This window comes from Corallococcus terminator (genome assembly GCF_003611635.1).
GTDB classification, from domain to species: Bacteria; Myxococcota; Myxococcia; order Myxococcales; family Myxococcaceae; genus Corallococcus; species Corallococcus terminator.
On the sequence record NZ_RAVZ01000015.1, the window covers coordinates 1 to 52,801 of the forward strand.

General features: G+C 70.1%; 43 protein-coding genes and 1 pseudogene. 25 read left to right on the plus strand and 19 right to left on the minus strand.

The window, feature by feature from the left end; all coding sequences use genetic code 11:
* The 6 genes from D7V88_RS03950 to D7V88_RS03975 form a co-directional block, all read left to right on the plus strand.
* Window positions 1-279 (plus strand): DNA-3-methyladenine glycosylase (locus D7V88_RS03950; protein ID WP_208726094.1); only part of this gene is annotated, 279 nt, incomplete at its 5' end.
* Between the two features lie 35 nt (window positions 280-314).
* Window positions 315-944 carry an RNA polymerase sigma factor gene (locus D7V88_RS03955; RefSeq protein ID WP_120539248.1) on the plus strand — a complete coding sequence of 210 codons (630 nt, stop codon included), beginning with the start codon at window positions 315-317 and terminating at the stop codon, window positions 942-944.
* Window positions 945-1,009: 65 nt separating this feature from the next.
* Window positions 1,010-1,249, plus strand: a complete 240-nt coding sequence (locus D7V88_RS03960; protein WP_120539249.1) for an anti-sigma factor family protein — start codon at window positions 1,010-1,012, stop codon at window positions 1,247-1,249.
* Window positions 1,246-2,313, plus strand: coding sequence for a radical SAM protein (locus D7V88_RS03965; protein WP_120539250.1), 1,068 nt, complete (start codon window positions 1,246-1,248; stop codon window positions 2,311-2,313). The genes D7V88_RS03960 and D7V88_RS03965 overlap by 4 nt, the downstream gene beginning before the upstream one ends.
* Window positions 2,314-2,435: 122 nt before the next feature.
* Window positions 2,436-3,089 carry a DedA family protein gene (locus tag D7V88_RS03970; protein WP_120539284.1) on the plus strand — a complete coding sequence of 218 codons (654 nt, stop codon included), beginning with the start codon at window positions 2,436-2,438 and terminating at the stop codon, window positions 3,087-3,089.
* A gap of 73 nt (window positions 3,090-3,162) precedes the next feature.
* Complete coding sequence (locus D7V88_RS03975) at window positions 3,163-5,448, plus strand: hypothetical protein (protein WP_120539251.1); 2,286 nt, start codon at window positions 3,163-3,165, stop codon at window positions 5,446-5,448.
* A gap of 15 nt (window positions 5,449-5,463) precedes the next feature.
* Here the strand turns inward: D7V88_RS03975 and D7V88_RS03980 are convergent, their stop codons facing one another.
* Window positions 5,464-8,610 (minus strand): ABC transporter substrate-binding protein, encoded by a 3,147-nt coding sequence (locus D7V88_RS03980; protein ID WP_120539252.1) that lies wholly within the window; start codon window positions 8,608-8,610, stop codon window positions 5,464-5,466.
* A gap of 65 nt (window positions 8,611-8,675) precedes the next feature.
* On the opposite strand from D7V88_RS03980, the gene D7V88_RS03985 reads away from it, so the two are divergent.
* Complete coding sequence (locus tag D7V88_RS03985) at window positions 8,676-9,716, plus strand: lasso peptide biosynthesis protein (RefSeq protein ID WP_120539253.1); 1,041 nt, start codon at window positions 8,676-8,678, stop codon at window positions 9,714-9,716.
* On the opposite strand, the gene D7V88_RS03990 is transcribed toward D7V88_RS03985, so the two are convergent.
* Complete coding sequence (locus tag D7V88_RS03990) at window positions 9,700-10,725, minus strand: arginine N-succinyltransferase (RefSeq protein ID WP_120539254.1); 1,026 nt, start codon at window positions 10,723-10,725, stop codon at window positions 9,700-9,702. The two genes, D7V88_RS03985 and D7V88_RS03990, sit on opposite strands and share 17 nt — an antisense overlap.
* Before the next feature lie 376 nt (window positions 10,726-11,101).
* On the opposite strand from D7V88_RS03990, the gene D7V88_RS03995 reads away from it, so the two are divergent.
* The 3 genes from D7V88_RS03995 to D7V88_RS04005 all read left to right on the plus strand — a co-directional run bounded on the left by D7V88_RS03995 (window position 11,102) and on the right by D7V88_RS04005 (window position 13,943).
* Window positions 11,102-12,121 (plus strand): polysaccharide lyase family 20 protein, encoded by a 1,020-nt coding sequence (locus D7V88_RS03995; RefSeq protein ID WP_120539255.1) that lies wholly within the window; start codon window positions 11,102-11,104, stop codon window positions 12,119-12,121.
* Between the two features lie 197 nt (window positions 12,122-12,318).
* On the plus strand, window positions 12,319-13,020 hold the full coding sequence (locus D7V88_RS04000) for a hypothetical protein (RefSeq protein ID WP_244237965.1): 702 nt from the start codon (window positions 12,319-12,321) through the stop codon (window positions 13,018-13,020).
* Window positions 13,021-13,073: 53 nt separating this feature from the next.
* The gene (locus D7V88_RS04005; protein WP_244237966.1) at window positions 13,074-13,943 is read left to right on the plus strand and encodes a type VI immunity family protein; all 870 of its coding nucleotides are present in this window, start codon (window positions 13,074-13,076) and stop codon (window positions 13,941-13,943) included.
* 3 nt (window positions 13,944-13,946) lie between these two features.
* Here D7V88_RS04005 and D7V88_RS04010 read toward each other — a convergent pair whose 3' ends face one another.
* Window positions 13,947-15,005, minus strand: a complete 1,059-nt coding sequence (locus D7V88_RS04010; protein ID WP_120539258.1) for an alkene reductase — start codon at window positions 15,003-15,005, stop codon at window positions 13,947-13,949.
* A gap of 90 nt (window positions 15,006-15,095) precedes the next feature.
* Here D7V88_RS04010 and D7V88_RS04015 point away from each other — a divergent pair, with 90 nt between their 5' ends.
* The 5 genes from D7V88_RS04015 (at window position 15,096) to D7V88_RS04035 (ending at window position 18,676) form a co-directional block, all read left to right on the plus strand.
* On the plus strand, window positions 15,096-16,016 hold the full coding sequence (locus D7V88_RS04015) for a LysR family transcriptional regulator (protein WP_120539259.1): 921 nt from the start codon (window positions 15,096-15,098) through the stop codon (window positions 16,014-16,016).
* A gap of 61 nt (window positions 16,017-16,077) precedes the next feature.
* Entirely contained in the window at window positions 16,078-16,878 is an 801-nt protein-coding gene (locus D7V88_RS04020; protein WP_120539260.1) for a hypothetical protein, read from the plus strand.
* The gene (locus D7V88_RS04025) at window positions 16,875-17,795 is read left to right on the plus strand and encodes a type VI immunity family protein (RefSeq protein ID WP_120539261.1); all 921 of its coding nucleotides are present in this window, start codon (window positions 16,875-16,877) and stop codon (window positions 17,793-17,795) included. The genes D7V88_RS04020 and D7V88_RS04025 overlap by 4 nt, the downstream gene beginning before the upstream one ends.
* Window positions 17,796-18,009: 214 nt before the next feature.
* Complete coding sequence (locus tag D7V88_RS04030) at window positions 18,010-18,348, plus strand: hypothetical protein (protein WP_120539262.1); 339 nt, start codon at window positions 18,010-18,012, stop codon at window positions 18,346-18,348.
* 82 nt (window positions 18,349-18,430) lie between these two features.
* The gene (locus tag D7V88_RS04035; protein WP_120539263.1) at window positions 18,431-18,676 is read left to right on the plus strand and encodes a hypothetical protein; all 246 of its coding nucleotides are present in this window, start codon (window positions 18,431-18,433) and stop codon (window positions 18,674-18,676) included.
* Window positions 18,677-18,731: 55 nt separating this feature from the next.
* Here D7V88_RS04035 and D7V88_RS04040 read toward each other — a convergent pair whose 3' ends face one another.
* The 3 genes from D7V88_RS04040 to aceB all read right to left on the minus strand — a co-directional run bounded on the left by D7V88_RS04040 (window position 18,732) and on the right by aceB (window position 22,339).
* The gene (locus D7V88_RS04040; protein ID WP_120539264.1) at window positions 18,732-19,139 is read right to left on the minus strand and encodes a hypothetical protein; all 408 of its coding nucleotides are present in this window, start codon (window positions 19,137-19,139) and stop codon (window positions 18,732-18,734) included.
* A gap of 227 nt (window positions 19,140-19,366) precedes the next feature.
* Window positions 19,367-20,653: an isocitrate lyase gene (gene aceA, locus D7V88_RS04045; RefSeq protein WP_120539265.1), complete on the minus strand. Its 1,287-nt coding sequence runs from the start codon at window positions 20,651-20,653 to the stop codon at window positions 19,367-19,369.
* A 63-nt stretch (window positions 20,654-20,716) separates the two neighbouring features.
* On the minus strand, window positions 20,717-22,339 hold the full coding sequence (gene aceB / locus D7V88_RS04050) for a malate synthase A (protein ID WP_120539266.1): 1,623 nt from the start codon (window positions 22,337-22,339) through the stop codon (window positions 20,717-20,719).
* A 271-nt stretch (window positions 22,340-22,610) separates the two neighbouring features.
* Between aceB and D7V88_RS04055 the strand changes: the two genes are divergently transcribed.
* Entirely contained in the window at window positions 22,611-22,970 is a 360-nt protein-coding gene (locus tag D7V88_RS04055; protein WP_120539267.1) for a PspC domain-containing protein, read from the plus strand.
* A 31-nt stretch (window positions 22,971-23,001) separates the two neighbouring features.
* Here the strand turns inward: D7V88_RS04055 and D7V88_RS04060 are convergent, their stop codons facing one another.
* Both D7V88_RS04060 and D7V88_RS04065 read right to left on the minus strand, forming a co-directional pair.
* Entirely contained in the window at window positions 23,002-24,906 is a 1,905-nt protein-coding gene (locus D7V88_RS04060; protein WP_120539268.1) for a methyl-accepting chemotaxis protein, read from the minus strand.
* A 28-nt stretch (window positions 24,907-24,934) separates the two neighbouring features.
* Window positions 24,935-25,486 (minus strand): PDC sensor domain-containing protein, encoded by a 552-nt coding sequence (locus tag D7V88_RS04065; RefSeq protein ID WP_244237967.1) that lies wholly within the window; start codon window positions 25,484-25,486, stop codon window positions 24,935-24,937.
* Between the two features lie 242 nt (window positions 25,487-25,728).
* Between D7V88_RS04065 and D7V88_RS04070 the strand changes: the two genes are divergently transcribed.
* Window positions 25,729-26,307: a Uma2 family endonuclease gene (locus D7V88_RS04070; RefSeq protein ID WP_120539269.1), complete on the plus strand. Its 579-nt coding sequence runs from the start codon at window positions 25,729-25,731 to the stop codon at window positions 26,305-26,307.
* Window positions 26,308-26,319: 12 nt separating this feature from the next.
* On the opposite strand, the gene D7V88_RS04075 is transcribed toward D7V88_RS04070, so the two are convergent.
* Window positions 26,320-26,799, minus strand: a complete 480-nt coding sequence (locus D7V88_RS04075) for an MOSC domain-containing protein (RefSeq protein ID WP_244237968.1) — start codon at window positions 26,797-26,799, stop codon at window positions 26,320-26,322.
* 224 nt (window positions 26,800-27,023) lie between these two features.
* Here D7V88_RS04075 and fumC point away from each other — a divergent pair, with 224 nt between their 5' ends.
* Complete coding sequence (gene fumC, locus D7V88_RS04080) at window positions 27,024-28,421, plus strand: class II fumarate hydratase (RefSeq protein ID WP_120539270.1); 1,398 nt, start codon at window positions 27,024-27,026, stop codon at window positions 28,419-28,421.
* 57 nt (window positions 28,422-28,478) lie between these two features.
* On the opposite strand, the gene D7V88_RS04085 is transcribed toward fumC, so the two are convergent.
* Window positions 28,479-31,232: a hypothetical protein gene (locus D7V88_RS04085; protein WP_147448605.1), complete on the minus strand. Its 2,754-nt coding sequence runs from the start codon at window positions 31,230-31,232 to the stop codon at window positions 28,479-28,481.
* 140 nt (window positions 31,233-31,372) lie between these two features.
* On the opposite strand from D7V88_RS04085, the gene clpP reads away from it, so the two are divergent.
* Both clpP and D7V88_RS04095 read left to right on the plus strand, forming a co-directional pair.
* Window positions 31,373-31,969, plus strand: coding sequence for an ATP-dependent Clp endopeptidase proteolytic subunit ClpP (clpP, locus tag D7V88_RS04090; RefSeq protein ID WP_120539272.1), 597 nt, complete (start codon window positions 31,373-31,375; stop codon window positions 31,967-31,969).
* A gap of 212 nt (window positions 31,970-32,181) precedes the next feature.
* Entirely contained in the window at window positions 32,182-32,499 is a 318-nt protein-coding gene (locus D7V88_RS04095; protein ID WP_244237969.1) for a hypothetical protein, read from the plus strand.
* A gap of 12 nt (window positions 32,500-32,511) precedes the next feature.
* Here the strand turns inward: D7V88_RS04095 and D7V88_RS04100 are convergent, their stop codons facing one another.
* The 6 genes from D7V88_RS04100 to D7V88_RS04125 all read right to left on the minus strand — a co-directional run bounded on the left by D7V88_RS04100 (window position 32,512) and on the right by D7V88_RS04125 (window position 40,721).
* A complete protein-coding gene (locus D7V88_RS04100; RefSeq protein WP_120539274.1) occupies window positions 32,512-34,419 on the minus strand; it encodes a bifunctional metallophosphatase/5'-nucleotidase in 1,908 nt (635 codons plus the stop codon).
* Between the two features lie 159 nt (window positions 34,420-34,578).
* Window positions 34,579-35,019 (minus strand): DUF3293 domain-containing protein, encoded by a 441-nt coding sequence (locus D7V88_RS04105; RefSeq protein WP_120539275.1) that lies wholly within the window; start codon window positions 35,017-35,019, stop codon window positions 34,579-34,581.
* A gap of 24 nt (window positions 35,020-35,043) precedes the next feature.
* Entirely contained in the window at window positions 35,044-36,555 is a 1,512-nt protein-coding gene (locus tag D7V88_RS04110; protein WP_279635980.1) for an MBL fold metallo-hydrolase, read from the minus strand.
* Window positions 36,556-36,608: 53 nt separating this feature from the next.
* On the minus strand, window positions 36,609-37,730 hold the full coding sequence (locus tag D7V88_RS04115; RefSeq protein WP_244237970.1) for a serine hydrolase domain-containing protein: 1,122 nt from the start codon (window positions 37,728-37,730) through the stop codon (window positions 36,609-36,611).
* Between the two features lie 64 nt (window positions 37,731-37,794).
* Window positions 37,795-38,310: an ester cyclase gene (locus tag D7V88_RS04120; protein ID WP_120539276.1), complete on the minus strand. Its 516-nt coding sequence runs from the start codon at window positions 38,308-38,310 to the stop codon at window positions 37,795-37,797.
* On the minus strand, window positions 38,307-40,721 hold the full coding sequence (locus D7V88_RS04125) for an acyl-CoA dehydrogenase family protein (RefSeq protein WP_120539277.1): 2,415 nt from the start codon (window positions 40,719-40,721) through the stop codon (window positions 38,307-38,309). The genes D7V88_RS04120 and D7V88_RS04125 overlap by 4 nt, the downstream gene beginning before the upstream one ends.
* Before the next feature lie 145 nt (window positions 40,722-40,866).
* Here D7V88_RS04125 and D7V88_RS04130 point away from each other — a divergent pair, with 145 nt between their 5' ends.
* Window positions 40,867-42,138 (plus strand): phospholipase D-like domain-containing protein, encoded by a 1,272-nt coding sequence (locus tag D7V88_RS04130; RefSeq protein WP_120539278.1) that lies wholly within the window; start codon window positions 40,867-40,869, stop codon window positions 42,136-42,138.
* A 6-nt stretch (window positions 42,139-42,144) separates the two neighbouring features.
* On the opposite strand, the gene D7V88_RS04135 is transcribed toward D7V88_RS04130, so the two are convergent.
* Complete coding sequence (locus D7V88_RS04135) at window positions 42,145-42,891, minus strand: endonuclease III domain-containing protein (protein WP_244237971.1); 747 nt, start codon at window positions 42,889-42,891, stop codon at window positions 42,145-42,147.
* A 78-nt stretch (window positions 42,892-42,969) separates the two neighbouring features.
* Entirely contained in the window at window positions 42,970-43,470 is a 501-nt protein-coding gene (locus D7V88_RS04140; RefSeq protein ID WP_120539279.1) for a GNAT family N-acetyltransferase, read from the minus strand.
* Window positions 43,471-43,633: 163 nt separating this feature from the next.
* Between D7V88_RS04140 and D7V88_RS04145 the strand changes: the two genes are divergently transcribed.
* The 3 genes from D7V88_RS04145 to D7V88_RS04155 all read left to right on the plus strand — a co-directional run bounded on the left by D7V88_RS04145 (window position 43,634) and on the right by D7V88_RS04155 (window position 50,949).
* Window positions 43,634-49,501, plus strand: coding sequence for a hypothetical protein (locus tag D7V88_RS04145; RefSeq protein ID WP_120539280.1), 5,868 nt, complete (start codon window positions 43,634-43,636; stop codon window positions 49,499-49,501).
* A gap of 33 nt (window positions 49,502-49,534) precedes the next feature.
* Window positions 49,535-50,458 (plus strand): CHAP domain-containing protein, encoded by a 924-nt coding sequence (locus D7V88_RS04150; protein WP_244237972.1) that lies wholly within the window; start codon window positions 49,535-49,537, stop codon window positions 50,456-50,458.
* A 71-nt stretch (window positions 50,459-50,529) separates the two neighbouring features.
* The gene (locus D7V88_RS04155) at window positions 50,530-50,949 is read left to right on the plus strand and encodes a hypothetical protein (protein ID WP_120539282.1); all 420 of its coding nucleotides are present in this window, start codon (window positions 50,530-50,532) and stop codon (window positions 50,947-50,949) included.
* Between the two features lie 12 nt (window positions 50,950-50,961).
* On the opposite strand, the gene blaCOR is transcribed toward D7V88_RS04155, so the two are convergent.
* Complete coding sequence (blaCOR, locus tag D7V88_RS04160) at window positions 50,962-51,717, minus strand: COR family subclass B1 metallo-beta-lactamase (RefSeq protein WP_120539283.1); 756 nt, start codon at window positions 51,715-51,717, stop codon at window positions 50,962-50,964.
* Window positions 51,718-52,127: 410 nt separating this feature from the next.
* On the opposite strand from blaCOR, the pseudogene D7V88_RS45060 reads away from it, so the two are divergent.
* Window positions 52,128-52,801, plus strand: a pseudogene (locus tag D7V88_RS45060) (DUF7151 family protein); the annotation flags it as partial.

A 52,801-nucleotide genomic window follows, 5' to 3' on the forward strand; every position in this document is an offset into this window, starting at 1 on the left:
GAGCCGGTGGAGGGCCTGCCCCCGGGCGAGCGCACGGACGGGCCGGGCCGGCTGTGCCGGGTGCTGGGGTTGAACCTGAACCACAACAAGCAGCGGCTGGATTCGGACGGGCTGCACCTGCTGCGGGGGGAGCCGGTCGCGGATGACCGCGTGGAGCGGGGGCCGCGCATCGGGGTGGAGTACGCCGGGGCGTGGGCCGCTGAACCCTTCCGCTTGTGGATCCGGGACAGTGGACACGTCAGCCGCTTCGTGTCCCGGGCGCCTCGCCGTCGGCCTTGACGCGGAACCTTCCGGCTGGTTGGGTGGGAAGCGTCATGTCCCACGACGCCCCCCAGGAAGATGACCGGCAGGAAGAAGACCGGCGGCTCCTGGCGCGGGCCCAGGATGGGGACGTGTCCGCCTTCGAGGCCCTGGTGGGCCTGCACCAGGACCGGGTGTACGGCCTGGCGCTGCGGATGACGCGTTCGGAGGCGGACGCGGCGGAAATCACCCAGGAGACCTTCCTGTCCGCCTACCAGCACCTCAAGGATTTCCGGGGCGAGGCGGCCTTCGGGTCCTGGGTCCACCGCATCGCGGCGAACCACGCGCTCATGCGCCTGAGGCACCGCCGGGTGGCCCAGGCGGCGGAGGCGGAGCTCCAGACCCCCGAATTCACGGAGCGGGGCACCCTGGCGGACCAGCCCGTCACCGATTGGAGCCGGGACGCCGAGGAGAAGGCGCTGGACGCGGAGCTGGGGCAGGCCATCCAGCAGGCGGCCGACCGGCTGCCGGAGGGGTACCGGGAAGTCTTCCTCTTGAAAGACGTGGACGGCCTCAGCTACGAACAGATCGCAGAAGTGACGGGGGATTCCATCCCCGCCATCAAGAGCCGCCTGCATCGGGCACGGCTCGCGCTGCGAGAGGCCATCGACCTGTTCTACAACCGGGACAATCGCGGGGTGTGAAACCCCCAGGGCGCCTCGGCATCTTCGAACAGTAGCGAGGGGAGCCGCAGCCAGCCGAGGTTCGGATGTATACGTGCAAAGATTCCATCAACCTCCTGCTGGAATTCCTCGAGGGTGAGATGCCCGAGGAAGAGGCGCGGCACCTCCAGGAGCACCTGTCGGGCTGCAAGCCCTGCGAGGAGTTCATGAGCACCTACCGGGCGACGCCGGGGCTGTGCAAACGCGCCATGGCGCTGCGCATGCCCAAGGAGGTCTCGGCGAAGCTGACCGAGTTCCTTCGCTCGAAGATCAAGTCCTGCTCGTGAACCTGAAATCCCTTTCGTTGCCGGAACTGGAAGCGGCGCTCGCGCCGGCCCAGCCTTCACCCACCGCGGTGCGCAAGGTGTTCGCGGGCGTCTTCGCCCATGCGCGCCCCACCGTGGAAGCCGTCGCGCTGGCACCCCAGGTGCCGCGCCGCGTGGGAGACCTGCTCCGCGCCCAGGCCGAAATGCCCTCCCTGAAGGTGGTGGAGCGGCGGCAGGCGGACGACGGGTTCGTGAAGTACCTCTTCGAGTCGCCGCTGGGGGGCCGCATCGAAGCGGTGCGCATCCCCATCTTCGACGAGAAGTACGTCGTCTGCGTGTCCAGCCAGGTGGGCTGCGCGCTGGCGTGCGACTTCTGCATGACGGGCAAGCTGGGCTTCCAGCGCAACCTCCAGACCTGGGAGATTCTCGACCAGGTGATGCAGGTGCGCGCGGAGGCGGACCGGCGCGTGGGCGGCGTGGTGTTCATGGGGATGGGCGAGCCGCTGCTCAACTACAAGGAGACGCTGCGCGCGGCGCAGATCCTCTCGCACCCCGCGGGCTTCTCCATCTCTGGCACGGCCATCACCTTCTCCACGGCGGGGCACGTGCCGGCCATCCGGCGCTACACGCGCGAGGGGCACCCGTTCCGGCTGGCGTTCAGCGTGACGAGCGCCATCCCGGAGAAGCGCGCGAAGGTGCTCCCCATCGAGAAGACGCACCCGCTGCCGGAGCTCATCGAGGCGATTCGCGAGTACAGCGAGGCGCGGCGGGAGCGGGCGATGATTGCCTACGTGGCCATCCAGGGCTTCAACCTGGGGCGTGAGGACGCGGAGGCGCTGAAGGTCGCGTTCGAGGGCATCCCCATCAAGGTGGACCTCATCGACGTGACGGACCCCACGGGCAAGTACCTGCCGCCCACGGCGGAGGAGTTGAGCGCGTTTCGCGACCACCTCCAGATTCTGAAGGCGCCCATCGCGCGGCGCTATTCGGGCGGCAAGGAGATTGGCGCGGCGTGCGGCACGCTGGCGGCCAGCCAGTACGGCGGCACGGTGCTGCCGACGCCGGTGGTGACGCCTCCCCGCTAGTTTCCGGGTGCCCCGTCGTGTTCACCGCCCGGCGGGCAGGTGGGGCGACGGGTTCCGCCGGGCGTGCAGGAGGCTTAAGTCTCGCGCGGGACGTTTCCTTCGCAGGGGTGGCCGCGCGGATGATGTGGATCGAGCACGTCGACAAGCTGATTGGCGCGCTGGGGCCCTTCGGGTTCCTGGTGCTCGGCGTGGCGGCGATGCTGGAGTACGTGGTGCCGCCGTTTCCCGGGGACACCATCGTGCTCATGGGCGGCATCTACGCCGTGCGCGGTGAGAAGCCCTGGTGGCTGGTGCTGGTGGTGGTGACGGCGGGCAGTGTGCTGGGCGCCTTCATCAACTATTCGGTGGGCCAGTGGCTGGCGAAGCGCTTCGAAGCGAACCCCGGGCATTCGTTCTTCGGACTCACACACGCGCGGCTGGAGTCGGTGCAGGCGCGGATGCGGCGCGCGGGCCCGTGGCTCTTGCTGGTGAACCGGTTCCTGCCCGGCATCCGGGGCGTCATCTTCATCGCGGCGGGGGCGGCGCGCATGCCCCGGTTCAACGCGCTGGTGCTGGGCACGGTGTCCGCGCTGGCGCACAGCGGACTCATCATCGCGCTGGGCATGGCGGTGGGCGGCAACCTGGAGCGGTTGACGGTGCTCGTGACGCGCTACCAGTACGCGGCCATCGGGTTGGTGGTGGTGGTGGGCCTGGGTTTTGGCGTGCGGGCGCTGGCGCGGCGGCGTGCGTCGCCCGTGGAGCAGTCGCCGTCCTCGCGGGGCCCCTTCCTTCCGTGAAAGTGGACGGGGCCGGCCGGGGAGGGCGGCGTCCACGTTGCGCGGGCCCGGGGTGGCGCGGTTGAGTCGGGGCATGTTCCGTGCCCGTGCTCCCTGGTGGCTCCTGCTCGGCGTCTTGCTGCTCCTTGGTGGGTGTCGCTGTGGCGACGACTCCAACGTGGGCGGTGCGAGCGCCAGCTTCCGGCCGCAGGAGACGGTGGTGGACTTCGGCCGGGTGCTGGAGGGCACGCAGGTGCGCCGCTCGCTGACGCTGGTGGCCACGGGCCGCGCGGGCGTCGAGGTGGCGGCGGTGACGGAGAGTCCCTTCTTTGTCGTCGTGTCCCAGATTGTGGTGTCGGGCAGCGGCACGGGGACGGTGGACATCCTGTTCTCCGCGGGCAACACGCCGGTGGAGGGCGAGCTGGTGCTCACCGCGGGCCGCACCACGGCGACCGTGAAGCTGACCGGCGTGGGCGTGCGTCCCCTGGCGTGCCTGCCAGAGGGCGAGTGCCGCGAGTCGCGCTTCGACCTGGACTCGGGGCAGTGCATCGAGTCCCCGCTGGCTGACGGCGCTTCGTGCATCCCCGGCAGTCGCTGCCAGGAGAACGGCCGTTGTCAGGCGGGCGCCTGCGTGGGGCAGCCGCGCACGTGCAACGACGACAATCCGTGCACCGTCGACACCTGTTCGCCGACGCAGGGCTGTGTGACGACGAGCGTCGCGTGCCCCGTGCCGCGCGACCCGTGCAAGGTGGGCGTGTGCGACCGCAACCAGGGGTGCACGGTGGTGGACGTCGACAACTTCACCCCGTGCGGCGCGCTGAGCTGCAAGGAGGCCCGGGTCTGCATCAGTGGCAGTTGCCGCGCTGTGACGCCGCCGGACGGCTTCGTCTGCGCGCCCGCCACACCGTGCCAGGGAGAGGGCACGTGCAGCGCGGGCGAGTGCATGCGCCCGGACGCGGGAGACCTGGTCGCGCTCTTCAGCGCGGAGCTGGGAGGCGAGCCCATCGCGGAGGACGGCGGGCCGGTGCTGCTGGTGGATGACGGGACGGTCTACGCCTCGGTGTGCGGAGGGGACGCGGGCTGCCGGCTCGCCGCGTACACGGAGAGCGGACTGCTGCGGTACGAATCGCCGTACGAGGATGGAGGCGCGCGGACGTTGCTCGCGGCCTCGGACGCGGGCGTGGTGGTGCTCGCACCGGAAGCGCTGGAGGCGTATGCGCCCCGAGGCGCAGGGGCGTTGCGCTGGCGCGCGTCGCTGGCCCTCTCCGACGCGACCCTGGATGGAGGCGTGCAGGAGGGAGTGCCCGGCACGGGCGCGGGCCGTGTGGCGCTCACGGTGGAGGGGAACGTGCTCACCCACGTCACGTGGAGTGAGGCGGCTCCGGACGCGGGCGATGACGCGGGCACGGTGCGAGAGCCCCTGCGCTCCAGGCTCGCGTTGTTGAGCGCGGAGGCGGGCACGCCGCTGGCGCTGGGGCCCGAGGAGGACGGCGGTGGCGCGGCGAGGCTCGCCGTGGACGACACGCGTGGCGCGTACCTCTACACGCCCTGGGATGGACGGCTGGCCTTCACCTCCTGGGAGACGGCCTCCGTGGACGCGGGCCCTGCACTGGATGCAGGTGCGGTGCGCGGTGGCGAGTTCGCGCTGTATGCCCCGGCACCGAGCGACAGCCTCACGGCATGGCCCGCCTTCGGTCCCTCCGCGCTCGCGGATGGAGGCATCGGGGCCCTGGGCCTTGAAGTGCTCGACGCCGGTGTGCCGGGAGGCGCGCCTTCCCTGGCCCTGGCTTCAGGGCAACTGCTCGTGGGAGCGCGGGCCTTCCTGGACACGGATGGCGGCGTGCCTGTCGCGCTGGACTGGGATGGGGGCCTCCGCACGCTGTCGCCTCTCGACGGGCCCGTGCTGGTGACGCCCGGAGGCTCCGTGGGCCATGCCTTCGCGCGCGCGTGTGACCGCACGGATGGCACCCCATGCGCCGCGGAGGAGCTGCGCACCGTGCTCCGCACCTTCAGCTTCGATGACGGCCACGCCCTCTTCGAAGTGGACGCGCTGCCTTCTCCGCTGCTGCCCGGCACCCTGCATGAAGCCGCGTTGATGGAGTTCGGCACCGTGAGCGTGCTCGCGGACGCGGAGCTGCCCAACGGACAGCGACAGGCCTGGCTGGAGTGGATCAGCGCCGGCTCCAAGGTTGGCATGTGCGCGCTGCCGGGCCGCGTGCAGGTGGCGGGCGCGGCGTTCGCGGGCGAGGTGCTGCATGTGGCGCTCCAGCGCGACGGGGTCTGGCTCCTGGAGTCCTACCCCGTGGGCCATCGCGCGGAGACGCGGGGCTGGCCCCAGCGGAACGCCAGCCCGTCGGGGACGCGCCGGGCGGTGCCGTAGCGCGACGGTGGGCGGTCAGCCGCCCGCGCTCGGATCCACCCACAGGTCCTCGAAGCGCACCTGGGGCGGCGTCTGGTGCAGCCGCAGGTTCTGCACGGACGCCACCGCGGCCACGTGCGTACGGTCGTGGTACAGCGGGATGAGCGGGCAGTCCTCGCGCGCCAGCATCTCCGCGCGCCGGTAGAGCTGCGAGCGCAGCTCCGGATCGATGGACACGCGCGCTTCGGCGGTGAGCCGATCAAACTCCGGGTTGCGGTAGCCCAGCGGGTACACCGTCTGCGCGTTGGAGTTGAGCAGGAAGTGCAGGAACACGTCGGGGTCCGGGAAGTCCGCCAGCCACATCGTGCGGAAGGCCGGGACCCTTCCTTCACGCAGGCGCGGCAGGTACTCCTCCGGGCTCATCTGCACGTGCCGCAGCTCCAGCAGCCCCGCGTGGATCAACGGGCGGAAGAGCACCGCGTCCTCGGCGGAGGTGTCGCGGCCCACGGGATGGTGCAGCGTGAGCTGCAACCGGCGCACCCCCGCCTCGCGCAGCAGGCGCTCCGCCAGCCCCAGGTCCGCCGTGGGCGCGGGGCCCAGCTCCGCGCCATCCAGCAGCTCCGGCGGCGTGAAGGTGCGAGCCACCCGGGCCCCCGGATGGAACTGCTCCACCAGCCCCTGGATGTCCATGCCCGCGCGCAGGGCCCGCCGCACGCGCACGTCGTTGTAGGGCGCCTCGTTCAGGTTGAGGCCCACGAACGCGGTGGAGGGCGTGGTGCTGGCCACAAGCTGGTGCAACTCCAGGCCCTTGGCCTCCGTGTGCTCGGTGGGCAGGAAGGACACGAGGTCCAACTGTCCCTCCAGCATCCGGCGCACCGCCAGGGGACGCGACTCCATCAGGTGGAACTCCAGCCGGTCGAGCAGCGGAATGCCGCCGCGCCAGTAGCCCGGGTTGCGCTCCAGCACCACGCGGTCCGGCTCCAGGCCCACGACGCGGAACGGGCCCGTGCCCACCAGCTTCCCGGAGGAGTCCACCTTCGCCACCGCGGTGGCCGTGAGCGCCATCAACTGGAGGAAGAATGCCTTGGGCTCGCGCAGGCGGATTTCGAGCGTGCCCTCGTCCAGCACCTCGATGCCCGTCACCTCACGCGCCAGGCCCTGGGAGTACTCCGGCGCGCCCTCCACGTCCTCCAGCAGGCTGCGGTCCGGCGAGCGCACCGCCGGGTCCATCAACCGCTCCAGGTGGTGCTTCACGTCCAGCGCGGTGAGCATCGTCCCGTCGTGGAAGGTGACGCTCCGGCGCAGGTAGAAGCGGTAGCGGCGCGCGGAGGGGTCGGCATCCCAGCGCTCGGCCAGGTCGGGCACCAGCACGCCGTCCTCCAGCCGCACGAGGCTGGAGAAGACGCACGCCGACAGCTCCGCCATCTGGTTCTCCACGCTGAACAGCGGATCCACCGCCTGCCGGTTGCGCAGGGACGCCGCCTGATGCAGCCCCACGCGCAGCATGCCGCCCGGGCGCGCCTGCGGAAGCTGGAAGCGGAACACCTCCGCCTCCAGGCTCGCCGTCTCGTGGCTCAGTTGATCCACCGTGCGGTCCAGCCCGTCGCCAATGCGGATGACCCGGCGCGCGTCCTCGCGCACCTGCGCCACCTCCTCGCGGATGGAGGCATCGCCCCGGGTGAGCACCAGATGGGCCTGCCGCAGCTCTTCAATGGCCGCGCTCAGCCGCATCACGGCCTCGGACAGGTCGCGGCCGGTGCGCGCCTGCGCCTCCGCCTTCTGCGCGGCGCTCTGGCCCACGCGCCCCATCTCCTGCATCTGGCGCACGAGGTCGCGCGCGTTGCCGGACTGCTCGATGGCCATGCGCGTGATGTCTTCCACGCGGCGGGCCACGCGCTGGCTGGCTTCCACGACGGTGGCGCCCTGCGCCTCCAGCCGCTGCGTCTCCGCGACGGTGGCCTCCACGGCGGCGAAGGTGCGCTGGGTGATGGTGCGGATCTCCCCCAGGGCCCCGGCGGCGCGGTCGCCCAGGGCCACGCCCGCGGTGGCCTGCTCGCGGCCCTCCTGCACCAGCGCCACGGCGGTCTCCACCGCGTCGCGGATGCCGGTGACCATGGTGCCAATCTCGCGCGTGGAGCGCGTGGTGCGCTCGGCGAGGCTGCGGATCTCGTTGGCCACCACGCCGAAGGGCCGGCCGTGTTCCCCCGCCTGCGCGGCGATGATGGCGGCGTTGAGGGCCAGCAGGTTCGTCTGGTCGGCGATCTCCTGGATGACGTCCACGATGCGGCCAATCTCCATCGACCGCGTGCCGAGCATCTCCATCAGCTCGGCCGCCTTGCGCACCGTCTCCTCCACCCGGTACATGCCCTGCACGCTGTCGCCCACCAGCGCTTCGCCCCGCTGGGCGGTGGCCGTCACCGCGAGCGCCATGCTGTTGGTGTCCGTGGCGCGCCGTCGCACGGCGTCGATGCCGCCCTCCACCAGCCCGACGAACTCCGTCGCCTCGCTGGCGAAGCGGCCCAGCTCGTCACCCGCCGCGGCGATGTGGCCCAGCCGCTCCGTCATGTCCTGGATGAGGGCGCTGGTGCGCTGGCTGAAGTCGTTGACGGTGGTGAGGCCGTCCACCACCTGGTGCAGCCGCTCGGTCATCTCCAGGAGCGCGCCCGTCGTCTCGTGCGCGAAGGTCTCGATGTGCTGCACGCGCTTGACGGCCGTCTGGAGGCTGGTGCCGTTGCCGGCCACGGCGGTGAGCGTGCGCTCCACGGCGCCGCCCTGTCGCCGCGCGGCCTCCAGCAGCACGCGGGCCTGGTCGCTCACGCCGTTGCCGGTGCGGTGCAGGTTGCTCGTCACGCGCTGCACCTGGGACATGGCGCGGCGCAGGGAGAGGATGAGGCGGCGCAGGTCCTCCTGGCCCTCGAAGCCCTGGTGGATGGGTGTGGTGAGGTCGCCCTCCGCGAGCCGGGCCATCAGCCCGCGGCGCTCCCGCCTTCGCGTCGCGGCCCAGCGGAACCACGCGAGGTAGCTGCCCGACAGCCACAGGAAGGGCACGCCGAAGAACAGCACCGCCCAGCCGGCCGGGTCATCGGGTGAGCCCGTCACCCAGCGCAGCATCAGTCCCAGCAGCAGCGCGGAAACCAGGGCCGCCGCCAGCCCGAACGAGAAGAGGTACCGTTTGGCGCCCATGGAGGGGGTGCACGCTAACCCGCCTTCTCGCGCCGGTCCTCAATTCGACGCATGCTCGCCTTCGCATGAAGGCCCTTCTCGCCGTCGCCATGCTGGCGCTCCAGGTAAACCCCGCCAGCACAGGGGCCGCGAGCGGGGAATCCGTCCGTTTTGTCTTCGCGTGGCGCGGCGTGCCGGTGGGGACCGTCTCGCTGGCCCTGGACGCGGGGCGCTTCGCGTACACCAGCCGGCACCTGCACGTGCGCGAGGGCCGCGCGGGCGAGCGGGTCCGCGAGGTGACCCTGGACGTGGATGCCGCGGGGCGCGTCGTGGGCGCGGACGCGGTGCCGCAGGCGCTGTGGCTGTGGCAGGGGCCACCGCCCGAGGGCTGCGTGAAGGGCCGCGAGGAGCTGTCCGGCCAGGAAGGTCCCCACTGCGTCACGTCGCGAAGTCCCACGAGCGCCGAGGGCACGATGCTGGGCGCGCGCTTCCGCGCGGACTACGACGCGCAAGGGAGGCTGCGAGCGCTGGACGTGGGGGAGTCCCGCTTCACGGTCGCCGCGCCGGGAGAGCGGCTCAGGACCCCGCCGGAGCTCTTCGCGGCCGGCGTGCCCGTGGAGGGCGGCACGCAAGGCGCGCTGAAGTTGCTCCCGAGCGGGCAGGCTTTACGTCCCACGGCGCCCGTCCCCGAGCGCCTGCCGGACATGACGACCTGGACACCGGACGCGGCCCGGGCGCTCTCCCGGAAGGTGCACGCGGCCTTCCCGGACAAGGGCCCTACGGCGGCGGACTGGCGCTCGGGAGGGGAGGGCGAGGCGGGAGGGTGTCTGGCCCACGCGCTGCGCTTCGCCGCCCTGGCGCGCGCCAACGGCCAACGGGTGGGCCTGGTGCATGGCCTGCTGGTGGTGGACGGTGGCCCCGCGCGTCCCCATGCCTGGGTGCGCGTGGCGCTGCGGGGCGGTGGCGTGCTGGACCTGGATCCGACGTCGTTGGATCCGGTGCGCTCGGACACGCACCTGCCGCTCGCGCTCGTTCCTCCTGAGGGCCCCGGCCTGGAAGCCGGGGAGCGCTGGCTGTCGCTCCTGCGCGGGGAGTGGCGCGTGGTGCGTGCTACTCGAAGGGAATGATGGACAGCTTCGCGCCGGTCTTCACTTCGAGGATCTCCTTGGCGCGGGCTGGCAGGGAGATGGTGGTGTTGTCCAGCCGGGCATGGCAGCGCACGGAGCGGAAGCGGTTGCGGCCGGACTCGCGCTCGGCGGCGACGAGCACGTCGTCCCCCTCCAGCTCGAAGTCCTCGTCCGTCAGCTTCAGCGTGCGGTAGCGGCGCACCAGGGAGATGTCGGCCGTGTTCGCCTCGAAGTGCGGGCCGCCGTCGAACGGGTCGATGCGCTCCACGTACCGGAAGCCCACCCGCTCCAGCATCCGCTGCACTCCGCGCGTGGCGGGGCCCACTTCACCGAGCACCTTCTGCACGCGGTCCGGGAACAGCGAGGCGTAGATGTCCGACGAGGGGAACAGCTCCTTGATGAACTCCTTGTTCTGGCGGCTCAGCCGGTCGGCCTCCAGGTAGGTGAGGCCGGTGAACTTCTTGCCGCAGGCCTCCCACAGGAGGCTGCGCCCGTCCGGGAGCAGCGGCGGCAGCAGCTCCGCCAGGATGCGCGGACGGAAGATGCGCCGGTGCATGGAGATGAAGAGGAAGCGCACGAAGGACAACTGCTTGCCGGGCTTGTCCGGCGTCGCGCGGTAGGGCGGGTCCACCACCAGGCCGCCAATCTCCGTGGGGCCCTCGTAGTTGTACGCGATGGACAGCACCTTGTGCCGCAGGTGGCGCTCCAGCGAGGCGGAGTAGTGCTCCCGCTCGCTCACCTCGTAATAGATGTGCGGCGCTTCGTAGGTGCCGTGCTGGGCGATGATCATCGACGTGCCGATGATGAGGTTGTTGCGCACGTCCTCCAGCACGAACAGGTACTCGCGATCGAACGGGTCCTTCACCCGGCCCGCGAAGCTCTTCACCGACTTGTCGATGATGGCCTCGAGCGTCTCCTCGTTGTTCGGCAGGTTGACGGTGTTCAGCACCGCGGCAAGACGCTTCAGGCCGGGCAAGTCGGTTTTCTGGACGTCTCGCAGCACGAGCATGGGGCACGCAGGGGGCACCCCGGGAAGGGAGCGCCGGAAGGGTCCGCGACCATACACCACCCCCCCGGGCCGTCAGCCTCCTGCATGCTCCCCTGTCAATGACGCGTTGCGTTCAGGACACCGCTCCCCCGTCCGCTCGGTGGGTACGGGTGGGCCGTTCCCGACGTGAAACATGTCTCAAACGGACCAGGGCTCGGCTGCCCGCATGCCCTATTGTCAGGCATGTTGGAATGAACTTGAGAGGGAATGAAGTGGGGGAATGACTTGAGGTAGTGTTTGTCGAAACTTTGACGGCAAAGTTTTTTGGCTCCCCTGGCTGGTCCCCCCAACCTCCCTCAAGGATTCATCATTGAAAGCACTGCACCTCTGGCTTGCGATGTGTTTGCTCCCGAGCCTCGCTGCGGCGGGTATTGTCTGGCGGGGGGATTTCGAGACGGGGGACCGTTCGCAATTCAGTACGACCCAGATGGTGAGCGCGGACCGGCTGCAACTGGTGACGAGCCCGGTGGCGGAGGGCAAGTACGCGCTGAAGGCGACGGTGAAGCAGGGCGATGATCCCATCAACTCCAGCGGCAACCGCAACGAGCTGGTGTACCTGAGCCGGGAGAAGGTGGGTTCGGAGTACTGGTACCGCTGGAAGGTGATGTTCGCGAACGACTTCCCCAGCGTGGATGCGTGGCAGCTCTTCACTCAGTGGCACCACGACGGGTGCTGCGGGTCGCCGCCGGTGGAGTTCTTCGTCAAGGGCGAGGTCATCCGGCTGACGGTGAACGACAGCGGGACGGTGTGGAGCACGCCGCTCAAGCGCGGGGTGTGGCACGAGTTCATCTTCCACGCGAAGTGGTCCCCGGACGCGTCGGTGGGCTTCGTGGAGCTGTGGCACAACGGCAAGCAGGTGCTGAACAAGACGAAGGCCAAGACGATGTACGCCGGCCAGAACAGCTACCTGAAGCTGGGGCTGTACCGGGACGACAGCATCAAGCCGGTGGGCGTCGTCTACCACGACGGTTTCATCCAGGCGACGAGCCGCGAGGACGTGTTCCCGGTGGTGCAGCCGGAGCCCGAGCCGGAGCCGGTGGACGCGGGCAGCCCGGTGGAGCCGGACCCGGTGGTGGATGCCGGCTCTCCGGTGGAGCCTGATCCGGTGGTGGACGCGGGTTCTCCGGTGGAGCCTGATCCGGTGGTGGATGCGGGCACGTCGATGGGCGGCACGGTGGATGCGGGCACGGGCACGGGTGGCGCGTTGCCGGACACCGCGGTGAAGCCGTCGCCGCTGGATGAGAATGGTGATGACCTCTACCGGGGCGGGTGTTCGGCGAGCGGTGGTTCGCTGGCGGCGTTCTCGCTGCTGGGCCTGTTGGGTCTGATGGGGTCCCGTCGCCGCCGTCGGAGCTGAGACGCCTTGGAAGTGCCTCCCGCTCCGGTACGCCGGGGCGGGAGGTGATCGACGGCACGGGTTGAAGGGGCTGGCGCTTCCATGCGAGGAGGCGCGACGTGAGAACCCCTCCCCGACCGATGTGGCTGCTGGTCTGCCTCCTGTTGACCGCGTGCGCGGGTCCAGGGGGCTTGGCGCCCTCAAGCTATGAGCAGAGCATGGACTCCGCGACCAGCGGCTGTCTGCGCCATCCCTCGTGTGCGTCCCAGGTAGGCCGCGACGCAGTGCTTCCGTGGTTGTCGAGGACGGCGGCAAGGGCGGGCCAGGCCGCCGCGATGCTGCGCCTGTGGGAGGCGGCGGAAGTGGCCCACGTGGAGCGGGTGCTGGTGGAGTGCGCGAAGGAAGCGAACCTCCAGGTGAATGAGCGGCACCTGGGGGCGGGAGGACGGACCTCGCCGGAGCTGTGCAGGAAGCCGGTGGACCTGAAGGTGCCGGAGGTGACGTGGGGGATGAAGCTGGGGGAGGAGAAGCATGCGGCGGCGCTGGAGTGCGTGCAGCGGGTGCTAGGGCCCACGGACGCGGGACGCTTCAGCCTGGAGCCGCGCTACCTGAAGGATTCGAGGACAGGGCAGACGCGGTGGTTGGATCCGCAGGTCGTGGCCCAGTGGCTGGCGGACGGGCAGTTCCACCTGTTGGTGGGGAGCATCGTTCCGGACGTGGTGCTGCACGCGCTCGGGAACCCGCTCAAGGTCCAGGCCGTTTTTGACTTCAAGTTCCCGTGTCCGGTGACCAACCTGCCAAGTTGGGACCGATACACCGAGGGCCCCTTCACCAAGCTGTGGCAGAACGACGTCTACCAGCAACTCCTGGGCAGTGCGCAACCTCCCCGCTTGATCCATCCCAACTACAGAGCCAACTGATGACCGCGCCAGTTCCACGGGTCCGTAAAGCGTTTGATATCGAGGGCGAGACCGTGGTCCTCGTGCGCGAGGGTGTGTGCATCGCGTTCTACGTACCGCTTTCCCATGAGGTGATTGCCCCCGCCGTGTGGAGAGCGCTGGAGCACTACCGGCATTCGCTCGGATCGCGACGGCTGGGTTGGTACGTGAATGCCTCGGGGGACTGGCCAGAGCTGGATGCGAAAGGAGAGGCCGTTCTCCGGACCGAATTATTGGACTCCTCCGCACTCGTGGAACTGGCCGAACGGCCAGACTCCGTCACGGGGGTCTCCTTTCGGTACAACGGCCGCAGCAGTGAATTGCCCAACTTCCTCAAGGACCATCCCCAGAGCACCTGTGCCGTGGAGTTCTGGTTGCCCATCGAGTTCCTGGAAGATCCGGGGCCGGAGTGGGTGCGTTCGCTGGCCCTTGAGTTGGGGCGCGAGTTGCCCTGGGCGTCGGGGCATGCGGGGTTGGCACTAGAGGTCGGCGCCTGGGTTCCAGCCCTCAGCCCAAGCCTGCTCGAGGCGTGCATGCGCCACCCAGGCTTCGACCTGCCGTGGCTCCGGACGCTGGCCATGTGTCTGGGCACACGGGTGCGGCCACCCTCGTGGCTCACCTTCCTGGGCCCGCCCGTTCTGGAAGCACTGGGCGGGGCGGAAGGCCTTCGCGCGCGGTTGCACTCCCCCGCGACGCAAGTCCAATCGCTCTCACCCGAACGCGCGGTGGTCTCCCTGGGGCCCGTACCCGAAGCTGGCGACCTGGAAACTGGAGACACGCTTCCGCACTACCGCGAGCTGGCCCGCGTGCTGGAGCCCTGGCTGTATGCGCACCCGGGCGAATGGGGCGAATCGGGCGGATTCTCGCGGGAGGAAGTCCGTCGCTGGGAGCGCCGCTTCCTCTGACATTCACCCCGTGAGCGCCGGGTAGTCCACGTAGCCCTCGGGCCCCGGCGTGTAGAAGGTCGCGGGGTTCGGCGCCGCGAGCGTGGCGCCCTGCTGGAGCCGCTGCACGAGGTCCGGGTTGGAGATGAAGGGCCGGGCGAAGGCGATGAGGTCTGCCTGTCCCGCATCGAGCGCCGCCTGGGCGCGCACGCGGTCCATGCCTCCATTGAGGATGACCGGCCCCTCGTAGGTGGCGCGCAGGGCCTTCAGCGTCGTCCCGAAGCCCGCGTGCGGATTCGCGACGACGTGCACGTAGAGCAGCCCGCGCAACCCGCGCGCGAGCGTCGTGTACTGCGCCTCCACCTCGTCGTACGCCGGCAGGTCGTTGAAGGTGTTGTACGGAGACAGGCGGATGCCCACGCGCTCGGGACCGATGGCCTCCGCCGTCGCCTGCGCGACCTCGATGACGAAGCGGGCGCGGTTCTCGACGCTGCCGCCGTACGCATCCTGCCGTCGGTTGGAGTGCGGGTGCAGGAACTGCTCCAGCAGGTAGCCATTGGCGCCGTGCAGCTCGATGCCGTCGAACCCCGCCGCGACGGCGTTGCGAGCCGCCTGCACGAACTCCTCCCGGGCCTGGGTGATGTCGGCCGCGCTCATGGCTTCCGGGACGGGCGTCGGCTGGAGGCCCTCCTGGTCGGTCCACATCTTGGAGTCGGCGGCCACGGCGCTCGGTGCCACCACGCGGGCTCCGGCCGGCAGGTTGTGGGCGTGCGCGATGCGGCCCACGTGCATGAACTGCATGAAGATGCGTCCCCCCGCCGCGTGGACGCTGTCGGTGACGGCGCGCCAGGCCTGGGTCTGCTCCTCGGAGAAGATGCCGGGGATGCGCGCATAGCCAAGCCCGTTCGCGGACGGCGCGACGCCCTCGGTGATGATGAGGCCCGCGGAGGCGCGCTGCGTGTAGTACGCGCGCATCAACTCGTTGGGCAGGCCGCCAATCGCGCGGCTGCGGGTCATGGGCGCCATGACGACGCGGTTGGGAAGGGCGAGCGTGCCTAGACGATAGGAAGAGAAGAGGTCCATGGACGGGCTCCTGTGGCCGGTGGGTCACCCCAATCTGAAGGCCCGCGAGGGTTTGGACAATGAGGGAACTCACAGACAGACTGTCCGTCCATGCGGACAATGCCCCAGGCGGATCCCGGCGCCGTCCTCGCCTTCGTCGCGGTGGTGGAGCACAAGAGCTTTCGCGGCGCGGCGCGGGCGCTCGGCATCCCCAAGTCGACGTTGAGTCAGCGCGTGGCGTTCCTGGAAGAGCACCTGGGCGCCCGCCTGCTGTCGCGCACCACGCGGTCGGTGACGCTGACGGACATCGGCGCGAGCTATCACCGCGAGGTCGCGCCCGCGATGGCCGCGCTGAACGCCGCCGAGGCGCTGGTCGGTGAACTCCAGGCACATCCCACGGGTCGCCTGCGCATGACCACGCCCCTGGAGCTGGGACAGGCGGCGCTCGGGGACGTCCTCTCCGTCTACGCCGAACGCTTCCCCGAGGTGAAGGTGGAGGTGGACCTGACGGACCGTCAGGTGAACCTGGTGGACGAGGGCTATGACCTGGCGGTGCGCGTGGGGCCGCTCACGGATTCGCGGTTGATGGCCCGCCGGCTGGGTTCGCCCCAGTACCTGGGCGTCTACGCGAGCGCGGCGTACCTGCGACGGGCGGGGACGCCGAAGCGACCGCGCGACCTCGCGGACCATCGCTGCCTTGTGATGACGGGTTCGCGGACGCCCACGACGTGGAGCTTCAGCTCCGGGCGGAAGACGGAGCTGGTGACCCTCGAACCGCACATGGCGGTCAACAGCTTCGAGGTGCTGAGCGAGCTCGCCGTGGCCGGCGTCGGAATCGCGAGGCTGCCGACGATGCACGCGTCGCGCTCGCCCGCGCGCAGGGAGCTGAAGGAGTTGCTGCGCCCGTTCGTCGCGGCCCGTCAGGCCTTCGTGCTCTATCCGAGCGCGCGCAATGCATCCCCCGCGATGCGCGCGATGATCGACGTGCTGGTGGAGCGATTCGAACTGGCGCCCTGGCACCTGTCGGGGTGAGCAGAGGGTGGAGTTGAAGGAGCCTGTGTTTCCGTGCGAGGAGAGGAGGCTCCTCGTGCGAATGCCCCCGATGCTGACGTGGCTGTGGTGTTGCCTGCTGCTGACCGCATGCGCGGGTGCGCAACTCAGCGCGCCCCAGAGTTATTCGCAGACCCTGGACTCCGCGACCCGCGGCTGCCTGCACCACCCGGGCTGTGCGAGCCAGGTGGGCCAGGACGCGATCCTCCCGTGGCTGGCGAGGGCTGTGGGAAGGGCAGGACAGGCCGCGGCGATGCTGCGCCTGTGGGAGGCCGCGGAGGTGGCCCACGTGGAGCGGGTGCTGGTGGAGTGCGCGAAGGAGGCGAACTTCCAGGTGAACGAGCGGCTCCTGGGGAAGGGAGGACGGACCTCGCCGGAGCTGTGCAGGAAGCCGGTGGACCTGAAGGCGCCGGAGGTGACGTGGGGGATGAAGCTGGGGGAGGAGAAGCACGCGGCGGCGCTGGAGTGTGTGCAGCGGGTGCTGGGGGCCACGGACGCGGGGCGCTTCAGCCTGGAGCCGCGCTACCTTGTCGATGCGAAGACGGGGCGGACGCGGTGGCTGGATCCGAGGGATGTAGCCCAGTGGCTGGCGGACGGACAGTTCCACCTGCTGTTGGGGAGCATCGTCCCGGATGTGGTGCTGCACGCGCTGGGGAATCCCCTCAAGGTTCAAAGGGTCTACGACTTCAAGTTCCCCTGTCCTGTCACCAACTCGCCGAGCTGGAACGAATACACCTCTGGGCACACCTTCGAAAAAATGAACCAGGGTTCTGCGTATCGGAAGGTGCTGGGCGAAAAGCTGGAGCCACGGATGGTCACCCCGAATCAAGGTGTCACGCCATGACCGAGCGGTATCCGAGGATACGAACCGTCATCGACATCGAAGGTGAGCAGATCACAGTCCTTCGGGAGGGCATCTTCATTGCGTTCTACATGCCCGGCTTCCATGGAGAAGTGGCTTCCGCTGTAGAGCATTCGCTGGAGAGATACCTTCATGCCCTCCGCCCCAAGGCGCTCGGTGCATACGTCGACGAGCACGGCTATTGGCGAACGCTGGACGCGGAGCTGACGATCCTTCGGCAAAAATTGAGGGATCCTCGTGGGGCCTACATCACGGCGCGAGGTCAGCCTGACTCCGTGACGGGTGTAGGATTCTATTATCAGGGGCATGCCACCCTCCCGTTGCTGTTTGCTCGGGACCCTCCTCAAGCCATGTGTGCGGTGGAGTTCTGGCTGCCAACCGAGTTCCTGGAGCAACAAGGAGCGGAGGTGGCACGCTCGCTGATCACCTCGTTGGGGCAAGACCTGCCCTTCAGCTCGGGATACGCAGGGCTGTCTTTCGAGACATGGGGCTGGATGGATGCCACCACTCCAGTCCTGCGCGCACGCAGTCTGCGACACCCGGGCTTCGACTTGCCGGTGTCGCATTCATTGGCCTTGTACATGTCACTGGGCACGAAGGTCCGCGCTCCTGCGTGGCTCACCTTCCTGGGCCCACCGGTGTTGAACGAACTGGGCGGAGCCGAAGGACTGCGCTCCCGGCTGCACTCGCCAGGAACCGAGGTCCACTCCCTGTCCACGGACCGCGCGGTGGTGTCCCTGGGCCCGGAACCCGAGGCGGGGGACCTGGAGGCCGGTGACACGCTTCCGCACTACCGTGAGCTGGCCCGCGTGCTGGAGCCCTGGCGCTACGTCCACAAGGGTTCGTGGGGCTCACTCGCGGAAGAGGAAATCCGCCACTGGGAGCGCCGCTTCCTCTGACCCTGCTACTTCAGTCCCCGGAGCGCGGGAGCAACGCCACCGGACCGGACTCGCTGGCGCCGTCGTGGAGCGTCACGTGCGGAGTCCTGCCTCGATGGCCTCCGACCCCGACTCGAGGAACGCCGCGCGCTTCTGTCATGCAGCTTCCCGGGAAGCCATCGTCGCCCGCAGACAGCCGCGCGCCCGGTAGCCGCAACCGTTAGGATGGCGCACGATGGCTGAACAGACGCCGCCCTACTGGCTCCTCATCTCCGTGCTCTTCAGCTCCCAGCCCCTCACGCCCGCGCTGGCGATGACGCTGCACGAAGCCGCCTACGAGCTGTATTCGCGCGGCGAGGGCTCCCGCGAGGTCGCGGGCGATCTGCTCTCCGGCCGCGTCACCAACCTGCGCAAGGAGATGGCCCTGGGCGGCATCGCCGGGCCGGCCTTCGAGGCCGAAATCGAGACCGAGCGCGGCTCCGGAACCGTGCGCTTCATGCTCACGCGCCAGGGCCTGGAGATGATGAAGGCCCAGCCGCCCGCCACGCCCGCGCGGCCCAAGTACCTCAACTGAGGGAAGGGGAGCCCGGCTGCCCGGCCGCTCCCAGCGCGAGGGGACCGTCACCACCTTTGGAATTCAAGGGAGGAACGACGTCATGGATCCCAAGGACGAATACATGAAGCGCGGCGCCGGCATCCCACTGGATCCGGAGAAGCAGAAGGACCCCGACGAGGACGGCGACGTGGTGCCCGCGGAAGGTCGCGCCGAGGAACTCAACGACATGACCGGGCAGAACGGCGGTCAACGCACGGACGCGGACCAGCCGTGGAAGGACACGCGGAACCGACATGACGGCATCCGCGACCAGTACAGCGACGACAGCGACAAGCAGAAGCCCTGAGAAGTCCTGAGGCGCCCCGGGAGCAATCCCGGGGGGCCCGGCGCTTCGGAAGGGACTACTCCTTCTCCAGGTCGATCTTCATGCCGCCCATGTGGAGGATGGACTGGGACATGGTCACCGCCGACATGGTGGCCAGGTCCTCCAGCGCCTGCTGCTCCTCGCTCTTGGGCTGACCCGCGCCGCCGGACGTGTTCGACCCCGCCTGCTGCAGGCCGGGCATGTTCTGGGAGGGCGTGGCGCCCGACGCGGTGTAGGTGCCCACCAGCGAGCCGTGCGACGTGGCGCCCATCTGGGCCAGCGCCGACGACACCACGGAGCCGCCCGAGAACTGGGCGCCCGCCTTCGGCGCCTGCGAGGACACGCCCTGCATCAGCGAGCCGAAGCGGCTGCCCGACACCGGCGCGGAGGTATTCGTCGTGGCCGGCTGCACCCGCGGACCGGAGAGGGACGTGATGCGGTTCATGGCGGCTCCCGTCAAAGGCCCCGGTCGGTGGCGCTCCTGGAGGGGCGCGCCTGTGGGGCTTCAAGTTCTCCCTATTATCGCCCCAGCCCCCGGGAAGTTGCTTCTTTCAGGTCCCAGCCCGCCCCGGAAGCAGCCCTGGGAACGGCGAAGGCCGCGGATCCACGGGGGAATTTCCCCCAGGGACACGCGGCCTCCTCACTTCAGGAACGGGATTCCGTCCGCCCGGACTAGAACTGGTGGGCTTCGGTGGACTCGTGCAGGGCCAGGGTGCTGGCGCTGCCGCCGGAAATCACCTCGGCGACCTGGTCGAAGTAGCCGGTGCCCACTTCGCGCTGGTGGCGCGTGGCGGTGTAGCCGTCCTTCTCCGCGCCGAACTCCTGCTGCTGCATCTCGCTGTAGGCCGCCATGCCGCGGTCCTTGTACTTCCGCGCCAGCTCGTACATCGAGAAGTTCAGCGCGTGGAAGCCGGCCAGCGTGACGAACTGGAACTTGTAGCCCATGGCGCCCAGCTCACGCTGGAACTTCGCGATGGTGGCGTCGTCCAGGTTCTTCTTCCAGTTGAAGGAAGGCGAGCAGTTGTACGCGAGCATCTTGTTCGGGAACTTCTTGCGGATGCCCTCGGAGAAGGCCTTCGCCTGCGCGAGGTCCGGGGTGCTCGTCTCGCACCACACCAGGTCCGCGTACGGCGCGTACGCCAGGCCGCGCGCGATGGCGCACTCCAGGCCGCCCTTGATGCGGTAGAAACCTTCCCCCGTGCGGCCCGCCGCCTTGTCGATGAACGGGTGGTCGTACTCGTCCGCGTCGCTCATCAGCAGCTTGGCGCTGTCCGCGTCCGTGCGGGCCACCAGCAGCGTGGACACGCCCATCACGTCGGAGGCCAGGCGCGCCGCGGTCAGCGTGCGCACGAAGTGGCTGGTGGGCACCAGCACCTTGCCGCCCATGTGGCCGCACTTCTTCTCGCTGGCGAGCTGGTCCTCGAAGTGCACGCCCGCGGCGCCCGCTTCGATCATCCCCTTCATCAGCTCGTAGGCGTTGAGCGGACCGCCGAAGCCGGCCTCCGCGTCCGCGATGATGGGCGCGAACCAGTTGCGGTCATGGCGGCCCTCCGCGTGGTCGATCTGATCCGCGCGGCGCAGGGCGTTGTTGATCTTCTTCACCACGCTGGGGACGCTGTCCACCGGGTACAGGCTCTGGTCCGGGTACATCTGGCCCGCGGAGTTCGCGTCCGCGGCGACCTGCCAGCCGGACAGGTAGATGGCCTTCAGGCCCGCGCGCACCATCTGCACGGCCTGGTTGCCGGTGAGGGCGCCCAGCGCGTTGATGTACGCGTCCGTGTGGAGCAGCTCCCACAGGCGACGGGCCCCCATCTCCGCGAGGGTGTGGCTGACGCGGATGGAGCCGCGCAGCTTCTCCACGTCCTTCTCGGTGTAGGTGCGCGTGATTCCCTCGAAGCGCTGGGCATGGAGCTTCGCGTGAGGGGAGGCATCGGAAGTGGTCGGCGTCGCGTCGTACATGCCAGGACTCCTCAAGGGTGCTGCGGTGAAGGGATGTGAAAAGGCTTCAGGAAAAATGTGACGTCAGGACTTCGCATCCAGGGCCTCGTAGGCCGGCAGGGTGAGGAAGTCCTCGAAGGCAGGCGCGGTGGAAAGCTGCTCGAAGAGGGCGCGGGACTTCTCCACGTGGGCCTGGCCGTAGCGCTCCGCCACGCCCTCGCGGTTCATCTGGGCCATCTCCTCCGCGAGGAGCTTGCGGAACAACTCCAGGGTGACCTTCTGGCCGTCGTCCAGCGTGGCGCCGTGGTGGATCCACTGCCACACCTGGGCGCGGGAGATTTCGGCGGTGGCCGCGTCCTCCATCAGGTTGTAGAGGGGCACGCAGCCCAGGCCGCCCAGCCACGCGGCGGTGTACTGGATGCCCACGCGGATGTTGTGGCGCAGGCCCTCCTCCGTGCGGGTGCCGGAGGGAATCTGGAGCAGGTCCGCTTCGGTGACGCGCACGTCCTCGCGCTTGTTGGCCACCTGGTTGGCGCCCTTCATCTGCGCGTCGAAAATCTCCTTCGCCACCGGGACGAGGCCGGGGTGCGCGACCCAGGTGCCGTCGTGGCCGTTCTTCGCCTCGCGCTGCTTGTCGGTGCGGACCTTGGCCATCACCGCGTCGTTGGCGGCGGCGTCACCCTTGATGGGGATGAAGGCGGCCATGCCGCCCATGGCGTGCGCGCCCCGGCGGTGGCAGGTCTGGATGAGCAGTTGCGAGTAGGCGTTGAGGAAGCCCTTGTCCATGGTCACCTGCCCCCGGTCGGGCAGCACCACGGACGCGTCCGACTGGAGCGTCTTGATGAAGCTGAAGATGTAGTCCCAGCGGCCGCAGTTGAGGCCGGCCGAGTGCTCGCGCAGCTCGTAGAGGATTTCGTCCATCTCGAACGCGGCGGGCAGCGTTTCGATGAGGACGGTGGCCTTGATGGTGCCGCGCGGGATGTCCAGCTCGCTCTGGGCCAGGTGGAACACGTCGTTCCACAGCCGGGCCTCCAGGTGGCTCTGCATCTTGGGCAGGTAGAAGTACGGGCCGGTGCCGCGCTTCAACTGCTCCCGGGCGTTGTGGAAGAAGAACAGGCCGAAGTCGAAGAGCGAGCCGGAGATGGGCTTGCCGTCGATGCGCACGTGGCGCTCCGGCAGGTGCCAGCCGCGCGGGCGCACGAAGAGCACGGCGTGCTTCTCATGGAGCGCGTACTGCTTCCCGTTCTCCGCCGTGAAGGAGATGGACTCGCGGACCGCGTCGCGCAGGTTCACCTGGCCGCGCACCACGTTGTCCCAGGTGGGGCTGTTGGCGTCCTCGAAGTCCGCCATGAAGACGCTGGCGCCGGAGTTGAGCGCGTTGATGATCATCTTGCGGTCCACCGGACCGGTGATCTCCACGCGCCGGTCCTGGAGGTCCGCCGGCACCGGGGACACCGACCAGTCGCCCTTGCGGATGTCCGCCGTCTCCGGGAGGAAGTGCGGACGCTCACCCTTGCGCCAGCCCTCCGCGACCTTCTTGCGCCGCTCCAGCAGCGCTTCGCGGCGCTCGCCGAAGGTGCGCACCAGCTTCGCCACGAACGCCATGGCCTCCTGCGTCAGCACCGCCGCGTAATCCGGGTGCCAGCCCCCCTCGATGCTCACGCCGGGACCGAAAGTCGGCGGGGTCTGGGAGGTGTTGGCGTCCATGTCGGCTCCTGACGTGATGCGTTGTAAAGGCGGTCTGATGGGCTGAAAGATGCCCCTGCCGTCTGTGGAAGGGAAGTCTTGGTGAATTAGAAGCTGCTTGCCTGTAAGGCTGTCAACATCCAGCGGATTAAATCTGTAAATCCACTGACGCACCGGGACACAACCCCCCGGAACCCCATGTCCTGGGGGTGGCAATCACCTGACGCGGCCCCCGTAGGTAGGGATGAGGCCCCCATGTCGCCAAGCGGGGGCGCGAAGGAGAGGTCAGGTCATGGACGTCACGACACGCTGTGGGGCTTGTTCGACGGAGCTGTCCCGGGAAGCGGCGGGTTGCCCGCACTGCCGCCCGGGCGCGTCGCCGCTGCACCGGGGGGAGGGGCGCTCGGTCCTGGGGGTGTGCTCGCTGCTGGCCCGGGGGATGGGGGTGTCCGTCACCTGGGTGCGGCTGGCGTTCGTGGTGCTGCTGTTCGCGTCGTCCGGGATGGGCTTGCTGCTCTACCTGCTGGTGTGGGCGTTCACGCCGGCGCGGGCCGGGGCGAAGGCGCCGCTGCAGGGGCTCTTGGACTGGGTCTCCCGGGTGGCGAACACGCCCGTGGACGACGACGCCCCCCGCTGGGAGCGCCGCGTCTGAGTCCTGGCTTCGTCCGGCGTCGCGCGGGCCGCTAGACGCGCCAGACGCCGGCCACGGACTCCATCCGTTCGGCCACGCCGCGCAGGGTGTGCGCCATCCGCTGGGTGCCCTGCGTGGCCTGGAGGGTGTCGTCCATCATCCCGGACAGGTCGGTGACGGCGGTGAAGATCTGCGCGATGCCCGCGTTCTGCTGGATGACGGCGGCGGCGATCTGCTGGGCCGCTGACGCGTTGTCGTGGATGATCTCCGTCAGCGCGCGCAGGCTCTGGCCGCTGGCGTGCACCTGGGCGAGTCCCTCCTCGGAGCGGCGCTGGCCTTCTTCCGACAGCGCCACGGTGGCGTGGATGCCGCCTCGGATGTCGTCCAGGATTTCGCGCACCCGGCTGGTGGCCTGGATGGACTGGTCCGCGAGGCTGCGGATTTCACGCGCCACCACGCTGAAGCCCTTGCCGTGCTCGCCGGAGCGCACCGCTTCGATGGCCGCGTTGAGCGCGAGCATGTTGGACTGGTCCGCCAGGTCCTTCACCGTCTGGGTGATGCCGCCAATCTGACGCGTGCGCTCGTTGAGCGAGGAGACGCCTTCGGCGAAGCGCACCCCGTGGTCGCGCAGTTGTTCGAAGCCGCCCAGGCTGGCCTGGAGCGTCGCCTCTCCGGCGCTGCCCACCTCGCGCGCCCGGGACACCAGTCCGAGCACCGCCTGGGAGCGATCCGCGGCGAGCTGGGAGGTCTGCTGGATTTCCTGCGCGGTGACCTGCGTCTCCTGGAGCGCGGCGCTCTGCCGGGTGAGGTTGCGCTCCTGCTGCTCCGTGGCGCGGGTCAGCTCCGCCACGGTCTGCCCCAGCACCCGGGTGCCCTGCTGGAGGCTGGCGGTGGATTCACGCAGGTGATCCATCATCCGCGAGAAGGCGGAGGCCAGCTCCCCCACTTCGTCCTGACGTCCGTGCAGCGCCACCTTCTGGGTGAGGTCGCCTTCGCGCACGACGCGGGACACGAGGCCGCTCAGCGTGGTGATGGGCCGCGTCACGCCGCGCGCCAGGGCCCAGGCGGCCAGGATGGCCAGCAGCAGGAGCGCGACCACCGCGAGGACGCTGAGCTTCAGGAAGCTCCTCAGGGGCTGGAAGGCCTCCTCCGCGTCCATCGCCGCGACGAAGCGCCAGTGGCGGCCCGCCTCGGCGAGCTGGGGGGCGTCGAAGGCCTGCGCCCGCACCGTCCGCGACGGTTCCGGGACGCCCTTCGCCCTGGAGCTGTAGAGCTGTCCGCCGTCCCGGTCGAGGATCTCCAGGGTGAAGCTGCGCTGGCCCCGCTCCTTCGAGCGCTGGAGCGCGCCCGCGACCACCTGCTCCAACTGGTTCCAGTCATACGCCGCCAGGAGGACGCCCACGCGCGCGCCGGAGATGGGGCTGAGCACGGGCAGCGCCAGGGGCATCACCGGGCGGCCGAAGAAGGGGTCCGTCCGGGTCAGCGCGGCGGTGAGGATGGCCGGGTCCAGGCGGTCCTTCAGCGCGGCCTGGAACCACGGCGAGGCGAGCACCCGCGCCTCATGGCCCTCGAAGGCTTCGCGCAGGCCAGGGCGGCTGACGGAGACCACGCGGCCGTCCTCGGTGAACAGCACCAGCCCCGCGAAGCTCTCGTGGCGGCCGTTCAGGGTGGCGAGCACCGCGTCGCTCTTCGCGTAGGTGCCGAACAGGAGGGCGCCGCGCACGATGGCGTCCTCCGTCCACGCGCGGGCGTTCGCCTCCCGCTCCTGAAGCGACGACTCCACCAGGTCGCGCAGCCCTTCGGCCTCCACCTGGAGGACGCCCTGGACCTGCTGCTCCACGGTCCGCCGGATGACGTGGATGCCCGCCGCGAGGACAGGCGTGAGCGCGGCGACGAGCAGCAGGCACACCCACAGCGTGAGGCGACCCCTCAGTTTCAAGCCGGACAGCAGGCGCATGGGAGCATCCAGGGGAGCGGTGAGCGGATCAGAGGTCGAGCAGGGACAGGCCCACGGTGAGCGCGCCGATGACCTGGGCGCCGTCGCGGACCGGAAGGGAGACCTGGATGACGTAGGCCTGCGAGGACTCGTCGAAGAAGGGGGCCTCCCGCAGCTCCGGTCCGCCCCGGCCCCCGGCGTAGGTGAGGCGCCACTTGTCCTCGTCGCCCTGCCAGTAGTCCGACGTGCGCCGGCTGGCGCAGACCAGCGCGCCCTGGCCGTCCATGGTGAAGGCTTCCGCCATCGCCTGGCCCAGCCGCTTCTGCGCCCGCTGGAGCGCGCCCGTGCACGGAGCCTCCAGCACGGTCTGCTTGAAGGGCGTGAGCGCCGGGGTGGCCATCCACTCCGCGTCGTGACGCTGGAGGGTGGTGAAGGGCATGCGGCGTGCGTTCTGGTCACGAATGGCGCGCACCACCTCCGGGTCGCCGGCCAGCCGTCGCAATTCCGGCATCACCGCGTCCACCTTCCGAAGTTGCGCGGCACCGTCCGGAGGCAGCGTCCCCCAAGACGCTACCGCCAATCCCATCCAGAACATGGACATCCACACTCCCCCAAGACCGTGAAAAACAGTCGAAAAAAGTGTGACACGAATGTGCTTCCACCGTCACGCAGGCAGGCGTTGATTTGTTTTATTCGAGGTAAGCGTGTTTTGAGCGCATGTCTCATCCGTATGGATTGAGGGGGGGCGGGACTGCATGGACCCGCCTTCCTGGCTGCGTATCCCCCGTGCCCGGGTCGTCGCCGACTTGAGGATGTCAGGGGTAGGGGGCATCCTTGCTTCCCATGGGCGACGGAAACGGGCGGGGTAGGGGGAAGCCGGCGACGTATGCCGACCTGGTGGATGTGCCTCCGACGAAGGTGGGGGAGATCATCGAGGGGGAGTTGGTCGTCAGTCCGAGGCCGGCGTCACGCCACACCCGGGCGGCATCCCGGTTGGGGGCCTTGTTGGATGGCCCCTTCGATCGAGGGCGTGACGGCCCCGGGGGTTGGCTCATCCTGGATGAGCCGGAGCTGCGCTTCGCGGGCTCGGGTGATGCCCTGGTGCCAGACCTCGCGGGATGGAGGCGTGAACGGATGCCGCGCATGCCGGACACCCCTGTCTTCTCCCTGGCGCCGGATTGGGTCTGTGAAGTGCTTTCCCCGTCGACGCGTCGGTGGGACCGGGGACCGAAGATGCGCATCTACGCGCGCGCGGGTGTGGAGTGGTTGTGGTTCATCGAGCCACTGGAGGAGGGATTGGAGATCCACCGACTGCGCGATGGCCAGTGGGGGCTGGTCAGCGTGCATCTGGGGAAGGGCACCGTGCATGCAACGCCTTTCGATGCGGTGCCCCTGGAGTTGGACGCGCTCTGGGAGCGCTGAGCCACCCCTCGTTCAGGGCAGCTTCGGTCGGATGATGCGGGGCGCGTCCGGGTTCACGTCCAACAGGCGCACGGAATCACCCTCGCGCACGGTGCCCGCCTTCAGCACGCGGGCGAGTTGACCCCTTCGGCCCCAGCTCTCCTGGAGCAGTCCGGGGCGCAGCGCATCCAGCTTCCAGCACGGCACGCACGGCTCGGTCAGCTCCACCACCACCTCCGCGCCCAGCGCCAGCCGCTGGCCCGGCGGCAGCGCGTCCAGCGCCAGGCCCTCCACCAGCACGTTCTCCTTGAGCGCGCCCACGGGCACGTCCAGCGCGGTCCGCTGCGCTTCGTCCACGAGCAGCAACTGGCGCTTGTGGCCCACGGTGCGTCGCTGGTGGCGGTCCCCTTCGAAGCCGTGCTGCTCCACGGCCCGGGCCTCGGGGACCTGTCGCATGGGGGTGTTGCGCTCCTGGGCCAGGAAGAGGGCGCGGATGGTGCCGGAGGGGCTCACGGCGCGACACTAACGCCCGCGCGCTTCCTGCGTGAGGAGCAGGCGGGGCTGCACGGGCCTGCCTTCCCAGGCCCCGAGCGTTGGAGATACGGCATCCGCCCTCCACTCAGGCCTGCCGTGCCGGGGCGGGGGTGTTAATCGCGGCAGCGACGCCGTGCGACTCCCCTCCTCGCGAGGGGGACCGGCGCCTGGACATCGTTGTTCCCTGATGGGGAGGCCGCACCGTGAGCACGAAGAATGTTCGCATCGAGAAGGACACCTTTGGTCCCATCGAAGTCCCCGCCGACCGGCTCTGGGGCGCGCAGACGCAGCGCAGCCGTCAGAACTTCGCCATCTCCAGCGAGCGCATGCCCGCGGAGCTCGTCCACGCGCTGGTGCTCGTGAAGAAGGCCGCCGCGCTCGTGAACCAGGCGAACGGGTCGCTGCCCCAGGAGAAGGCCCAGGCCATCGTGAAGGCCGCGGACGAGGTGCTCGCCGGCAAGCATGAAGAGGAGTTCCCCTTGCTGGTGTGGCAGACCGGCAGCGGCACCCAGACGAACATGAACTGCAACGAGGTGCTGGCCAACCGCGCCTCGGAACTGCTGGGCGGCGAGCGCGGGGAGGCGCGCAAGGTCCACGCCAACGACGACGTGAACAAGGGGCAGAGCTCCAACGACGTGTTCCCCACCGCGATGAGCGTGGCCGCCGTGGAGGCCGTGGTGAAGCACGTGCTGCCGGAGCTTGCGGCCCTGCGCGACGTGCTGGCGCAGAAGTCCCAGGCGTTCCAGTCCATCGTGAAGATTGGCCGCACGCACCTCCAGGACGCGACGCCGCTCACGTTGGGCCAGGAGTTCAGCGGCTACGTGGCGCAGTTGGAGCGCGCGAAGGGTCACATCGAAGCTTCGCTGCCGCACCTGCTGGAGCTGGCGCTGGGCGGCACCGCCGTGGGCACCGGCCTCAACGCGCCCCCGGGCTACGCGGAGGGCGTGGCGGCGGAGATCGCGAAGCTCACCGGCCACGGCTTCGTCACCGCGCCCAACAAGTTCGAGGCGCTGGCCGCCAACGACGCGCTGGTGCAGGCGCACGGCGCGCTCAAGGGGCTGGCGGCGGTGCTGTTCAAGGTGGCCAATGACATCCGGTGGCTGTCGTCCGGGCCGCGCTCGGGCATCGGGGAGATCAACATTCCGGAGAACGAGCCGGGCAGCTCCATCATGCCGGGCAAGGTGAACCCCACGCAGAGCGAGGCGCTCACCATGCTGTCGGCCCAGGTGATGGGCAACGACGTGGCCATCTCCCTGGGCGGCGCGTCCGGCAACTTCGAACTCAACGTCTTCAAGCCGCTCATCATCCAGAACTTCCTGCAGAGCTGCCGGCTCCTGGCGGACGGCATGCGCAGCTTCCGGCTGAACTGCGCGGTGGGCATCGAGCCGAACCTCCCCCGCCTCCAGGAGAACCTCCAGCGCAGCCTGATGCTGGTGACGGCCCTCAACCCGCACATCGGCTACGACAACGCGGCGAAGATCGCCAAGACGGCGCACAAGCAGGGCAAGACGCTCAAGGAGGTCGCCGTGGAGCTGGGCCTCGTCACCCCCGAACAGTTCGACCAGTGGGTCCGCCCGGAGAAGATGACCGGAAACCTGTAGGCCCCACGCAAGCCGGCCCGGGGGACGCTGCGCCTCCCGGGCCGACGTGGGCTCGTCTTACGGCATGGGCAGGGCCCACAATTCGCGGCCCTCCTCTGGGGTCCACGCGGGGAAGTAGATGCGGTTGCCGGAGGGCACGATCCGGCTGTCCGGCGCGGAGGACGCGGGCCCTGCCGCCAGGTCCGTGACGCGCATGGTGTTCCCGGGCGTGCCGTCCGTCTTCCAGAGCTCCAGGCCGGTGGCGCCGTCCGACGCGGCGAAGAGCATCGGGCCTCCGGGCCTGCTCTCCACGAGCCGGCTGGGGGTCGCCACCACGCCGCCACCCGAACTGGCCCGCAGCAGGACGGTGGCGTTGGCGCCCCGTCCGTCCACGCGCCACAGGGCGTAGCCGTTCGTGGGGGTCGCGGCCCAGAACAGCAGGTGGTCTCCCTGCGCCGTCAGCTCCGCGGGCCACAGCGGCGAGCCCACCGGACCGAACGTGCCCACCCGCTCCAGGGTCCGCCCGTCGCTCATCCAGAGCTGGGGTGCTTCGTTCGGGGGGACGCGGGCGAAGAAGAACGTGCCGCCCACGCTCGTGCCCGGAGACTCCAGTCTCGTGTCCGCGCCGGCTGCGTCACCGATACGGACCGTGCCTTCGGGCGTGCCGTTCGTCTTCCACAGCTCGATGCCGTCCGTGCCCACCAAGGCCCAGAAGAAGAGCTGGTCGCCCACGGCGACGCCCGACAAGGCGCTGAACCCGCTCGCGCTCGGGGCCGTCAGCCTCACGGTGCCCGCCTCGGTGCCGTCCGTCGTCCACAGCGAGCAGTTGTCGAAGTCCTCGCTCACCTCGAAGAAGAGCCGGCCGCCCACGGACATCAGCGTCGTGGCCAGGAAGGGGGTGAGCCCGGCCTTCACCCGCACGGTGCCTTCGAGGGTGCCGTCGGTCCTCCACAGCTCGTCCGGGGTGGGATACTTCCGGGGCGACATGGCCAGGAAGTACGCCTGCGCTCCCACGACGAGGGGGCGGGAGGTGAAGACACTCGGGCCCTGGGGACGCGGGGTGACCCACTGGCCCAACGCGGACGAAAGCAGCGCGGCCTTCCCGGAAGCCGCGTCGTAGCCCCAGAGCGCGAAGGGCACCCCCAGGGACGGGGCCTTGGAGGTGAACAGGAGCCGTCCGTTCACGGCGGTGAGGTTCTCTGGGGACAGCCGGACGCTGTCATTCGTTCCCGTCGAGGGCGGCTTTGCCTGCACCGTCCCCTCCTTCGTGCCGTCGCTCTTCCACAACTGCCAGAGGCCGGCGATTTCGTCGGGCTGGGTGAAATAGAGCGCCCCGTTCACGTCCACCACGTCGGCGCCCTGGTCGAAGGACCCCTGGGGACGCGGGGGCGGCTGGGAGAGCAGGGACGCCGGCCCGGACTCGCCGCCATGCGTCCACAGCTCGCCCGTCACCGTGATGAGGTACAGGGAGCCCCGCTGGAGCATGAGGCCCAGCGGCGAGGGGAGCGGATCCGACACGGCCCGCGCCACGGCCGTCGCTTCCGCGCGCCAGAGCCGCAGCCCGGTTTCGCCCTGCGTGGAGGCCAGGAAGAAGAGGGCGCCGTCGGTGGCGATCATCGTGCCCCCGGTGGGGGAGGGGTCCTGCGGCGCGTCACCGATGCGGCCGTTCATGCGCGTGGTGCCCGGGTCGGTACCGTTCGTTCGGAACAGGCGCGGCGGCTGCTCGTCGGGTCTCGCGACGAAGTAGAGGTACGGGCCCTGGAACGTGAGCGCGGTGGGGTCGCAACCCGCCGCTCCCGGACCCAGGTCGGAGACGAGGACGGTGCCCCCGGGCGTGCCGTCCGTCTTCCACAGCTCGGTTCCCGTCTGGACGTCCGAGGCGGCGAAGAACGCCGCGCCGTCCCTCGCGACGAAGCCCTGCTGCGCGGTGGAGTCGGTCCGGGGCGGCGCGAGGCTCTTCAGTTGGAGCGTGCCGGCGGGGGTGCCGTCCGAACGCCACAGCGCCAGCCGGGTCGCGGAGGTGGTGTCCTTCGCCCAGAAGAGCACCTGGTTTCCCACCGTCGTGAGCTGCTGAAGGGCGAAGCCTTGCGCGCCGGGGAACGCCAACACGGCGCGCGTTCCCTCCGGGGTGCCATCCGTCCTCCACAGCACGGGGTCCCCCTGGGCGGTCCGGGCCGTGAACAGCAGCGCTTCCCCCAGCCGCGCGGCGCTGGCCTCCTTCATGAGGATGCGGGCCCCGGAGGGCGTCCCCACCCTTCGGGTGCCCTCCGGCGTGCCGTCGCTCGTCCAGAGGGCGGCCTCTTCCTGGCTGCCCTGGACGTCTGGCGCCGCGAAATAGACCCCGCCGCTCCTTGCGACGACGAAGGCGGGACGCTGTGGCAGCGACACGAGCTGCGTGGTGCTCGCCAGGGTGCCCCGGGTGCGCCACAGCGCGAACAGGTTCACATACTCCAGGGTCTGCGCCGTCCGGGCCGCGAAGAAGACGGCGTCGTCCACCCGGGTGAGCTGTCCCGGCTCGGACCCCATGTTCCCGGGCATCAGGTCCAGCAGCAGCGCGGTCCCCTGGGTCGAGCCGTCGGTCGTCCAGAGCTCCCGCCCGTGGAGGGCGTCGTCCTGGGTGAACAGCACGGTGGGGCCCAGGTCCACGAAGTCGCGGAGCAAGGTCTCCCGCACGCCCGGAACGACGCCCGTGCTCCCGTCCCGCACGAGGACCGCGTTCCGGGGGCCCTCGGGCTCCGGTTTCGGGCCAGGGTCCGGGGTCTTTCCACATCCCACCCCGAGCGACAGCACACACATCAGCGACAGCGACGCCTTCACGTTCGTCGACCGCACATCCCCTCCGGGGCTGGCCAGCGGCGCACAGTCCACCACGGGGGACTGACCCCTCCAACTCCGCCCAAGCGTGGGACAGCGCACGCTCCGGCAAGAAGGAGGGAGCGCGCGGGCGCGGGGACGATTAGGGTACGTGGGCCATGAACGTCCCCTTCGTCATTGAGACCACGCACCGCGGCGAGCGGGCGTACGACCTCTACAGCCGCCTGCTCAAGGACCGCATCATCCTCCTGGGCACGCCCATCAACGACGATGTGGCCAACCTCATCGTCGCCCAGCTCCTGTTCCTGGAGTCCGAGGACCCGGACAAGGGCATCAACCTCTACATCAACTCCCCCGGTGGCTCCGTCACCGCGGCGCTCGCGATGTACGACACGATGCAGTACGTCAAATGCCCCGTGTCCACCATCTGCGTGGGTCAGGCGGCCTCCGCGGGAGCGCTGCTCCTGCTGGCGGGCTCCAAGGGCAAGCGCTACGCCCTGCCCAACGCCCGCATCATGATCCACCAGCCGCTGGGCGGCGCGCAGGGGCAGGCCACGGACATCGACATCCAGGCCAAGGAGATCCTCCGCCTGCGCGCGTACCTCAACGGCCTGTTCGTGAAGCACACGGGCCACACCATCGAGCGCATCGAGAAGGACACCGAGCGCGACTACTTCATGAGCGCCGAGGAGGCCCGGCAGTACGGCCTCATCGACGAGGTCGTGGAGCGCGCGGGCATCCCGACGCCCAAGTAGTTCCTGCTGCCCCGGCGGCCGGGAGAGCACTTCCCGTGCCGTCGTTCCGGTCAAGCATGCGCTGGCCGGACGATTCGCAACTGTCCCACAGTGCCGCTTGACGTTGGCGTGCCCACTGTCTGGTGATGGTGCCCCGCTCTGTGATTGCCGCTCTCCTGCCTGCCCTCCTGGCGGGTGTTGGTTGTGCCATCGGACCCACGGGGCGTCCGCCCGTGCCTCCCGCGTCCGCGTCCGTGCAGGCGGAGCTGGGCGAGCGCAACGTCGTCGACGCGGGCGCGGAGTACGCCCGTCAGAACGGCATCCTGCTGGCGGAGGGCGGAGAGGCGGTGCGCATCCGCCCCAACTACTGGCGGATCCGCTTCGCGCTCCCGCAGGAGGGTTCCGGCAAGCTGCTGGAGCTGGACTTCGATGAGCTGGCGCAGCGCGTGACGGGCTCCCGCCGCCTGGACATCACGCCCACGTTCGAGCCCACCTCCAGCACCTGGAAGCCCAGCGACGCGAGCCCCGCGACGGGCGGTTCGGGTCGCTGAGCACCGCGAGGGTTACGGCAGCAGGGTGATGCGGTCGAGCGCCGGGGCCGGCAGCGGGTTTGACTCCGTGCTCTTCGCGGTCAGGTACGCCTCCAGCGCATCGGAGTCCACCGCGCCTCCCAGCAGGTTCGTGCCCTCCGTGAGGACGGTGAAGCCGTCGCCGCCCGGCGCGAGGAAGCTGTTCACCGTGACGCGGTAGCTGGCGGCGGGATCCACGGTGGTGCCGTTGATCTGGATGCTGGCGGGATCCACCTTGGAGCCCAGGGGCGCTGACGCGCTGAACGCGTAGGAGAAGCCCGCGGACGGCAGGAGGATACGGGTGGCCGTGCCGGCGCGGAACTGCTGCTCCAGCAGACGTTCAATCTGCGCGCCCGTGAGCGTCAGGGTGACCAAGCTGTTGCCGAAGGGCTGCACGGTGAAGGCCTCGCCGTAGGTGATGGAGCCGGTGTCGCTGGGGTTGGCCGGGTCGCGCACGAGGTCGGCCCTCACGCCGCCGGGGTTCATGAAGGCCACCACGGCGCCGCCCAGGCTCGCGGGCTTCGTGGCTTCCAACTGGGCGTCCGCGATGACGAAGCCCATGGCGGACTGTCCGGTGGGGTCCTTCTGGATGTCGCCGCGCAAGAGCGTCTGGGCAATCCAGCCGATGACGCGGCCCTCCAGCGGTGCCGTGAGGCCCTTGTAGCGGGCCACCAGCTCGGTGACGGTGGGGTCTGGCGTCACGGTGCGGGTGACGATGACGTTCTGGGCCTGGACCTTCGTCACGGCGCCCGTCTTCGCGTCCAGGGTCAGGTCGATGTCCGTGAGCAGCCGACCCACGGACGCGGCGCTGGTGACGAGCTTGCCGCTCAGCGAGCAGTTGTAGGCCTGATGGGTGTGGCCGCTGACGATGACGTTCACGGCGGCGTCCAGCTTCTGGGCGATGTCCAGGATGGGGCCGGAGATGCCCTTGCACTCGTTGTAGAGCGAGTCGAGCGCGGGCGTTCCGCCTTCGTGCACCACGACGACGATGGCGCCCACGCCCTGGGACTTCAGCTCCGGCACCAGCGCGTTGACGGTCTCCACCTCGTCCTTGAAGGTGAGGCCGGCGATGCCCGACGGGGTGACGATTTGCGGCGTGCCTTCCAGCGTCATGCCGATGAAGGCCACCTTCACGCCCTCGAAGGTGCGCACGTCGTAGCGCGGGAAGAAGGTGCGGTCCGCTCCGGTGGCCACGTTGGCCGCGAGGTACTTGAACCGCGCGCCCTCGAAGCCGGTGCCATCCTGGCAGCCGTCCACCGGATGGCAGCCGCCAGCCTGCATGCGCAAGAGCTCCGGGCCGCCTTCATCGAATTCGTGGTTGCCCACCGCGGCCAGGTCCAGGCCCGCCTGGTTCATGACCTCGATGGTGGGTTCGTCGTGGAAGAGGGCGGAGAGCAGCGGCGTGGCGCCGATGAGGTCACCGGCGGAGACCACCACCGTGTTCGGGTTCTTCGCGCGCAGCTCCGCGATGTGGCGGGCGAAGTACACAGCGCCGCCCGCGTTCACGCGGTCCGCGCCACCGTCCGGGAGGGCTGCCGTGATGATCTGTCCGCCGGTGCCGCCCGCGGGATCCAACTGCCCGTGGAAGTCGTTGAAGGCGATGATCTTCACGGACACCGTCGCGGCGGTGCCTCCGTCGTCTTGGGTTCCCGCGTCGGTGCTGGTGCCCGCGTCGGTCTCCAGAGGTGGCCGGGGGACGACGGCCTGGCAGACGTGTTCGACGCAGGTCCAGCCCTGGCCTTCCGGCGCGGGGTTGGCTTCTTCGCAGTCGAAGGCGTTGACGCATTCGTGGTTGCCGCAGCCGCCGTGCAGGACGAGCAGCAGGCCCGTGACGAAGGCACCGGCGAGGAGGAAGACGCTGGGACGTGGGACATCCCGCGCGGGGGGAACGGAAGGCTGCATCGAGGCGGCTCCTGGATTCGGGCAACGGAGGAGCGACCGTGACGCGGTTTCCCTCCGGAGGGCGGGGACCCTGGCACCGTCGCATGGCGCCCGCGTGAGGGCTGGGTCGCGAATGGGTGCCGTCCGACGGATGTGACGCGAACGACACGCGGGTACGACTCAGGGGAGGGGAGGCTCCTGGCACCACAGCAGCTCCGCGACGCCGTCCACGCGACCCCAGAGCACGGCCTTCTGGCGGAACAGCCCGCCCATGCGTCGGGCCTCGTCGCGCGACATGCCGGGGACGAAGAGGCTCTCCTCGAACCAGCCCCGGTCGTCCGCCACGCCCACGGCGGACACGGGCGGATGGCCGCTGGCTTCGAGCAGGTCGAGCAAACCGCGCTGGAGCCGCGCGTTGGTCCGGGCGGACCGCGCCCGTGCGTGCGGATTCCACGCGGTGAGGAAGGCCCACGACGTGTGACCGTGCGCGGTGAGCGCGGCGTCGAGCCTCGGGTGCGGGGCACCCACGCGCAGCACGTGCTTCACGTCTCCGACACCAGGGTGCGCGCGCACGATGTAGCCGGTGGCCCGGAAGGCCTCGCGCAGCGGTTCGTCACCCATCGCGGCCCCTGGTTGCTCGTGCCCTTACGGGGCCGTGCCCTGGGCGCTCGCGCCCTGCGGAGTCGTGGGCGCGGCCGGGGGGGCTTGTGGCGCCGCGGTCGGAGTCGTCGCGGCGGTGGGGCTCGTGCCGCCCTGGGGATTCGCGGCGGTGGGGTTCACGGGCGCGGCGGTGGTGCCCTGCGGATTCGTGGGTGGCGGCGTCGCGGCGGGCGGCGTGGCGGCCTGGGTGGGCGCGGTCGTCGGGGCCGAGGGCGCCGCGAGGGGCGGCAGGGCCGGATGCCCCACGAGGAGCGCGGGCGGAATCTGGCTGGCCGAGATGGGGTCCTGCTGCGCGGTCCTCCACGGCACTTCGGGCCACCAGCGCTCCGTGGGCGGCGCCTGCGGCAGGAAGTCCTGCCCGAGCCGGGGCGAGGTGATGCTCACCCCGTCCTGCTTCGCGGCCACCAGCGAGCGCTCCAGGGGCTCCGTCCAGCCGTGGGTCGCCAGCGTGACGAGCCCCCAGTGCACGGGCAGCATCACCCGGCCGCGCACCAGCCGGTGCGCGAGCACGGCCTGCTCTGGCCCCAGGTGCCAGTCCGGCCAGCCCGCGCCGTACTGGCCCGTTTCAATCATCGTCAGGTCGAAGGGCCCCAGCTTCGCGCCAATCTCCTCCATCGCGGGGAACAGGCCGGTGTCGCCGGAGTAGTAGACGCGGTGTTCGGCGCCGACCAGCGCCCAGCCCGCCCACAGTGTCTTGTTCTGCTGGAGGAACCGGCCCGACGCATGCCGCGACGGCGTGCACACGATGTCCAACCCCTTCACGCGCGTGCGCTCCCACCAGTCCAGCTCCACGATGCGCGCCGCGGGCACGCCCCAGTATTCCAGGTGCGCGCCAATGCCCAACGGCACCACGAAGGTGGTGTTCCAGTCCTTCATCGCGGTGATGGTCGCGAAGTCCAGGTGGTCGTAGTGGTCGTGGGAGATGACCACCGCGTCGATGGGCGGCAGGTCGCTGAGCGCGATGGGCGCGGGGAACCAGCGCTTCGGGCCAATCCACCCCAGCGGCGAGGTGCGCTCACCCCACATCGGATCCGTGAGCACGCGGTGCCCGTCCACCTCCACCAGCGTGGACGAGTGTCCCAGCCAGGTGACGCGCAGCCCGCCCGGCGGCGGCGTGGCGAAGCGCTTCGGGTCGATGGGGGGCACCGTCAGCGGCGTCTGGGGCGCGCTGTCGGGGCTCGAATCGAACATGGCCGACAGGGACTCTTCGAAGTGGTTGATGATGGGCTGCGGATTGACGAAGCCACCGTCCTTCCACTGCGGAGACTTCTCCATCCGCTCTCGCCGTGCGCCATGCGCGCCCTGGCCAAAGGACTCCCACCCGTCGAAGACGACGACGAGCAGGAAGGCGCTCAACAGCACGAGCCCCCAGCCCAGCACGCGCAGCAGCTTGCTTCCCCAGGAGGAACCCTGGGGGCCGTGGGGCGGAAAGGCCGTGCGGAAGGCGCTCTGGCGGGCCTTGTCTGCGGCCCGGATGGGCCCGGCGTTCATCTTCATGCCCGGACCCTGATGGGTCCGGTGCGCGGGTGTCAATGGGAAGCCGCCAGTTCCTAGGGGGCTGGCGCGACCGCGGCGCGAATCTCCGGGCGAAGTTGCTGCTCCAGCCCCACGGAGAAGGCGCCCACCCGCTCCTCGTTCGTCGCCTCCAACTGCATGCCCAGGATGGCGTAGTAGCCGCTGTCGCGGTCCACCCAGGGGGTGAATCCGAACGCCCCAGGCGACGACACGACCGCGCAGCCCGAGGAGGGCGTGTCGCACTCCAACCAGGCGGTGAGGCCGTAGTGGTACGTAAGGCCGCCGTCCACCATGGGCGAGCTGCCGATGACGACGTCATACGGCTCGCGCGCCTGCGCATCGAAGAGCGCCGCGGACGCGAACGGCACGCCCCCCACGGTGCCTCGGTGGAACACGACGCCCAGCAGCTTCGCGTACTCGTCCATCGTGGAGCGCAGGCCGCCAGCGATGAGCGGGTTGCTGGTGCCCAGGCTGTTGCGCGGGAAGGTGTAGTAGGCGAGCTCAGCGCTCGTCAGCCCCAGTGGTGCCTTCACCTGCTCATCGAAGAGGGCCTGCCAGGCCTTGCCGGTGCGCACCTCGGCCATCCGCGCGGCGACGTGCAGGTGGGCGGAGCCGTAGTCGAAGCGCGTGCCGGGCGGCGCCACGGGCGCACCGGCCGCGATGGACTCCACGCACTGCGCGAGCGTGCTCCCCATCTGCACGGTGCAGGGGTGGTTCGGCTCCAGGCCGGACGTGAAGGACAGCAGGTGGCGCAGGGTGATGCTCGCCTGCTGACCCGTCCATCCGAGCACCTCGCCCGTCGTGGAGTCCAGGGACAGCACGCCCGCGTCCACCAGCCGCAACAGGGCCAGGCCGGAGGCCATCTTGGACGCGGAGGCGATGGCCACCCGCCGGTCCGGCGCGAAGTCCCCGTAGCTCTTCACGAAGACGCGCCGGTCCTGCGCGTCGTACACCGCGAGCGTCACGCCGGGCACGCCCGCGTCCACCACGGCCGCCGCGACCATCGCGTCCACCTTCGCGAAGGGGTCCACGGTGCCGGCATCCAGCGCGCCCGCGTCCGGGACCGGAGGTGTCGGGTTGTCGTCCGGAGTCGTGGACGCTTCGCCACACGCGGTCAGGGTGAGGGCCAGCAGCAGCAACGCTCGGATGTTCAGCACCAGGGGCCTCCAGGAGGTGGAGTCCCCTTCAACCCTGCTTGCGCGAAAAGGTTTCGGCAAGGCCTCAGGGCGTCGGAGGCACGACCTTGTAGCCCCGCTGGAGCAGCGGCGAGAGCCGGTCCGTGAGGTCCCACGACTCCACGAAGCGGCCGTCGCGCAGCCGGTACAGCGAATCACCCTGGAGCGTCACCGCGCGCGGCCTGCCGTCGTCGTCCGTGGGGCCCTGGGCGTCGGTGCCCACCGCGCGCCAGCGCACCATCACCCAGTCGTCCTCCGCGAGGACGTGGAGCAGTTCGAACCGCAGGTCCGGGAAGAGCTCGAAGCCGGCCTGGGCCTGGGTGCGCACCACCTCCGGGCCCCGGAGCTGCGTCGGTGCATCCTCCGAGCGGTCCACGTAGTCGGCCGCGACGTACTCGGCGATGCGGTCCAGACGCTTCTGGTTGTAGACCTCCTCGGTGAACAGGCGCGCGCGTTCCTTGTTGTCCGCGCTCACCCGTTGGGCCCGCTCCGCCGGGGACACCGCCGCGCAACCGGTCATCCCCACGAGCCCCAACACCGCCCACCACACACGTGTCCTCATGTCGCGCGCGAGTCTGCCGAGCCCGCGGGGCCGCCGTCAGCCGCCACGTCATCGAAGCGTTCACCGCCGGGCGCCAGCCGCCCCAATCCGATGGGCGCCGAAAGGCACGTGTCGGGAATCCCGAACGCGTCCACCAGCCCCACCGCGTCCGGCCGCAGCTCCGCGCACAGCTTCACGCGCTCCTTGCGGATGGCCTTCGCCTTGGGTGCCTCCAGCCAGCCGTGCTCCAGGAACCAGCCGCTGGCGGACTCCAGGCAGGAGAGGCCGAACAGGTCCGCCAGCCGCCCCAGCACCGGCTTGAGCGCCTCGTCCTTCACCGCCGCCACGCCCAGCAGGAACTGCTCCAGCACGATGCGCTCCACGCTCGCGTGCGCCAGGGCCAACAGGTGGGTCTGCACCTGGTTGAAGGCTTCGAACGCCTCCACGCCCGCGGTGAGCCGCTTGCGGATGCGCTTGGACACCGACGAGAGGATCTCCTCCTCGCGGAAGCGCAGCGCGCGCAGGTGGAAGTCGCTGTCGCGCAGGTGGTCGCTGTCGGTGCGCCGGCCCGCGATGGGGTTTCGGTCCGTCACCACCGTGGTCGCGCGGTCCACGATGAGCTTGAGCACCGCGAAGACGCGGTCGTCCTCGAAGCGCTGGCGGTAGCCGGTGAGCAGGCCCTTGGCGACCAACTGCATGAGGACGGTGTTGTCGCCCTCGAAGGTGGTGAACACGTCGGTGTCGGCCTTGAGGGACGGCAGCCGGTTCGCGGTGAGGTAGCCCTGGCCGCCGCACGCCTCGCGCGACTCCTGCACGGTGGCGGTGGCGTTCCACGACGCGTAGGCCTTGAGGCCCGCCGCCAGCGCTTCCACTTCACGCGCATCGTCCTCCGTGCGGTGGACGTAGCGGTCCACCAGGTACTCCAGTGCGAAGTCCAGCGCGTACGCCTTGGCGACGAGCGGCAGCAGGCGCAGTTGGTGCGACTGGTGGTCCAGGAGGCGCACCTCGCGCGAACCGGTGGGGCCGAACTGGCGGCGCAGGTCGCCGTAGCGCACGGCGATGGTCAGCGCGCTCTTGGCCGCGCTCAAGGAAGCGCACGCCACGCTCACCCGGCCCGCCACCAGCGCGCCCAGCATGGTGAAGAAGCGCTTGGAGTCGCCGGTGATGGCGCTGGTGTATTCGCCGGCCTCCGTCACCTGGCCGTAGCGGTCCAACAGGTTCTCGCGCGGGACGCGGACGTTGTTGAACCACAGCCGGCCGTTGTCCACGCCGTTGAGGCCCATCTTCTCGCCGCAGTCCTCGATGCGGATGCCCTTGAGCACCTTGCCGTGCGTGTCCCGCAGCGGCACCAGCAGCGCGTGCACGCCCAGCCGCTCACCGTCCACCTCCAACTGCGCGAACACGGTGGCCATGCGCGCGTGCCGGGCGGCGTTGCCAATCCACTCCTTGCGCGCGGTCTCCGACGGCGTGTCGATGACGAACTCGCGCGTGTCCGCGTCGTAGCGGGCCACCGTCTCGCAGTCGCGCACGTTGGAGCCGTGGCCCAGCTCGCTCATCGCGAAGCAGCCGGGCAGCTCCAGGGACGCGACCTGCGGCAGGTACTGCTGGTGGTGCCGCTTCGTGCCCAGGAACAGGATGCTGGAGCCGAACAGGCCGAAGTGGACGCCTGCCTTGATGACGAGGCTCAGGTCGAAGAAGGCCATCGTCTCGAAGGCGGCGATGAACGCGCCCAGGTCCGCGCCGCCCTCGCGCCCCTTGGGGAAGGCGAGCTGGCCCAGCCCGTCGTTGGCCAGGTGCTTGAGCCAGTCGAACACCTGGTCGCGGTACCCGTCGGTGTCCAGCCCTTCCTTGTAGCGGAAGTCCGCGTCCTCCAGCCAACCGCGCACCTGCTTGCGCACTGGGCGGTAGGTGCGCTCCAGCACGTCGGTCATCGCGGCGGGGTCGAAGGACGCCGTGTGCGAGCGCGCCTCGGCGTGGGGGGCGCGCGACGCGTGGGGCATCAGGGAGCGCACCGCCTCCTTGCCGTCCACGCCCAGCGTGGCCTCCAGCGCGTGCAGCGCCTGGGCGAGCTCCGCCACGGGCACGTCGAGCGGCGCCTCACCAGCGAGCACCTGGGCCAACTGCACGCCCAGCTCCGCGAGGTTCTGCTGGTTGCTGGTGGCCAGCCGTTCGGCGGTGACGCGGATGTGGTCGCGCACCAGGGAGAGCTCGCGAGGGGAGGGCGGACGCAGCGGATCCACCCAGAGGGCCAGGACGCTGCTGGCCTTGAGGTTCAGCCAGGGCTGGGCGCGGGCGGCGGTGCCCAGGGCGCGCAGCTCCTCGGCCGTCAGCTCACCGTCCGTCCAGGCGACGTAGAGCATGGGGATGAGGGGGGCCAATCCGGACTGCGACAGCAGCTCCCGGGCGGAGGGACGCGAAGTGGCATCGAGCATGAAATCTCTCCAGGCGAGGGAACGGGCGCAGTCTCGCCATGGTGGAAGGTGGCGGCAACGACGGAATGGGGTCCTGTTCACCTTGCGGCCGAGGAAACGGGCGATGGACTGCCCTGGGGGGCTGTCCGTTCCTACGTTGCAGCCCATGAGCGAGCTCCAGGACGTGGAACTGCTGCCCCAGCCGGGGGCCCATGGGTTCGATGGGGACGGTACGAACCGGAAGCACGAGATGCAGGGACCGTTCGAACTGCCGCCCGGTCCGGAGGGCTTCTCCTTCGCGCTCTACCAGTCCACGGGCGTGGCCCTGTCGCCCGGGCACCGGGTGCACCTGTTGGAGAACAGTCAGGTCTTCGACCGGATGTTGGAGGACATCCGCGCGGCGAAGCACAGCGTCCACATGCTCGTCTACATCTGGCGGCCGTGCGAGCTGTCGGACCGGTTCGTGGAGGCGCTCATCGAACGTTCCCGCGCGGGCGTGCAGTGCCGCGTCGTCGTGGATCCGGTGGGCAGCGAGGAGACCACCGGGGACAAGGACTTCGACCAGAAGATAGAGAAGCGGCTCACCGACGCGGGCGTGGAGGTGCACTACTACCGGCTGCTCGCGGGCAAGGTGCTGGGCCGGCTCCTGGGGCGCTCCCACCAGAAGATCGTCGTGGTGGACGGACGCATCGCGTACACGGGCGGCTTCGGCATCTGGAAGGTGTGGGAGGGCGACGGGCTGAAGGAGGACAACTGGCGCGACACGCACATCCGCGTGGAGGGCCCGGAGGTCCGGCGCTTCCAGGTCACCTTCGCCAAGCACTGGCAGGAGTCCGGCGGCGGGCTGTTGCCGCGCGAGGCGTTCCCGGAGTTGAAGGCGGACGGCGGCGGGTGTGCGGCGTTCATCGACAGCTCTGGCCGGCTGGGCATCACGGAGGCGGAGCGGATGGTGCGGCTGGTGGTGGCCGCGGCGACGAAGCGGTTGTGGATCGCCAATGCGTACTTCACGCCGCCCAACGACATCCTGGAGCAGTTGGAGGTGAAGGTCCGGCAGGGCGTGGACGTGCGCGTGCTGGGGCCGGGGCCGCACCACGACGTGCCGGTGGTGCGCGCGTCGCAGCGCTCCACCTACGAGCGGCTGTTGGCGGCCGGCGTGCGCATCTGGGAGTACCAGCCGGCGATGTTGCATTCGAAGACGATGCTCGTGGATGACTGGCTGTGCGTGGTGGGCTCCACGAACCTGGATGCGCTGTCGCTCAACAAGTTGAGCGAGGGGTCGCTGGTGTTCGAGGACAAGGAGATCGCCGCGAAGATGGAGGGGTGCTGGGAGAGGGACATCCGGCACTCGAAGGAGATCACCCTGGAGAACGGCGGGCGGACGAACCCGTGGCGGAGGTTCGCGCGGCGGGCCACGCAGTTCGCGGGGCATGACCGGTAGGCGCTGCTACCGGTGGGAGGTGACGCCCTCCTGCCGGCAGTAGGGGAGCACGGGACACGTGGAGCACTTCGGGCGGGAGCCGGTGCACACGTGTTTGCCAAAGGGGACGAGGAGCCGGTTGAGTTCCACCCAGTAGGGGCGGGGGAGCACGGCTTCGAGCGCGGCGAGCGTGCGCTCCGGCGTGGAGGCCTTCACGTAGCCCCAGCGGTTGGTGACGCGGTGGACGTGGATGTCCACGCTGATGACTTCATGGCCGCACGCGATGCCCAGGGCCAGGTGCGCGCACTTGGGGCCCACGCCCTTGAAGGACTGGAGCACGGCCGCGTCGGCGGGGAGCTGGCCGTGGAACTCATCGCGCGTGCGCACGGCGATGGCGTGGACTTGATACGCCTTGGCTTCGTGGAAGGTGACGGGCTGGATGAGCGCGTCGATGTCCTGGGGCGTGAGGCGGGCCAGGGCGTCCGGGGTGGGCGCGCGGCCCAGGAGGCGCAGGGACGCGGGCAGGCTGACTTCATCGAGCGTGCGGATGGAGAGGATGCACGCGATGAGCTGTTCGAAGAGGGAGCCGTGTCCCTTCGCGGCGAGTTCGAACATCGCGGCGTCGGCGAAGGAGCGCACCTCGTGGCGGATGCGGCGCAGGACCTCCTCGATGTCGAAGGGGAGCTTGTCTGTCCGGGCCGTGGCCGCGTGCGCGGTGCGTGCGCTCTGGGCACGGGGCGCGCGGCGTGGGGCTGTCGTGGGTTTGTCCGCCATGCGGGCCTCCTGACCTGACAAGTTGGGTCTGGTGGAGGCTACTCGCCGCGTGTTCCTGCTCGGCTGCTGGAGGTGCGCTCAGGCACTCTTGGTGAGGTCGAGCGCGTACCAGCGGTCGCAGCCGAAGTGCCCGGTGCGGCCCATGGGGGCACAGAGGGTTTCGAAGCCGAGCCGCTGGTAGAGCTTCTGTGCCTGCGCCATGCCGGCCAGCGTCTCCAGGTAGCACTGGCGATAGCCGGCGCCGCGCGCGAACTCCAGACAGTGTCTCAACAAGCGCTCGCCCACGCCGTGGCCCCGGGCCTGCGGCAGGAAGTACATCTTGCGCAGCTCACAGACGTCCGGCGCCCCCCCGTCCAGCGGCGCGATGCCTCCGCCTCCCACCACCCGACCCTCATGTTCGACGACGAAATAGGCGTGTCGGGGCCGGGTGTAGGCCGCGCTCATCGCGTCCACTTCGGGGTCGTGGATGGCGAAGCCCGGTCCGTCCGCTCCGAACTCCGGCATCACCGCTCGGATGACCGCCGCCACCGCCGCGTCATCCCGGGCCTCGATGGGCCGCAACGTCAGGTCCGTGCTCATGACCTCCACGGTCCCATGAGTCGTTCCCGGCGGCCAGCGTCGGGTGTGCACGTGTGCAGCGATCTGCACAGGTGCCACCCGCCCACCGCACCCCGGTGGATTTCAATCCCGCGCCCTTCCAGGGCATTCTGCGTGGCACGTCCGTTGTAGAGGGGGAAGTTCCATGTACTGCCCTGCCTGCCGACAAGAACGCCTGGGAAGTGCGCGCCAGTGCGTTCTCTGCGGCACCCATCTGTCCGCCCGAGCCCGGTCCGCCATCGAGGCCGAACTCGCGCACGTCCACTTCCTCCTGGACGAGGTGCCGCGCTGGGATGCCTCCGACGTGCCGCCCCACGTGCGCCGCCTGCTCACCGAGCGCTACGAGCGACAGGCCCGCGTCCTCCTCTCCGTCCTCACCGAGACGCCCGCCGAATCGCTGACGCCCACGCCGGACGCGGTCCGGGACGAGGCTGGCTCCTCGACGATGGGGGAGGGGGCCTTCGCTGTCGGTCCCGTGTCGTTCGTTGCGCCCAGGGGCCCGGAGGCTGATGCCGCTGCGGCGTTCGCGGCTTCCGATGCCTCGGTCGCGCACGTCGCCGGAGAGAGCGCCTCCGCCGTTGCTTCCGAGGCGTACGTCGCGCACGGCATGGCCGTTGAGTCCAACGTCGTCGCGGAGGTCGCCTCCGCCGCTCACGCCTTTGCCTCCGACGCCCACGCCTCGGTCGATGCATCGGGTGTCGCCGCTCACGCCGTCACCGACGTAACCGCTGCTCACGCCCTTACCGACGCAGCCGCCTCAGCCACTACCGACGCGTCCGCCGCCGTCGCTCACGCGCTCACGGACGCCTCCGACGCGGCCACCTCCGCGGCTCACGCCCTCCCGAACACGGAAGCAACGCCCGACGCCGCTGGGGCCTCCGCCGTCCACTTCTCCCAGATGGATGTCTCCGCGTCCCTGGGCGTCGCAACCCCGCCTTCCGGCCTCCCGCACGTCGCGAAGCCCGGCCCCGTGGGCGCACCCGGTCCGAACACCGCCCGCCCGCCCGTGGGCGCCAATGCCCGGCCGATGAACGCGGCCCGCGCGCCCACGTCCCGCCCGCTGCCTCCGAACCCGGGCGAGCCGTTCATGGATCCGCCCGAGCCGCGCAGCCGCACCGCGCGCATCGTCGAGGAGACGTCGGTGTGGAGCCGCGTGTGGCGGCCGTTCCTCTACGAGAGCATCGCGTGGTTCATCGGCGCGTTCCTCATCCTCTCCGGCACGCTCTACTTCGTCTTCGAGTCCTGGGCCGGGATGACGTCCGTCACCCGCTCGCTCACCGTCTTCGTGATGACCGTGGGCTACTCCGTCGGCTTCTCCGTGTGGGGCGGCTTCCTCGCGCGCCGCGAATCGCTGCGCAAGCCGGGCCACATCATCGGCCTCATTGGTTCCGCCGTGGCCCCGCTGGGCGGCGTCGCACTGGGGCCCATGGGTTTTGGTGAGGCCCTCCAACTCGACGGCGTGCACCCCGTGCTGCTCGTGCCGCTGCTCTTCGTCTGGGCTGGCGTCGCCGCGTTCCTCGCCCGCAGACCCGTTGAGGCCTTCGACGCTCCTTCGCGTCCGTTCATCCAGGTGGGCCTCGTCGGCGCCACGCTCATCATGGGCCTCGCGCCCCTGGCCGCGCGCATCGGTGCTCCGGCGGTGTGGCTCAACGCGCTGCCCTGCCTCCTCTTCTTCCTGCTGTCTCGCAAGACCGTCACCCCGCAGCGCAGCGGGGATGCGCTCGCGTTCGCGCTCACCGCGCCCCTGTACCTCACGGCGCTGTTCGCCATCCGGTTGCACCTGTCCCTGGCCTCCGCGGGCGCGCCCGTTCCCGCCGGCACCTACGCTCCCTTCGTCGCCTTCCTGCTCGCCACCTGCCTGCGCTTCCGCACGCTCGAAGCCGAGCGGTCCGCCGACTCGCTGTCGGTCGGCACCGTGGGGCTCCAGGTGGCCTGCCTCGCGGCGGCCATCACCGGCACGCAGCCGGCCCTCTTCCTCACCGCCGCCATCTTCACCGGCACGCTGGTGTCCCTGTCCAAGGGCACGCTGGCCCGGCTGAAGTGGCTCTACCCGGCGTACTTCGGCGCCTACCTCTCCTATGCGTCCAGCGTGCAGTTGGTCCCGAACGCGGCCAGGCTCCTGCTCAACGCCCTCAAGACGCGCCTGGGCTACCCGCCCGCGGAGGTGCTGCCCTTCCAGTACGGCGCGCTGACCGCGATTCCTTTCGTGCTCGCGGGGCTGGTGCTCGCGTACCTCGTCCAGCGTCGCGGCGAGCGCACCGGTGACGCGCGCGACCTGGGCCTTTCCGACGTGCTGCTGCGCGCCACCACCTGGGCCGCGCCCGCGTTCGCGCTCTACGGACATCTGGGCACCGACGCGCGCCCGGCCTTCTTCGCCACGCTCGCCCTGGGCGCGCTGTCGCTGGGCGCGGGCCTGTTGTTCAAGCGCTTCCCGCTGTCCGCCGTGGGCTCGGTGCTCTTCGCGCTCCTGCCGTTCTCCGGCGTCATCGCCTTCGGAGCAGGGCCCGCGACCGTCGTGGCCGGCGCGCTGGCGCTGGGGCTCGCGCTCCTCGTGTGGCGCCTGGAGGATGCGCGCACGCAGCGCTTCCTGGGCACGGTGGTCGGTGTCCTCGCGACATGCGGATTCGCCATCGGGGTGGTGTCGTCTCCCATCACCACTCCTGTCGTGGGCATGGCGCTGGGCAGCGCGGGCGTGCTGCTGGCCGCGCTCCGGCTGCGCCACGAGGGCTACATGGCCTTCGGTGCCTTCCTCGCGGTGGCCATCCTGCCGAAGCTCGGCTCCGTCCATTCCACGCAGGCGGCGCTCGCGGCGATGGTGGGTGGTGCGCTGGTGCTCGCGCTGCTGGGCGAGCGTGGCGGCCTGCTCAAGCGCCTGGGTGTGCCGGCCCTCCTGTACGCGGGGAGCGCCGTGCTGTGGGGGCTGATGAGCCAGCAGCCCTTCCTGGGGCCCGTGCTCCTCACCGCCGCCGCGACGATGGCGGTGGCTTCGCGCAGCTTCCCGGACGCGCGGCCGTTCGCGGTCGTGCTCGTGGGCATCTCGCTCTTGCCGGACCTGTCCTTCTATTCGGCGTGGGGCCTGCCTCCGGCGGTGTCACTGGTCCTGCTCATCGCGGCGTCATTCCTGGGCTCCGTGGTGGCCGCGCACAAGGGCCGCAGCGCGAGCACCGTCACCGCGGGCATCCTTGCGCTCATCCTGCCGCTGGTGCCGGCGGAGATGGCGGGCCCGGGCCATCAGACCCTGTTCCTGCTGGGCGCGGCGCTGGCGGCGCTGCTCACCACGCGCGCGCTGCCCCCCATGCTGGGCCTGCTGATGGCCACCATCGAAGCGGGCTGCGCGCTGTACTCGGCCGGTCCGCTGGCGCTGCTGGGGCTGGCCACGTTCCTCAGTGTCCTGGCCCTGCTGGACGACGTGCCCGCCGTGCGGCGCATCGCCACGGGCGGCGCGTCCTTCTCCCTGGTCTCCACGCTGGCCGCGATGGTGGTGCTGGGCGCCTCCACGGTGTGCTGGAACGGCCATGCGCTGGCCCGGCTTCCCCACGCCACGCTCTTCGCGCTCATGGGGCCCGCGCTGCTTCCCTTGCTGTGGACGCGCACGCTGCGCCAGCCCTTCGCCGCGGCGCTCGTGGTGCCCTACGGGATGCTGTCCATCGCGGCCGTGACGCATCCCCCTGCGTGGGTCGCGCTGCTGCCGCTCTATCCGCTGCTGCTGATGCGCGCCGTGGAGCACGTGCCGTCCGCGGCCTCGTGGCTGCTGCGTTCGCGGGAAGAGGCTCCGCGTCAGGCGATGTCGAAGTGGATGCAACTGGCGGTTTCGGGCCTGGGCGTGCTGTCGCTGCTGGTGCCGGACGTGGGGCAGCGCACGGCGCTCGTCTCCGCGCTCGCGCTGGTGCTGCTGCCGGGTCCCCGGCCTTCCATCCGCGTGGGCGTCGCCTCCGTGCTGCTGATGTTCATCCCGGAGGCGCGGCCCTTCGCCACCGTCCTCCTGCTGGCCCTGGCCCTGGCGTCGCACCACGTGCCGGACGCGCTGGCGGCCTTCTTCCGGGGCCCGCGCGATGAATCGCTGCGGCCTACGGCCGTGAGTGGTGCCCTGTGCGTGATGCTGATCTCCGTCCTCACCGGGCCGACGCCCGGTGCGCTGGCGGCGTCCGGCGGGGTGCTGCTGGCGGCGGCCTTCCTGTTGTCCCAGCGGTGGCTGCTCACCGCAGCGGTGGGCGCGTTCGCGCTCGCGCCGCTCGGTCAGACATCCCAGTTCGCGGTGGGCGAGTGGCGTCCGGAGGCGGGCCTGCTCGTGGCGGGCGTGGCGCTGGTCGCCGCGGTGCTGTCCGCCCTGTGCCAGTCCGGCGCCGTGCAGCGCGCGCTGACGAACGCCGCGGCGCGCCTGACGCCGGGCATCGAGGGCACGTGGAGCGAGCCCTTGTGGGGGGGCGGTGCTGGCGTCGCGGCCCTGCTGGTGGGCATGCGGCTGGCGGACGCGGGTCCGGGGGCGTTGCCCCTGCCGGTGGCGCTGGTGGCGGGGCTGACGTCGCTGGTGCTGATGGTGACGCGCGAGCGCCTGATGATGAACGGGGCCACGGCGCTGCTGGGCGCGGTGCTGCTCGCCGCGGTGCCGCCGCTGTGGACGCCCGCGGTGCTGGCCGGCGTGGGGCTGGTGCTGGCGCTGGTGGGCTTCGGGCTGGAGGCGCGCGGCGTGGCGGTGGGTTCGGCGCTGCATCACGGTGGCGCGGTGCTGGCGCTCCTGTCGCTGGGCAGCCTGCGGGACTTGAAGCACCCGGGCATGCCGCTGTGCGTGCTCTTCGGGCTGGCCACCGCGTGGACGGTGGTGGCGCGCCGCCGTGAGCGCGAGTGGCTGGGCTGGTCCGCGTCCCTCTTCGCCGTGCACGCCTTCATCGTGCACTTCGGCGCGGTGTACTCCACCGGCCGGGGCGCGGAGTTCATCTTCCCGTACTTCGGCGCGGCGACCGCGCTGCTCGCCACGCTGGTGCTGTCGGTGGCGGGCCCGAAGGTGCGCGGTCGCATGGGCCGTGCCTTCGCGGGCCTCGCGCTCGCGGAGGTGCTGCTGGGGGTGCTGACGGTGCGCGGCCCGGACGGTGCGTCGCGCGAGGCGTGGGTGGCGTGCGGCGGGCTGGTCATCCTGCTCTTCGCCCTGGTGCGCCGCGCGGCGAAGGACGAGGACGAAGCTGCCGCGTGGATGGCGCAGGCGCTGGTGGCGATTGGCTACCTCTGCGTGCGGATGCTGGGCTTGAACGCGAGCCTCGGCACGGCGGACAGCCTGGCGTCGCTCATCGGGGGCGCGGTCTTCATCGGCCTGTACCTGTTCGTGCGGCGCGAGGGCGCGGGCCTCAAGGCCTTCCGCCGTCCGGCAGTCGCGGGTGCGTGGTGGTTCCCGCTGGCGGGCCTGCTGACGCTGCCGTGGGGCCAGCCCTTCGTGGCCGTGGCGTTGCTCGTGGGCTACGCGGCGCACTTCGCGGCGCTCGCCTCGGCCTCGAAGGAGAAGGGGCCCGCGTCGCTGATGTCCGTCGCGGCCTTCAACCTGGCGCTGTTCTTCGTGTGGCTGGGCACCGGTACCGGAGAGCCGCAGTACTACGCCATCCCCGCGGGCCTGTCCGTGCTGGCGCTGTTGCGCACGTTCCGGGGCGGGCTGTCGCAGGACGCCTACGCGCAGCTTCGCGCCATCGCGGTGACGTGCATCTACGTGGCGGGCGCCTGGAAGCCGCTCCTGTTCAACGACGGCGAGGCGATGCTCCTGTGCGTCGTCCTCTGCCTCGTGGGCGTGGGCGCGGGCATCGCGCTGCGGATCCGCTCCTACGTGTACCTGGGCTCGGGGTTCCTGGTGACGGCGGTGGCCGCCAACCTGGTGCGCTTCGGCATGCGGGACCACCGCGTGGGCGCCGCATTCCTGTCGCTGCTGGGCCTGCTGGTGGTGGGTTTCATGGTGGTGCTCAGCGCCCACCGCGCTGCCCTGCTCCAGAGGTATGCCCGGGTGCGAGAGCTGCTTGGGACCTGGGAGGGATGATCGCAGTTTGACGTACAACGATTCCGGGGTTGAATGCGGCCGCGTTCACCCCCGGAGGACTTGTTGCTGCTGCGCCGTTCGTCGCTCGTCGTGCTGATGTCGCTGGGCTGCCTGGTGGGTTGCGCGCACGTCCCGGACGTCGCGTCCCACAGCGTGTTGGAGCTGCATCCCGCCGAGTTCCCCAAGGCTCACGCCGCGCCGCCGAGGGTCGCCGCGGTGGGCGCCGAGGGCGCACTGGGGGTGAAGGCCGAGGCCCCCCCTCCGCTGGAGTTCGTGACGCCGGAGGGCCGTGACGCGCTGGCGTCGCTGATGGCGGTGGACCCCGGGGAGTTGCCGGAGGAGGCAGGCGTCATCTCCGCGGCGCTGGAGGCCGCGGCGCTCTTCACGGGGCCCACGCGGGGCCCTGGCGGCTTCTGGGACGAACTGTTGCCGCCGCCGTCGAAGCAGGCGCGGGGCATCGTGGCGAGAGCGGCGCAGTTGGTGGGCGCGCGGCGGTTGGACCGCTCCGTGCCCAATGACTGTTCGGGGCTGGTGCGGCTGGCGTACCTGCAGGCGGGCATCGACCTGGTCGCGCACGGCTTCCTCGCGGGGGAGAACGCCGTCACGGGCATCTTCCGGCGGGCGCAGGCGGCGGGCGCGGTGCACCGGTTGAACCCGAGGCCGGGTGACCTGGCGTTCTTCAAGGAGACGTACGACCGCAACCGCGACGGCAAGCGCAACGACGGGATGACGCACATCGCGGTGGTCGAGCGCGTGGACGTGGACGGCACCGTGACGTTCATCCACCGGGGCGGCAAGGGCGTGTCGCGCAGCCGGATGAACCTGGCGTTCCCGACGGTGCACCGGCAGGCGAAGGGTGCGTTGCTCAACGACTTCATCCGACCGGCGAGCAAGGGGCTTCGCGCCTACCTCGCGGGGGAGTTGTTCGTCGCGTTCGCCTCGCCTGGAGGTTTGTAGTCTCACCGCAGTCGCATGGACATACGGCGGGCCCGTTTGAATCCGGGCTCGGGTGTGGCGTCATCTTGCGCATGAGATTGACCCTGCTGCTGGGAACCCTGCTGCTCTCGTCGGGATGTATCGTCGCGGGTTCCCGTCCTTCGCGTCCGCCGCCAAGGCCCGGCCCGCCGCCGCGCCCGGTGGCGATGAACTACGACGAGGCGGTGCGGCGGGGGTTCGACCAGTGCCGCTCGCGCGGGTATCGGTGCGAGTTGCAGGAGGCGCACCTCACCGGCAACAACGTGTGGAAGGTGAAGCTGCGCGCGTACGCGCAGGGGGCGAAGGGGCACCTGCACCTGGACTACGACGCGTACACGCGCAACCTGCTCAAGGTGAACGAGAAGGTGAAGGGCAAGGGCAAGGGCGGCGGGCGCGACGACGACTGGGATGACGACGACGACCACGGGCATGGCCGGGGCAAGAAGAAGGGCCACGCGCACCGGGACGACTGAGGTTCCAGTGTTTCAGCGCGAGGCCGCGGGTGGGGCTTCGCGCAGCAGGGCTTCGGTGTGGTCGAGCAGCTCCGAGCCACCAGGGGCGTGATGGCCGGGCACGATGACGCGCGCGTCGGGGTAGTGCGCGCGTGCGCGCTGGAGGCTCGCGGGCCAGGTAGTGGTGTCCGCGTCCTCCAGGTTGCCCAGGTCCTTGGCCGACGCGTCCTTGATGAAGCAGCCTCCGTAGAGGATGCCCGAGGCCGGGTGGAACACGAGGAGGTTGTCGGGAGTGTGGCCGGCGCCGGGGAAGAACACCGACAGCGGCCCGAAGTCCTGTGCATCCGACAGGCGCGACCTGGGAACGGGGTTGCCCTGCGCGGTGGCACGGCGGGCGGTGTCCTCACGCGCGTGGACGGCGATGCCCTGGGCTTCCAGCGTGGGGATGCCTCCGGTGCGGTCCATGTGGAAGTGCGTCACCAGCGCGGCTCGCACCGGGTGGTGCAGTGAGTCCCGGGCCCAGGTGATCAGCGCTTCGGCCTGACGCGGGTTCCAGCCTGTGTCGACGAGGATGGACGCGTCGCCGTCCTCCACGATGAGGCCATTGGCGGGCGTGCCGCCCCATTCCTTGCCGGCGTTCGTCACGTGCATCCACACGCCGGGCGCGATGCGACGGATGCGCACGTCCTCCGCGAGCACGACTTCGTCCTGAGGTGTGGTGGGCGCGGAGGGCGTGGTGGCGCAGGCAGTGAGGAGGAACAGGAGGGCGCAGGTTCGCAGTGAGGTCATGGGGCTCCAGGAGGATACGGGTGTCGGGGCGCGCGGATGCAAAGCGTGTGCGCGCGGATCCGTCACGAAGTGCCCTGAAACATGAGAGAGGGCGAGGGCGCCGTGACACGGAACGTGGCTCATGAGCCACGTTGGCGATTCACTCAGGGCTGCGAGCGCTTCCTGGAACGGTCTGCAAGTAGGGCCGAAGCAGTGCCCATGGAGGAGGGCGCAGGGGACGGCCCCAATTCCATGAAGCACGTGCGTTCAATGTGCATTCCTGGGTCAGGATTGTCGTTTGGGGCAGTTGCTGACCACGGGCTAACGGAGAGGTCGTTCCCGGGTCGGTGTTGGTTTTGCTGGAAATTCATGTTTTAGTTTTTGGGTTGGGTGGTTGAAGATCCCTCGGGGGGAGGAGTTGAACCGTGTACATGCGCATCTTGAATTCATTATGTGTTGCTGCTCTTTTGGGGCTTTCAAGTTCCGCGGCGAGTGCTGCTTCGGTTGATTCAGGGCAGGTCGTAATCACCAGCACTGAGATTGATTACGAACTCAAGAAGCTGATGATCTACGGCCGTAACCTGGGCGGAGGAGTGCCTACGGTTGATTTGCCCGAAGTGCCCTTGCTGGTTGTTGGGGTCCGTGCGGGTGTGATTACCGCGCTCATTCCCCAGTACATCCTGGATGAGTCCGGCTCCTACCTGCTCACGGTTGCGTATGGACCAGATCCCATGGATCGGGACGTGTTTTATCTGACGATTGGTTCGAATGGACCTCAAGGCCCACGAGGCGAAGTGGGCCCTCCTGGATCTCAAGGCCCTCAGGGCGAAGTTGGTGCGGCGGGACCCAGGGGAGAAATTGGCCCGGCAGGCGCCACTGGCCCGGTAGGCGCCACTGGCGACATCGGCCCTATGGGCGCGACCGGTCCGAAGGGCGACAAAGGCGACATCGGTCCCGTGGGCGCGACTGGTCCCGTGGGTGCGACCGGTCCGAAAGGCGAGAAGGGGGACCCCGGTTCAGTAGGCGCGCCCGGTCAAAAGGGGGAGAAAGGAGACCCCGGTCCTGTGGGGCCTCAGGGTCTACGGGGGTTGCAGGGGGTACAAGG

Bases quoted from the DNA above. Each gene is read 5' to 3' on its own strand.
- D7V88_RS04100 (WP_120539274.1), bottom strand. From the start codon at position 34,419: ATGCAGCCTTCCGTTCCCCCCGCGCGGGATGTCCCACGTCCCAGCGTC.
- D7V88_RS04055 (WP_120539267.1), top strand. From the start codon at position 22,611: ATGGACGTCACGACACGCTGTGGGGCTTGTTCGACGGAGCTGTCCCGG.
- aceA (WP_120539265.1), bottom strand. From the start codon at position 20,653: ATGTACGACGCGACGCCGACCACTTCCGATGCCTCCCCTCACGCGAAG.
- D7V88_RS03975 (WP_120539251.1), top strand. From the start codon at position 3,163: ATGTTCCGTGCCCGTGCTCCCTGGTGGCTCCTGCTCGGCGTCTTGCTG.
- D7V88_RS03960 (WP_120539249.1), top strand. From the start codon at position 1,010: ATGTATACGTGCAAAGATTCCATCAACCTCCTGCTGGAATTCCTCGAG.
- D7V88_RS04120 (WP_120539276.1), bottom strand. From the start codon at position 38,310: ATGAGGACACGTGTGTGGTGGGCGGTGTTGGGGCTCGTGGGGATGACC.
- D7V88_RS04125 (WP_120539277.1), bottom strand. From the start codon at position 40,721: ATGCTCGATGCCACTTCGCGTCCCTCCGCCCGGGAGCTGCTGTCGCAG.
- D7V88_RS04030 (WP_120539262.1), top strand. From the start codon at position 18,010: ATGGCTGAACAGACGCCGCCCTACTGGCTCCTCATCTCCGTGCTCTTC.
- D7V88_RS03970 (WP_120539284.1), top strand. From the start codon at position 2,436: ATGTGGATCGAGCACGTCGACAAGCTGATTGGCGCGCTGGGGCCCTTC.
- D7V88_RS04110 (WP_279635980.1), bottom strand. From the start codon at position 36,555: ATGAAGATGAACGCCGGGCCCATCCGGGCCGCAGACAAGGCCCGCCAG.
- aceB (WP_120539266.1), bottom strand. From the start codon at position 22,339: ATGGACGCCAACACCTCCCAGACCCCGCCGACTTTCGGTCCCGGCGTG.
- D7V88_RS04070 (WP_120539269.1), top strand. From the start codon at position 25,729: ATGGGCGACGGAAACGGGCGGGGTAGGGGGAAGCCGGCGACGTATGCC.
- D7V88_RS04105 (WP_120539275.1), bottom strand. From the start codon at position 35,019: ATGGGTGACGAACCGCTGCGCGAGGCCTTCCGGGCCACCGGCTACATC.
- D7V88_RS03985 (WP_120539253.1), top strand. From the start codon at position 8,676: ATGAAGGCCCTTCTCGCCGTCGCCATGCTGGCGCTCCAGGTAAACCCC.
- D7V88_RS04025 (WP_120539261.1), top strand. From the start codon at position 16,875: ATGACCGAGCGGTATCCGAGGATACGAACCGTCATCGACATCGAAGGT.
- D7V88_RS03990 (WP_120539254.1), bottom strand. From the start codon at position 10,725: ATGCTCGTGCTGCGAGACGTCCAGAAAACCGACTTGCCCGGCCTGAAG.
- D7V88_RS04000 (WP_244237965.1), top strand. From the start codon at position 12,319: ATGGACTCCGCGACCAGCGGCTGTCTGCGCCATCCCTCGTGTGCGTCC.
- D7V88_RS04010 (WP_120539258.1), bottom strand. From the start codon at position 15,005: ATGGACCTCTTCTCTTCCTATCGTCTAGGCACGCTCGCCCTTCCCAAC.
- D7V88_RS04065 (WP_244237967.1), bottom strand. From the start codon at position 25,486: ATGTCCATGTTCTGGATGGGATTGGCGGTAGCGTCTTGGGGGACGCTG.
- D7V88_RS04015 (WP_120539259.1), top strand. From the start codon at position 15,096: ATGCGGACAATGCCCCAGGCGGATCCCGGCGCCGTCCTCGCCTTCGTC.
- D7V88_RS04130 (WP_120539278.1), top strand. From the start codon at position 40,867: ATGAGCGAGCTCCAGGACGTGGAACTGCTGCCCCAGCCGGGGGCCCAT.
- D7V88_RS04040 (WP_120539264.1), bottom strand. From the start codon at position 19,139: ATGAACCGCATCACGTCCCTCTCCGGTCCGCGGGTGCAGCCGGCCACG.
- D7V88_RS04135 (WP_244237971.1), bottom strand. From the start codon at position 42,891: ATGGCGGACAAACCCACGACAGCCCCACGCCGCGCGCCCCGTGCCCAG.
- blaCOR (WP_120539283.1), bottom strand. From the start codon at position 51,717: ATGACCTCACTGCGAACCTGCGCCCTCCTGTTCCTCCTCACTGCCTGC.
- D7V88_RS04140 (WP_120539279.1), bottom strand. From the start codon at position 43,470: ATGAGCACGGACCTGACGTTGCGGCCCATCGAGGCCCGGGATGACGCG.
- D7V88_RS03980 (WP_120539252.1), bottom strand. From the start codon at position 8,610: ATGGGCGCCAAACGGTACCTCTTCTCGTTCGGGCTGGCGGCGGCCCTG.
- D7V88_RS04035 (WP_120539263.1), top strand. From the start codon at position 18,431: ATGGATCCCAAGGACGAATACATGAAGCGCGGCGCCGGCATCCCACTG.
- D7V88_RS04150 (WP_244237972.1), top strand. From the start codon at position 49,535: ATGCGGCCGCGTTCACCCCCGGAGGACTTGTTGCTGCTGCGCCGTTCG.
- clpP (WP_120539272.1), top strand. From the start codon at position 31,373: ATGAACGTCCCCTTCGTCATTGAGACCACGCACCGCGGCGAGCGGGCG.
- D7V88_RS03955 (WP_120539248.1), top strand. From the start codon at position 315: ATGTCCCACGACGCCCCCCAGGAAGATGACCGGCAGGAAGAAGACCGG.
- D7V88_RS03995 (WP_120539255.1), top strand. From the start codon at position 11,102: ATGTGTTTGCTCCCGAGCCTCGCTGCGGCGGGTATTGTCTGGCGGGGG.
- D7V88_RS04060 (WP_120539268.1), bottom strand. From the start codon at position 24,906: ATGCGCCTGCTGTCCGGCTTGAAACTGAGGGGTCGCCTCACGCTGTGG.
- D7V88_RS04145 (WP_120539280.1), top strand. From the start codon at position 43,634: ATGTACTGCCCTGCCTGCCGACAAGAACGCCTGGGAAGTGCGCGCCAG.
- D7V88_RS04155 (WP_120539282.1), top strand. From the start codon at position 50,530: ATGAGATTGACCCTGCTGCTGGGAACCCTGCTGCTCTCGTCGGGATGT.
- D7V88_RS04020 (WP_120539260.1), top strand. From the start codon at position 16,078: ATGCCCCCGATGCTGACGTGGCTGTGGTGTTGCCTGCTGCTGACCGCA.